This is a genomic window from Paeniglutamicibacter sp. (assembly GCF_046714615.1).
In the GTDB taxonomy this organism is placed as follows: Bacteria; Actinomycetota; Actinomycetes; order Actinomycetales; family Micrococcaceae; genus Paeniglutamicibacter.
This window is the reverse complement of sequence record NZ_JBKKAP010000082.1, coordinates 57672-115342: the sequence shown is the minus strand read 5'-3', so window position 1 is coordinate 115342 and position 57671 is coordinate 57672. Positions and strand designations below refer to the sequence as shown.

At 65.9% G+C, this 57671-nt stretch carries 48 protein-coding genes (2 of these 48 cut by a window edge); 22 read left to right on the top strand and 26 right to left on the bottom strand.

Annotated features, from left to right (window positions below; all coding sequences use genetic code 11):
- The 7 genes from ACLQ7E_RS09955 to amiA all read right to left on the bottom strand — a co-directional run.
- On the bottom strand, positions 1 to 1178 hold the 5' portion of the coding sequence (locus ACLQ7E_RS09955; RefSeq protein ID WP_411732425.1) for an ATP-binding cassette domain-containing protein. It extends 526 nt beyond the left edge of the window; 1178 of the gene's 1704 nt are visible here — the first part of the coding sequence; its start codon is at positions 1176 to 1178; its stop codon lies beyond the left edge, outside the window.
- Entirely contained in the window at positions 1175 to 2896 is a 1722-nt protein-coding gene (locus tag ACLQ7E_RS09950) for an ABC transporter ATP-binding protein/permease (RefSeq protein ID WP_411732424.1), read from the bottom strand. The genes ACLQ7E_RS09955 and ACLQ7E_RS09950 overlap by 4 nt, the downstream gene beginning before the upstream one ends.
- Positions 2883 to 4157, bottom strand: coding sequence for a hypothetical protein (locus ACLQ7E_RS09945; protein ID WP_411732423.1), 1275 nt, complete (start codon positions 4155 to 4157; stop codon positions 2883 to 2885). Before ACLQ7E_RS09945 ends, ACLQ7E_RS09950 begins: the two co-directional genes overlap by 14 nt.
- Before the next feature lie 5 nt (positions 4158 to 4162).
- A complete protein-coding gene (locus ACLQ7E_RS09940; RefSeq protein ID WP_411732422.1) occupies positions 4163 to 5551 on the bottom strand; it encodes a YcaO-like family protein in 1389 nt (462 codons plus the stop codon).
- Positions 5548 to 6579 (bottom strand): CocE/NonD family hydrolase, encoded by a 1032-nt coding sequence (locus ACLQ7E_RS09935; protein ID WP_411732421.1) that lies wholly within the window; start codon positions 6577 to 6579, stop codon positions 5548 to 5550. The genes ACLQ7E_RS09940 and ACLQ7E_RS09935 overlap by 4 nt, the downstream gene beginning before the upstream one ends.
- Positions 6576 to 7316, bottom strand: coding sequence for a hypothetical protein (locus tag ACLQ7E_RS09930; RefSeq protein ID WP_411732420.1), 741 nt, complete (start codon positions 7314 to 7316; stop codon positions 6576 to 6578). Before ACLQ7E_RS09930 ends, ACLQ7E_RS09935 begins: the two co-directional genes overlap by 4 nt.
- An 84-nt stretch (positions 7317 to 7400) precedes the next feature.
- Positions 7401 to 7502, bottom strand: coding sequence for a streptamidine family RiPP (gene amiA, locus ACLQ7E_RS09925; protein ID WP_243400284.1), 102 nt, complete (start codon positions 7500 to 7502; stop codon positions 7401 to 7403).
- A gap of 99 nt (positions 7503 to 7601) precedes the next feature.
- On the opposite strand from amiA, the gene ACLQ7E_RS09920 reads away from it, so the two are divergent.
- On the top strand, positions 7602 to 8834 hold the full coding sequence (locus tag ACLQ7E_RS09920; protein ID WP_411732419.1) for a hypothetical protein: 1233 nt from the start codon (positions 7602 to 7604) through the stop codon (positions 8832 to 8834).
- A gap of 8 nt (positions 8835 to 8842) precedes the next feature.
- Positions 8843 to 10672: a prolyl oligopeptidase family serine peptidase gene (locus tag ACLQ7E_RS09915; RefSeq protein WP_411732418.1), complete on the top strand. Its 1830-nt coding sequence runs from the start codon at positions 8843 to 8845 to the stop codon at positions 10670 to 10672.
- Here ACLQ7E_RS09915 and ACLQ7E_RS09910 read toward each other — a convergent pair.
- On the bottom strand, positions 10669 to 11235 hold the full coding sequence (locus tag ACLQ7E_RS09910) for a helix-turn-helix domain-containing protein (RefSeq protein WP_411732417.1): 567 nt from the start codon (positions 11233 to 11235) through the stop codon (positions 10669 to 10671). The genes ACLQ7E_RS09915 and ACLQ7E_RS09910 overlap by 4 nt on opposite strands.
- A gap of 65 nt (positions 11236 to 11300) precedes the next feature.
- Here ACLQ7E_RS09910 and ACLQ7E_RS09905 point away from each other — a divergent pair, with 65 nt between their 5' ends.
- Positions 11301 to 12176 carry a class I SAM-dependent methyltransferase gene (locus tag ACLQ7E_RS09905; RefSeq protein WP_411732416.1) on the top strand — a complete coding sequence of 292 codons (876 nt, stop codon included), beginning with the start codon at positions 11301 to 11303 and terminating at the stop codon, positions 12174 to 12176.
- A 13-nt stretch (positions 12177 to 12189) separates the two neighbouring features.
- On the opposite strand, the gene ACLQ7E_RS09900 is transcribed toward ACLQ7E_RS09905, so the two are convergent.
- Complete coding sequence (locus tag ACLQ7E_RS09900; protein WP_411732415.1) at positions 12190 to 12744, bottom strand: cysteine hydrolase family protein; 555 nt, start codon at positions 12742 to 12744, stop codon at positions 12190 to 12192.
- 241 nt (positions 12745 to 12985) lie between these two features.
- Positions 12986 to 14077 carry a thermonuclease family protein gene (locus tag ACLQ7E_RS09895; RefSeq protein ID WP_411732414.1) on the bottom strand — a complete coding sequence of 364 codons (1092 nt, stop codon included), beginning with the start codon at positions 14075 to 14077 and terminating at the stop codon, positions 12986 to 12988.
- A 209-nt stretch (positions 14078 to 14286) separates the two neighbouring features.
- On the opposite strand from ACLQ7E_RS09895, the gene ACLQ7E_RS09890 reads away from it, so the two are divergent.
- Both ACLQ7E_RS09890 and ACLQ7E_RS09885 read left to right on the top strand, forming a co-directional pair.
- A complete protein-coding gene (locus tag ACLQ7E_RS09890) occupies positions 14287 to 14754 on the top strand; it encodes a hypothetical protein (RefSeq protein WP_411732413.1) in 468 nt (155 codons plus the stop codon).
- A gap of 78 nt (positions 14755 to 14832) precedes the next feature.
- A complete protein-coding gene (locus ACLQ7E_RS09885; protein ID WP_411732412.1) occupies positions 14833 to 15222 on the top strand; it encodes a hypothetical protein in 390 nt (129 codons plus the stop codon).
- 18 nt (positions 15223 to 15240) lie between these two features.
- On the opposite strand, the gene ACLQ7E_RS09880 is transcribed toward ACLQ7E_RS09885, so the two are convergent.
- The 4 genes from ACLQ7E_RS09880 to ACLQ7E_RS09865 all read right to left on the bottom strand — a co-directional run bounded on the left by ACLQ7E_RS09880 (position 15241) and on the right by ACLQ7E_RS09865 (position 19371).
- Positions 15241 to 15582 (bottom strand): DUF5655 domain-containing protein, encoded by a 342-nt coding sequence (locus ACLQ7E_RS09880; RefSeq protein ID WP_411732411.1) that lies wholly within the window; start codon positions 15580 to 15582, stop codon positions 15241 to 15243.
- Between the two features lie 55 nt (positions 15583 to 15637).
- Complete coding sequence (locus ACLQ7E_RS09875) at positions 15638 to 16708, bottom strand: 2,3-butanediol dehydrogenase (protein ID WP_411732410.1); 1071 nt, start codon at positions 16706 to 16708, stop codon at positions 15638 to 15640.
- Positions 16709 to 16867: 159 nt separating this feature from the next.
- Positions 16868 to 17701 carry an SDR family NAD(P)-dependent oxidoreductase gene (locus tag ACLQ7E_RS09870; protein WP_411732409.1) on the bottom strand — a complete coding sequence of 278 codons (834 nt, stop codon included), beginning with the start codon at positions 17699 to 17701 and terminating at the stop codon, positions 16868 to 16870.
- Entirely contained in the window at positions 17698 to 19371 is a 1674-nt protein-coding gene (locus tag ACLQ7E_RS09865) for an FAD-binding oxidoreductase (RefSeq protein ID WP_411732408.1), read from the bottom strand. Before ACLQ7E_RS09865 ends, ACLQ7E_RS09870 begins: the two co-directional genes overlap by 4 nt.
- Positions 19372 to 19406: 35 nt before the next feature.
- Between ACLQ7E_RS09865 and ACLQ7E_RS09860 the strand changes: the two genes are divergently transcribed.
- The 3 genes from ACLQ7E_RS09860 to ACLQ7E_RS09850 are packed head-to-tail and all read left to right on the top strand — an operon-like array spanning position 19407 to position 22485.
- Entirely contained in the window at positions 19407 to 20015 is a 609-nt protein-coding gene (locus ACLQ7E_RS09860; RefSeq protein WP_411732407.1) for a TetR/AcrR family transcriptional regulator, read from the top strand.
- Positions 20012 to 21586, top strand: a complete 1575-nt coding sequence (locus ACLQ7E_RS09855; RefSeq protein WP_411732406.1) for an FAD-dependent oxidoreductase — start codon at positions 20012 to 20014, stop codon at positions 21584 to 21586. The genes ACLQ7E_RS09860 and ACLQ7E_RS09855 overlap by 4 nt, the downstream gene beginning before the upstream one ends.
- Positions 21583 to 22485 (top strand): diacylglycerol/lipid kinase family protein, encoded by a 903-nt coding sequence (locus ACLQ7E_RS09850; protein WP_411732405.1) that lies wholly within the window; start codon positions 21583 to 21585, stop codon positions 22483 to 22485. Before ACLQ7E_RS09855 ends, ACLQ7E_RS09850 begins: the two co-directional genes overlap by 4 nt.
- Before the next feature lie 377 nt (positions 22486 to 22862).
- Here the strand turns inward: ACLQ7E_RS09850 and ACLQ7E_RS09845 are convergent, their stop codons facing one another.
- Together ACLQ7E_RS09845 and ACLQ7E_RS09840 are read right to left on the bottom strand one after the other, a co-directional pair.
- A complete protein-coding gene (locus tag ACLQ7E_RS09845) occupies positions 22863 to 23657 on the bottom strand; it encodes a CatB-related O-acetyltransferase (RefSeq protein ID WP_411732404.1) in 795 nt (264 codons plus the stop codon).
- Positions 23658 to 23832: 175 nt separating this feature from the next.
- Entirely contained in the window at positions 23833 to 24528 is a 696-nt protein-coding gene (locus tag ACLQ7E_RS09840; RefSeq protein WP_411732403.1) for a cysteine hydrolase family protein, read from the bottom strand.
- Between ACLQ7E_RS09840 and ACLQ7E_RS09835 the strand changes: the two genes are divergently transcribed.
- Positions 24527 to 25486 carry a GlxA family transcriptional regulator gene (locus tag ACLQ7E_RS09835; RefSeq protein ID WP_411732402.1) on the top strand — a complete coding sequence of 320 codons (960 nt, stop codon included), beginning with the start codon at positions 24527 to 24529 and terminating at the stop codon, positions 25484 to 25486. The two genes, ACLQ7E_RS09840 and ACLQ7E_RS09835, sit on opposite strands and share 2 nt — an antisense overlap.
- A gap of 168 nt (positions 25487 to 25654) precedes the next feature.
- Here the strand turns inward: ACLQ7E_RS09835 and ACLQ7E_RS09830 are convergent, their stop codons facing one another.
- Both ACLQ7E_RS09830 and ACLQ7E_RS09825 read right to left on the bottom strand, forming a co-directional pair.
- Positions 25655 to 26524, bottom strand: a complete 870-nt coding sequence (locus tag ACLQ7E_RS09830) for a VOC family protein (RefSeq protein WP_411732401.1) — start codon at positions 26522 to 26524, stop codon at positions 25655 to 25657.
- A 181-nt stretch (positions 26525 to 26705) separates the two neighbouring features.
- Positions 26706 to 28211, bottom strand: coding sequence for a PucR family transcriptional regulator (locus ACLQ7E_RS09825; protein ID WP_411732400.1), 1506 nt, complete (start codon positions 28209 to 28211; stop codon positions 26706 to 26708).
- Positions 28212 to 28420: 209 nt separating this feature from the next.
- Here ACLQ7E_RS09825 and ACLQ7E_RS09820 point away from each other — a divergent pair, with 209 nt between their 5' ends.
- Both ACLQ7E_RS09820 and speB read left to right on the top strand, forming a co-directional pair.
- A complete protein-coding gene (locus tag ACLQ7E_RS09820; protein WP_411732399.1) occupies positions 28421 to 29818 on the top strand; it encodes an MFS transporter in 1398 nt (465 codons plus the stop codon).
- Positions 29815 to 30813, top strand: coding sequence for an agmatinase (gene speB / locus ACLQ7E_RS09815; protein WP_411732398.1), 999 nt, complete (start codon positions 29815 to 29817; stop codon positions 30811 to 30813). Before ACLQ7E_RS09820 ends, speB begins: the two co-directional genes overlap by 4 nt.
- Positions 30814 to 31198: 385 nt before the next feature.
- Here speB and ACLQ7E_RS09810 read toward each other — a convergent pair whose 3' ends face one another.
- Positions 31199 to 31651 carry a hypothetical protein gene (locus tag ACLQ7E_RS09810; protein WP_411732397.1) on the bottom strand — a complete coding sequence of 151 codons (453 nt, stop codon included), beginning with the start codon at positions 31649 to 31651 and terminating at the stop codon, positions 31199 to 31201.
- A gap of 896 nt (positions 31652 to 32547) precedes the next feature.
- Between ACLQ7E_RS09810 and ACLQ7E_RS09805 the strand changes: the two genes are divergently transcribed.
- Positions 32548 to 34098, top strand: a complete 1551-nt coding sequence (locus ACLQ7E_RS09805; protein WP_411732396.1) for an FAD-dependent oxidoreductase — start codon at positions 32548 to 32550, stop codon at positions 34096 to 34098.
- Between the two features lie 56 nt (positions 34099 to 34154).
- Here ACLQ7E_RS09805 and ACLQ7E_RS09800 read toward each other — a convergent pair whose 3' ends face one another.
- Both ACLQ7E_RS09800 and ffh read right to left on the bottom strand, forming a co-directional pair.
- Positions 34155 to 35372: a hypothetical protein gene (locus ACLQ7E_RS09800; protein WP_411732395.1), complete on the bottom strand. Its 1218-nt coding sequence runs from the start codon at positions 35370 to 35372 to the stop codon at positions 34155 to 34157.
- The gene (gene ffh, locus ACLQ7E_RS09795; RefSeq protein WP_411732394.1) at positions 35362 to 36915 is read right to left on the bottom strand and encodes a signal recognition particle protein; all 1554 of its coding nucleotides are present in this window, start codon (positions 36913 to 36915) and stop codon (positions 35362 to 35364) included. The genes ACLQ7E_RS09800 and ffh overlap by 11 nt, the downstream gene beginning before the upstream one ends.
- Before the next feature lie 115 nt (positions 36916 to 37030).
- On the opposite strand from ffh, the gene ACLQ7E_RS09790 reads away from it, so the two are divergent.
- The 5 genes from ACLQ7E_RS09790 to ACLQ7E_RS09770 all read left to right on the top strand — a co-directional run bounded on the left by ACLQ7E_RS09790 (position 37031) and on the right by ACLQ7E_RS09770 (position 44456).
- Positions 37031 to 38455 carry a glucose-6-phosphate dehydrogenase gene (locus tag ACLQ7E_RS09790; RefSeq protein ID WP_411732393.1) on the top strand — a complete coding sequence of 475 codons (1425 nt, stop codon included), beginning with the start codon at positions 37031 to 37033 and terminating at the stop codon, positions 38453 to 38455.
- 172 nt (positions 38456 to 38627) lie between these two features.
- On the top strand, positions 38628 to 39368 hold the full coding sequence (locus ACLQ7E_RS09785; protein ID WP_411732392.1) for a hypothetical protein: 741 nt from the start codon (positions 38628 to 38630) through the stop codon (positions 39366 to 39368).
- A 458-nt stretch (positions 39369 to 39826) separates the two neighbouring features.
- Positions 39827 to 40852, top strand: coding sequence for a 3-oxoacyl-ACP synthase III (locus tag ACLQ7E_RS09780; protein WP_411732391.1), 1026 nt, complete (start codon positions 39827 to 39829; stop codon positions 40850 to 40852).
- The gene (locus tag ACLQ7E_RS09775; RefSeq protein ID WP_411732390.1) at positions 40849 to 43437 is read left to right on the top strand and encodes an alpha/beta fold hydrolase; all 2589 of its coding nucleotides are present in this window, start codon (positions 40849 to 40851) and stop codon (positions 43435 to 43437) included. The genes ACLQ7E_RS09780 and ACLQ7E_RS09775 overlap by 4 nt, the downstream gene beginning before the upstream one ends.
- Positions 43434 to 44456 (top strand): NAD-dependent epimerase/dehydratase family protein, encoded by a 1023-nt coding sequence (locus ACLQ7E_RS09770; RefSeq protein WP_411732389.1) that lies wholly within the window; start codon positions 43434 to 43436, stop codon positions 44454 to 44456. Before ACLQ7E_RS09775 ends, ACLQ7E_RS09770 begins: the two co-directional genes overlap by 4 nt.
- Before the next feature lie 31 nt (positions 44457 to 44487).
- Here the strand turns inward: ACLQ7E_RS09770 and ACLQ7E_RS09765 are convergent, their stop codons facing one another.
- The gene (locus ACLQ7E_RS09765; RefSeq protein WP_411732388.1) at positions 44488 to 45000 is read right to left on the bottom strand and encodes a hypothetical protein; all 513 of its coding nucleotides are present in this window, start codon (positions 44998 to 45000) and stop codon (positions 44488 to 44490) included.
- Positions 45001 to 45337: 337 nt separating this feature from the next.
- Between ACLQ7E_RS09765 and ACLQ7E_RS09760 the strand changes: the two genes are divergently transcribed.
- From ACLQ7E_RS09760 to ACLQ7E_RS09740, 5 genes are all read left to right on the top strand, one after another.
- Positions 45338 to 47179: a glycosyltransferase gene (locus ACLQ7E_RS09760; protein WP_411732387.1), complete on the top strand. Its 1842-nt coding sequence runs from the start codon at positions 45338 to 45340 to the stop codon at positions 47177 to 47179.
- Positions 47180 to 47528: 349 nt separating this feature from the next.
- Positions 47529 to 48701, top strand: coding sequence for a CDP-glycerol glycerophosphotransferase family protein (locus ACLQ7E_RS09755; RefSeq protein ID WP_411732386.1), 1173 nt, complete (start codon positions 47529 to 47531; stop codon positions 48699 to 48701).
- Positions 48702 to 48787: 86 nt separating this feature from the next.
- Complete coding sequence (locus ACLQ7E_RS09750; protein WP_411732385.1) at positions 48788 to 50227, top strand: glycosyltransferase family 2 protein; 1440 nt, start codon at positions 48788 to 48790, stop codon at positions 50225 to 50227.
- A gap of 476 nt (positions 50228 to 50703) precedes the next feature.
- Positions 50704 to 51363: a hypothetical protein gene (locus ACLQ7E_RS09745; RefSeq protein WP_411732384.1), complete on the top strand. Its 660-nt coding sequence runs from the start codon at positions 50704 to 50706 to the stop codon at positions 51361 to 51363.
- A gap of 27 nt (positions 51364 to 51390) precedes the next feature.
- Positions 51391 to 53046: a cell wall-binding repeat-containing protein gene (locus tag ACLQ7E_RS09740; protein WP_411732383.1), complete on the top strand. Its 1656-nt coding sequence runs from the start codon at positions 51391 to 51393 to the stop codon at positions 53044 to 53046.
- 150 nt (positions 53047 to 53196) lie between these two features.
- On the opposite strand, the gene ACLQ7E_RS09735 is transcribed toward ACLQ7E_RS09740, so the two are convergent.
- The 4 genes from ACLQ7E_RS09735 to ftsY all read right to left on the bottom strand — a co-directional run.
- Positions 53197 to 53535, bottom strand: coding sequence for a P-II family nitrogen regulator (locus tag ACLQ7E_RS09735; RefSeq protein ID WP_411732382.1), 339 nt, complete (start codon positions 53533 to 53535; stop codon positions 53197 to 53199).
- The gene (locus ACLQ7E_RS09730; protein WP_411732381.1) at positions 53532 to 54863 is read right to left on the bottom strand and encodes an ammonium transporter; all 1332 of its coding nucleotides are present in this window, start codon (positions 54861 to 54863) and stop codon (positions 53532 to 53534) included. The genes ACLQ7E_RS09735 and ACLQ7E_RS09730 overlap by 4 nt, the downstream gene beginning before the upstream one ends.
- Before the next feature lie 230 nt (positions 54864 to 55093).
- Positions 55094 to 57247 (bottom strand): acyltransferase family protein, encoded by a 2154-nt coding sequence (locus tag ACLQ7E_RS09725; protein ID WP_411732380.1) that lies wholly within the window; start codon positions 57245 to 57247, stop codon positions 55094 to 55096.
- A gap of 6 nt (positions 57248 to 57253) precedes the next feature.
- Positions 57254 to 57671, bottom strand: the 3' portion of a protein-coding gene (gene ftsY / locus ACLQ7E_RS09720) for a signal recognition particle-docking protein FtsY (RefSeq protein WP_411732379.1). 779 nt of this gene lie beyond the right edge of the window; the window shows 418 of its 1197 coding nt (coding positions 780-1197); its start codon lies off the right edge, out of view; the stop codon is at positions 57254 to 57256.

Genomic DNA, 57671 nt, shown 5'->3' with positions numbered 1-57671 from the left:
CAGAGGCGTACCAGCAGCCTCGCCAGGGTGGTTTTGCCGGACCCCGAGCGACCCGAGATGCCCAGGTGCTCCCCCGGAGCGACCGACAGCCACGTGGGTTCGAGCGCCGGCGCGCCGTCCCCGTAGGTGAAGCTTGCGCCGCGGACCTGGAGTCCCAGCGGCCCCGCCGCGGCAAAGGGAAGCACCGGCGCGGGAGCCGGGCCCTCGGCGGGCATCGCGATCCCCTCCAGCACCCGGGCGGCGCTGGCGCGGTGGGGCTGCAATTGGGTGAGCACCGCAACCGCCTCCATCAGCGGGGCCAGCAGCGTGAGGGTTCCGGCGACCACTGCAGGGATCCACAGGCGGTCCAGCCCCGGATGGTTCCAGGCCGCCAGGAACACCGCGACGAGGATGCCCAGGGAACACAATTCGCGCACGCTTGCGGCAGCGGTTTCCCGTGCCTTGAGCCGCTGCTCCGCCCGGGCCACGGTGCGGGTTGCCCCGGCGAGCTGGAGCTGGACCTGCTCCTGCAGCCCGAAGCCGAGAATTTCCCGGGAGCCGGCGAGCAGGTCAACGGCCAGCGCCGACTGGTCTGCTTTTGCCCGCTGCACTTCCTCGCCCAGGCGCGCGTTGGCCCGCAGCCAGGGAAGGGTGAGCAGCACCAGCGCGGCAAGGCCCAGCACCAGGCCGGCGGCCAGGGGACCGCCAATCCGGTACAGCGCCACGGTGCCGCCGAGCAGCAGCACCACCGCCGAGGCCAGCTGGGTGAGCGTGTGGGCGTAGAAGAACTCGAGTTTTTCGGTGTCCCCCATGGCGGTTGCCGCCAGCCGCCCGGTGTGCTGCCCGGGCGTGCGGGAGGGCACCCCGCGGGTGAACCCGTCAAAGAGTGCCATGCGAAGCGCCGCGAGCACGCGGTAGGCAATCGAGTGCGACAGGTCCATCTCGTGCCAGGTCAGCATGGCGCGCAGCAGCACCGCCGCTCCCCCGGCGATCCACCAACCCGGGGCCGCCAGCCGCCCCTCGAGAAGGGCCAGGGTGACCACGTAGGACCCGGCAACGGCCAGGAAGACCAAGGCCAGGTTGTTCGCCAGTCCCACCAATCCGGTCCAGGCCAGGGCCAGGCGGTGGGCGGACAGGTACGGGAGCAGTCCCCACAGGGCATCGGTCCGGTGCGTCGTGGCGGTGTCTTGCGGGCTCATGGTGCCTCCGGGGAAGTGGTCGGGACGGTTTCGCGCAGGGTGCCCTCGTGCAGCTGCAGCACCGTGTCTGCAGCTTCCAGGGCCTCGGTGCGGTGGGCGATCATCACCACGATGCGGTGCCGGGCCTCGGCCCGCAGGGATTCGAAGAGTTCGCGGGCCAATTCCGGGTTCAGTGCCGAGGTGGGTTCGTCCAGCAGCAGCACCGGGCGGTCGGCCAGGATGGCGCGGGCGACAGCCAGGCGCTGGAGCTGGCCGCCGGAGAGCGAGTGCCCGGCCTCGGAGAGCACGGTATCCAAGCCCTCGGTCCACGAATCCAGCTCGGTGCCCAATCCCGCCCGGGCCAGCGCCCCGCGCATGGCGGATTCATCCGCCCCGGGTGCCACGGCCGCGAGGTTCGCCCGGATGGTGCCGGGGAACAGGTAGCTGTGCTGGGACACCACGCTCACGTCCCCGGGATGCAGCGGCCGCCCGTCCAGCAGGCGTTGGCCGCCGGCGGGCAGGAAGCCGAGCATGATGTCAAAGAGCGTGCTCTTCCCTGTGCCCGAGGGCCCGGCCAAGGCGGTGATTCCGCCGCGGCGGATGCTGGCGGTGGCGCCGTGCAGCACCCACGGGGACTCGGGCCGGTAGCGGAAGGACACGTTTTGCAGGGTCAGGGTGTGGCCGCTGCGTTGTCGATCGCTGGAGTCGGCGCCGGTTGCAGCTTCGGTGTCAGATTCGGTGTCAGCCGGCGTTTTAGATGGTGTTTCGCCCGCGGCGCCGATCGCCGCATCGATGCTGCCCAGTGCCGAGATGCCGAGGTAGCCGGAGTGCCATTGGCGGGCCAGATCGCGGATGGGCCGGAAGACCTCCGAGGCCAGGATGAGCGTGAAGAAGGTGAGTGCCGGGGAGGCGCCGAGCCCCGCGGGCAGGACCCCGAGGACATCCAGCGCGGTGAGCGCCGCGGCGGCCAGCAGCCCGGCCTGGATCCCGAGGTCCGCCAGTGCGGTGTCGGCCAGCGAGACCCGCATGGTGGCAACGGTAGAGCGGTGCAGCGCCTCGGAACGTTCGTCGAGCCGGGCCCGGAAGCGCGGGACGGCGTCGAGGATCTTCAGCGTGCGCATGCCTTGCAGCGCCTCAAGGAAGTCCGCGCTCAACGCCTCGTAGGAATCCCAGTGCGTGGCACCGCGCCGGGCCAGCAGCCTGCCCCACAATCGCGGGGCGCCCACTGCCACCACGACGGCGGCCATCAGCGCCGCGGCAAGCACAGGGTTCAACACCGCAACCCCGGCCAGCAGGATCGGACACAGGATCTGCAGCTGCAGCGCATGCGGGATGTATGCGGTGACGTATGGCTCCACTCCGTCCGCCCCCTCGCTCAGGGCCAGGCGGCGAGCGCCGCTGCGTTCGGAATTGTCGCGCAACCGCTCCGGGCGCAGCAGCGCCGTGGCCAGGGTGGCGCGCAGTTCCAGGCGCACCGCGGTGCCCAGGGCGCTGGCGAGCCGGGCCTGCAATTGCTGCAGCGCCGCCCGCAGCAGCCCGCAGCCGAGCACGGCCAGCAGGTTTCCCGCGATCTGTGCCGCGGTGTGCGGCTGGCCGGGCAGCAGCCCGGCGAGCGCGCTTGCCAGGAACCAGGCTTGTACCCAGTAGCTGGCGGAGCACAGGCACACGACGGCGGTGAGTGTATTCAGGGTCCGGCGATGTCCGTGGGTCAGGGCCATCAGCCGCTTATTGACCAGCATGGGTGTTTCCTTCCGATCTCTTCGCCCGGAATCCGAGCGCGTGCAGCGTGGTGTATCCGTCCCGCATCCCGGTCCAGCCGGCCACGGGACGGAAGGCGTGGTTCCGGCCGGCGGCCAGGGAGGAATAGAGCAGGTGGGCGGCGGCCCCGGCGGCCCACCACATGGCTTTCGGGTCGGGTATTGCGCGGGTGCGAAAGAGCAGCATCCCGTCCAGTGAATTGATCCAGTCCTGTCCCGCGCACTCGAGGTGCAGCTTTCGAGCTCGGATGCCTTCCCGGTCGAGGACCAGGATGTCACACCCGGCTGGCACGGGCAGCGGGAAGCTCTCCAGCGACTGTCCCCACACCGGATCCAGTGCGCGGCGGGCCGGGTGCTCCGTGGCGGGAACCGGCAACTGTATCGGCAGGCTGCGCCGGCGCAGCAATTGCGCCGCCCCTAGACCCGCACCCGGGGTCAGGTCCTGCGCCAGCTCGGGGTGGCGGAGCCCCGGATCGGCAGCCCAGCGATCCACGGCGGCGAGCGTGCGCGGTTGCCGCTGCGGGCATGGCTGTGCATATCCCGCAGGTCCGGCGGCCCTGTCCCACCGGGACAACTCTGGCAGTACGTCGCCGGTTCCCACGGCCAAGGCGGCCAGGGCCAGTTCCGGTCCGGTGTCCGGCCAATGCTGTTGCCACCGTGCGTAGCCGGGCAGCCGAACCGCGGCGGCCAGGGAGGCGGGATCCGCGGTGAGCCAGTTACTCCTGAGCCCATGGGATGCAGCATGGCTGGCGACGCCCAAGAGGGCGTAGGCGGTGTCCGCCAACAGCAGCGGCAACGCGCGGTGGTGGTATTTCGCGGCGGTGCGCTGGGGCAGCACGGTGAAAACAACGATGGCGCCTTCCGCATTGGGCGCGAATTCGACACGGCGGTGCGTGGTGGATTCCTCGGCGTTGTAGGCGTGGATGCCCGGCGGAACGTCGCAACCGGTGCCGCAGAGCAGGTGCACCTGCACCGGATGGCAGGCCCCGGCCGAGGGCACCGCCCGTTGCGGGATGCTGCCCGGCGCCCCGGTGGCCGGGTTCGGGTGGAAGCCGCGGGTCGCCCAGAGGGTGTCGAGCACCGCGATGATCGGCACCGAGGTGCCGGAAGTCGCGTGGCCCGGGCGCATGGGCCCGTCCCAGGTGTTCTGCCGGGGACCGGGGTGCGTCATGGCCCCGGGCAGAAGCCCGGACCAGGCTGCGGCGAAGTCCCCGCCCGGGTGCTGATGGCTATCGAGTGTCATGGTTCCTACATGTGTGGTGGCGGGGCGAGGGTGAAATCCTCCGGTGCCCCCGGCGGCACGTCCCGCCAGCCGCGGGACACGGCGACCTCGGCGACGCGCGGGCAGCCCAGGTAGGCGAAGGCCGCGGGCGCGTTGGGGACCAGCCCGCCGACAACGACCCGCACCACGCTCAGGCCGGTCAGGGCGACGTCCTTGGTGGTCAACTCGCGGGTGTAGACCTCGTGCCCGGCGCGGGCCAGGCGCCGGTGGACCTCTTCCATGGGCACCGCTGCCACCGCCTCGATGTCCACCAGCCCGCCGGCCGGCGCCCTGAAGCGCTCGGCCAGGGCGTGCATCTTCGGGTCCATCCACACCTGCACATGTGCTCCCAGGTCCCGGACTGCTTCGAAGTGCTCGCCGGCGTCCTGCAGGTATTGGCGGTCCGCCCGGTGTTCCAGGTACAGGCCCCTGGCCATGAGCCCGGCCTCGACTGCCTGGAAGACCCAGCCGTCGGCATCGGTGGCGCCCTGGGTGTAGATCCAGGTGTGGACCGCCTCAAGCACCGCCTTGCGGGCAGCCTCGGCAGGGTCGTTCTTGCAGGAGAATCCTGCGGCGTAGAGCCCGGTGTCGGGATCGTAGACCAGTGCGGCCATGGCCGGGGCGAATTCGCTGGGCATTTCGACTACCCAGTATTCAAGCCGGCAGCCTTCCATGGCCTGGGCCAGCCCGGGGATCGAGTCGGTGCGGATGCCTCGGGTGGGGCCATCGAGGTGCCACCACAATTCCAGGGCGTCGCGTTCCACGGTTTCCAGCAGGGCACGGTCCCGCGCGTCGGCGAACCCCTGCCCGGTGGCTATCCCGGCGTAGTTGAGGTGGTGGATCCGCGGCAGCCGTGCGAAGCGCCGTTGCCGCCAGTTGAGGTAGACCAGGCTGGCGGGCAGCCAAACCTGTTGCCCGTCGGCGTGCCTGCGACAGGAGGTCCAGAGCGTTTCGGTGTCCTCGTCCAGGTTCCGGTAGGGAAAATCGTCGCGCTCCAGCTGCCACGGGGCAAAGCGGGGCAGCTCGTCCAGCGGGACGACGGAGTGCCCGGCTGCCATTGCCTGCAGGGCGCTGCCGATGAAGTGCTCGGCGTCGGGGATCTCTGCCGGAATGAAGTTGCCGCAATAACGTTCCATGCCCTCGGCCACCGCCGCGATCCAGGCCTGTCGCTCGTCCCCGAAGGTGGTGCCCAGCGACACGCGGTCCGCGGGCCAGTCCCCCAGTCGGCGGGCGTCGGAGACCTCGGCGGTCATGGAGGTGTAGGCGGGCGGCGCGTGCTCGGGCGTGAGCACCGAACGGACGCGGCGGATGATCCCGGTATGTTCATCCACCAGGGTGTGCAGCGGCAACAGTCCAAGGTGTTCGGCTGTGGTCATGAGGATAATTCGCATTCTGCTGGGACGGGTGGATTGATCGCGGCACGCAGCCGCGTAAGGTCGGACGGCTCCCAGGGCTCGGCGCCTTCGCGGGATGGCGTGAACTCCCGGGTGAACGGGCGGGCGTCGGCGCCGTCCAGGAATTCCTGGATCTTCGCCATGAGTCCTCCGTGACTGCTCAGTGCGGCCGCGGCGGAGGGGTCCAGGTCGGCGGTGAGCCGGTGTCCCCATGGTCCGGTGAGGAATCCGGTGTTGCCCGCATCCCAGGCGCCTGCCAGCTCGAGGGCCTCGCGGACAAAGAAGTCCCGGTGCCCGGATACCACCAGCAGCGGCGTTTTGCAGTCTCCGTAGCGGGTGGCCAGGTCCAGCTTCGGCGCAGACCACAGCCTGTCCCATTGGCCCGGGGCGTGCGCTCCGTAGATGTTCGCGGGCATCGCGTCCGCCACGCCGCGTGCCGATGCCTCGAGGCACCGGCGTTCAAGCTCGGCAATGGTCAGCGGGTCGCGCGATTCGGCGGTGAACCCATGCATGTGCCACCAGCCGATCCGGTCGCTCAGGCGCGCGGATCCATCGGGGTTTCGGGCGGTCTCATAGAGGCCGAGGGCCGGGACCATCGCGACCACCGCTGCGGCACGCAACCGGTGCCCGTCGGTTTCGAGACGCAGGGAGGCCTCAAGTGCGCAATGCGCATCGTAGGAGGCCCCGGCCAGGATCAACCCGCCGTTCAGCAGGCCTTCGCGCTCCAGGAAACGCGCGGTTTCCGCCCCGTCCTGCCCCTCGGCCGCGTAGGGCAGCCACGTTCCGGTGGAACCGTAACGGCCGCGTACGTCCTGGACAATCACGTCATGGCCTTGCGCCTGCCAGGCTTCGGCCTGGGCCCGGTATTGCCGCCGATCGTACGGCGTGCGGATCAGTACCGTTCCCCGCCCCGTGTCTTGGCCGGAGCGATAGTGGTCGCCCGCCAGCACGGTGCCGTCATCCAGCGCGAGGTTCAGTCTCGGGGGTGGGGGGCGGAAACCGGAATTCATCGTCGGCGACCGGAACTTTTTGCCGGTTCGGCAAAACCAAGGACCGGATGTTCACTACTGCACAGCGTCCGGGTGTCGAGCCGCCAGAGATTGCGGCGCAGTGCGGCCAGCTCGTGGGTGTCGTATTGCCACGCGGCGACCATGGACCGGATCCGTGCGCCAAGGAATTGGGTGGCCAGTGCAGGCAGGCCGTCGAGGGTTCCGTCAGCGGGCCGGGCAGTATCAAGCCAGCCGTCCAGTTCGTCGGCGGCCGCAGAGGCTGCCAGGCGGCGGCGCAGCACCTGTGAACCGCCTGGGTCACTCGGGGTCAGCGCGAGTGGATCCACAAAGAGGATCTCGCCCTCGCGGTAGCAGCGCAGCACGGCGGTGCCGGCTTCCGGCAGCGCGTCCAGGATCCCTCGCTCTGTCGGGGTTGCGGCCACCTGGACAACCAGGCCGTGCGCTGCCTCCGGTGTTCCGCGGTAGTCCAAGTCTTGGATGTCAATCCCGGCCAGAGCGGTGCTGACAGGCTCCCATCCGGTCGCCGGGCCAAGCAGGGCAACACTTTCACGCCCGGGGCGCGGATGTATCCTTTGGGTTGCTCGAGCCTCCAGCTGTTCCCTGATTTGGCCATGAAAGGTCTCCAGCATGGGTACCGGCACCCCGGTGGGCGTCTGTACGCGCAGGAATGTGCCGTCGGAGGAACGCACCGTGGTGCGTCCGTTGAGTTCGAAAACGTCGAGTGCCGGGATACTCATGGGTCCTTTCAAGAATGTCGGTTCGGGGGGCGCACCACTGCGGGGTGGATGCCAGACATCCACCCCACAGTCGCGAATGGGCGATTAGTCGAACGGGTTCTCGACGAGCGCGTTGGAGTGGGTGGCCGACAGGTGGGCCAACTGCTCGGTCTCTTCAACTTCTGCAAGTACCACGGTGTTTTCCATGGGGGGTTCCTTTCGTAGGTGATGTCGTTGCCGTTCTGGCAATAAGAAGACACTATACTTAATGAGAATCATTCGCAAGCAACACGTCATGGAGGCGTCATGAATCAGGAAATACTCGTCGTGGCAGACCAACGGGCCCAAATCATTGGCTTCATCGATCCCGCGTCCCACACGGTGACCGGCTGGATCCCGGGCATGGTCCTTGCCGAACACGCCGGGATCCTGTCCCTGGGCAACGGCAGATGCGCCTGGGTTGACGATGCGGGCGGATCACTCATCGTCATGGATCCCTTCGCCGCCACGGACACGGACCCCGCAGCGGCGATTGAGCACCGGATTTCCGTAGCCATCCCGGGCGAACACCTGGCCTGCGACCCCGCCGGCCGTTTCATTGCCGTCAGCACGGGGCTTGGGCAATCGTGGGAACCATGGAGCGACGTGCTCGGCGTCGTGGACCTGCAGGCAACAGCGGGGCCATACTCCCGCCGCATCCGCACCCGCGCCGGCGAGCCCGGCGTCGTGGTCGCCACCACCCCGGGTGGCCCACGCGCGATACTGCGGCACCGCGAACCCGGAGCCATCGAATCCATTTCCATCGATGACATCCTCACCGATGGCGTACACAGCCCCCAGCTGCGCGGCGGGAGCATCGAAGCGGTCGGGGCCGAAGGCCACGGAGACGCCTACGACCCGGATACGGGCACCCTGTTCGTGGCCACCGAACGCGGACTCGAGTGCTTCGACGTGCGTGGACCGGTCCCCGCAGCCTTGCCGATGCGTCCCTGGAAGGCAGCTGGCCGCGCCTACTTCCTGCGCTTTTGCCCCCGGAGGCGCCTGCTTGTTGCCGTGCTGCGCGAAGGCGGGGAGCACCCGCGCAAGTGGGACGCCTGGGGCAATACGCTTTGGGTCCACGACATCGATGCCAACACCTCGCGCACCGCACCACTCGGCGACGGGATGATCTTCCGCTTTGCGCTGACCGGCACCGCCATTGCCGTGGCCCGGATCCACCCGGACGGCGACGACCTGCGCACCTACGACACCGAAACGCTGCGGGAGCACGGCCAATGGACGCTGCCGCCCATGGACAAGGCGCCACGCCGCGGTGCCGAACCGTGGGACGACGCCGACCGCCGGGCAATCGCTGCTTCGGGCAGCGATGAATGGGTCGCGGTGACCCGGGGCGGGCACGGCGAGGTGCATCTAATCGACACCGGGGTTCCCGGGTCGGCGCTGGTCACAGTGAAGGTTCCCACCTCGCTGAACGACGGCGGACACCTGGCATGGCTCAATCGCGCCGACGCCGGTCCCGGGGACACGGTGGGACGATGATCCGGGGCATGGCTGCGGAACAGGGCGAGGTCGGGGATGCGGCCTCGTTGGAGCTGGGGGAAAACCCCCGGCTCCACGAATACTTTCGGACCCAGATACTGCATTGGGACTCGGCGCCACGGCAGGGTATGCCGCAGGTCGCCGGGGGCAGCGCCGTCTTCACCTGGCGCAGCCCAGGGGAGGAATTCCCCGCGCTCCACCAGGTTGCCGATGACTGGCTCCGCCGGGCCCTGGCCCCGGGCAACGCGCCCGAACACCCGCCGACCGGCTCCGCGCTGCCGGTGCCCGCCAACCGGGTGGTGCGCGGATTCGCCCTCGATCCCTCCGGTACGCGGGTGGCCGCGCTGCTCGGTCCGGTGGATACAGAACTGGCCGAGATCTGGATGCTCGCGCCGGACGCCGAACCCGTGCCGCTTCCCGGCCCCCGGTCCTGGCATGCCGCCCCGGTGTGGTCGCCCGATGGCACCTCACTTTGGGTGCTCTCCGGAAAGCCGCCGGAACAAGTCATGTGGCGCTGCGTGTTTGACGCGGACGGACCGAATGCGCCTCCCGAGCCGATGCCCTATCCCGAGGAACTCGGAAGCCCGGGGGCCGGGGCGCGGATGCGCCTGGGCATCGGGGACGGCACGCTGCAGCTCACGGTGCGCATCCCCGGAAAGGGGTCGCGGCGTTGGATTCTCCGGGATGGCGACTGGATCCTGTCAACCGCACTGGACCCGGTTCACGAGGAGGTCCCGGGGCACAAGGTGCTTGCCAGGTTGGGTGGCCCGCACGGAAACGTGCTTGCCGCCGAAGGGCCCGCCGGCACAGTGGTGACTCTGAACGGGGCAACGCTGTGGGAGCTGGAGGCCGCCGAGCAACTCACCGCCCTGTCGCTCAGCACGCATCCGGACGGTGGCGCACTGTGGGTCCAGAGCGCTTCCCCGGAACAGCCCTCGGGTGTCATCTGCCTGAAGCTTCCGGCGGCGGTCGACGCCATCACGCAGCGGCCACCCCGCAGGGACTCCGCCGCGTTCGCGCACCGTCGCCTGTTGGCCACGGCCCGGGACGCAGTGGCGATCCCCGTGATTCTCTCGGCGCAAACCGGGGACTTCTCCGGGAACCGACCCGTGTCCCCACGGCCGCTGCTGCTGTCCTGCTACGGCGGCTTCGGGGTCGTGCACCGCACCGAGCCCGAACCCAGTGTGTCCGCGTGGATTGCCGCCGGCGGAATCCACGCGGCGGCCCAGGTGCGCGGAGGTGGGGAACTGGGTCCGCAATGGCACGAGGCCGGACGCGGGGCCAACAAATTGCGCGCCATCCACGACCTGATCGACGTGGCCCGTTTCCTGGTGGCGCAGGGCTGGACAAGCGTCGCGGAACTCACCGCGGTGGGCGCCTCCCACGGTGGCCTGGTGGTCAGTGCCGCCGCATTGCTGGATCCCGGCGCGTTCGGCCGCGTGATAGCGGTGGCCCCGCTGCTGGATACCGTGGACCTGCAGCGGCACGGGTTGGGATCCCAATGGCTTCACGAGTTCGGGGCCGACGGGGAGACCTCCGCGGAGCAGCGAGCCTCCCATTCCCCGCTCCATCTCCTGGCCGCCCTGGATTCGGCAGCCTCGCTTCCTCCGTTGCTGTGCTGTGTGCTCGGCAGTGACGAACGGGTCGACAATGCCGCGGCGCTTGAATTCGTGTCAGGGATCCGGCGCCGGGGCGGCCGGGCCTGGCTACGCCGGGAACACGGCGGCGGACATGCGCAGCGGTCATCCGCCAACTTGTTGGATTTCTCCGCCACCGTGCTCTCCTTCGCGGCCGGCGACGGGAACGGGCTGCCGCGCGACCAGGCCTCGAACTCTTAGCCGGCGGCCCCGGGCACGTGGAGATGGGCGCGCTCTCCCCCGCGGTCAAAGATCGTCAGGATCTCCACCGGCCCCTCGTGGGCGCCGACGCGGTGCGGGACCATGGTCGAGAATTCGGCGGCCTGGCCCTCGTGAACCAGGATCGTGCGTTCGGCCAGCACCAGGGACACGGTGCCGGACAGGACGGTGAACCACTCGCGGCCAGGATGGACGCTCATCCCCACGTCCGCCATCGAACGCTCGGGGGTGATGCGCATCTTGGCCACTGTGGTGCCGTCGTGCGAATGTCCTCGCGAGAGCAGCCAGGTGGTCAGTCCGCGTTGATGTTCGGGCTCCGGCCGGATGACGACGTCCTCGTCCGCGGTCGGCTCGACCAATTGGTCAAGCGTGGTGCCAAGGGCCTTGGCCAGGGGAACCAGTTGGTCCAGGGCAATCCTGCGGTGGCCGGTCTCGATGCGGCTGAGGGTCGAGGGGCTGAGGTAGCAGCGCGCCGCCAGGGCGTCCAGCGGCCAGCCCTTGGCCAGCCTCAGCCCCTTGATTCGCTGGCGGATCACGGTGTCCATGGAAAGATCTTGCGTCATACGCAAGAGTGTATGCCAATGGCGCACGCAGTGGTTAGGCTGGATGCATGACGACACAGCACCCACAAGCCAGCGGACACGGACACCACCACCCGGACCAGGAGCACGGCCACGCCCATGGCCACGACGACGAATCGGGCATGGCAGAGATCCTGGAACTTGACGCACTCTTGCTGCGCGACCACCTGCAGGAGATCTTCGACTGGACCGCCGGCCATTCCAGGGCTCCGCGCACCATTGTCGATCTCGGTGCGGGAACCGGAACCGGGACCCTCGGCCTGGCGCGCACCTTCCCGCAGGCCGACGTGGTTGCCGTTGACCAATCGGAATTCATGCTCGACCGGCTGCGGAACAACGTTGAGCAGCACCAGCTGGCAAACCGGGTGTCCACGGTGCAGGCGGACCTTGATGTGGCGTGGCCCGAGCTGGCCGACATCGACCTGGTGTGGGCCGCATCCTCGATGCACCATATGAAGGATCCCGCCCGCGTCTTTGGCGAGATCCGGGCAAGCCTGTCCCCTGAAGGGGTGCTGGTGGTCGTGGAAATGGATGCGCTGCCCCGCTACCTGCCGTCGGACCTTGGCATCGGTGCCCCGGGCCTGGAGGAGCGGTGCCACCAACTGGTGGCCACGGCCGGCTGGAATTCGCACCCCGACTGGCAGGTGGATCTGGAAGCCGCAGGCTTCACGGTCTCGGGCAGACAGGGATTCGACTACTCACGGGATGACGACCCACAGCTGGTTGCCCGCACCGCATACACGTTCCTCTCGCGGATGCGCACCGGCCTGGCCGAGGAACTCTCGCCCGAAGACCTGGAAACCCTCGACCAGTTGCTGGATCTTGATGGCCGGCACGGACTTAACGCACGCACTGACCTGTCCATGCGCGGCAGCCGGACGGTGTGGGCTGCGCGCCCGCGCTGATCGAGGCCCGGAGCTAGGCCACGAAGGCAACGTCCTTCGTGGTGGAGACGGAGGCGGTGCGGCCCGGTGCCCCCTGGAATTGCCAATAGAGGTTGATGTGGGCGATGGCGACTTCCGGCGGCGGGGCGCCCCACTGCGTCATGTCGCTGGTGGTGTGGGCGTCGGAAACCAGGGTCACGTCGTAACCACGCGTGAAGGCGCCGTGAACCGTCGAGCGGATGCAGGCGTCGGACTGGGCGCCCGAGACGACCAACCGGCCGACGCCGGCCGCGGCGAGCACCTCCTCCAAATTGGTGCCCTCGAAGGAATCCCCATAGATCTTGTGGATCACCGGCTCGTCCGCGGCGGGTGAAAGCTCGGGGACGATTTCCCACTCGGCGCTGCCTTTTTCCATTTCCTCGTCCGAATGTTGCACCCAGACCACGGGTGCCCCTGACTCTCGGGCCCGATCCACGAGCGCGTTGATGTTGCCGAGGGTTTTCTCGCGCAGGTAGGCATCTCCCACCACATCGTTCTGGGCGTCAATCACCATCAGGGCGGTGCGGGTTCGATCGGAAAATGTGCTCATGAGGTTATTCCTTCGCGGACGTGGCGGAGTTTTTCCACGACCCAACATACTCCGCACCGCCAACGATTGGGAATGGGCCAAACCAACCCCGGAACAATTCTTGGCCACGGCTCATGATTTGGTGCCAGCCCCCAGACCCCTCACCGGCTTCGCCCGGAAACAAGAGCGCCCCCGGTCCACTGCACGACGAGCCTTGTGGCACGAGGGCAATGGACCGCGGGCAGCCATATGGCTGGGGGGTCTAGCAGGGTTTCCAGGTCTGGCCGCCCGGCGCGTAGCAACGCGGACCGGTGTACCCGGGATACGGATTGCTGCTGACCTTGGGTCTCGGCTTTTGGACCGGAGCCTGATACGTCTGTTTCGGAATCGACTGGCGGCGGCGTTCGGCTGCCAACCTACTGGCTGCGGCTTGCCGTTCGGCTGCGGCGTTCGCCTTGCGCGTTGCCTCGGCCTTCGCTTTGGCCCTCGCCTCCGCCGCTGCCTTCGCGACAGCCTTTTCCTTGGCGTCGGCTTCCTTCTTGGCCCGGGCCAACGCCGCTTGCCTGGCGGCCAGCTTCTTCTCGATTGCCGTGGCCCTGTCCAGGGAGGCCGCCAGCCGCGGCGCATATGCAGACTTCCGCGCAGACCAAACCGCCGCGTCCACGGCATCGCCGGCGGTATCGAGCGCCTTCAGGGTTGCACTCTTTGCCTTGCCCGCCACAATCGCGGCTCCCACCACGGCGAGTGCAGAACCCACAGCCTCGGCGTTCGCCGGAACGGTACCCTCAACGGCCTCGAGACCGGCAATAGCAGCCACCGCTCGGGCTGGAATCGTGCAGTCGATCGCCGCGCTGTAGAGTCCCTCGCTGGCTTCCTGAGCCCGTTGCTCTGCCGCAAGGACCTCGGGATAGAACCGTTCATTGGGCTGGAACAGAACCGCAACACCAAGCCCGGCGGCGGCGATATCTGCGTTGACGAGACTTCCGTCCTTGTAGACGCCCGCCAGCGTTCGGCCGTGCGGGTCCAGCCGCTGCACGTCGTAGGCCAGCTCGATCCGGTCCCCCGGCGCCAAGAGGGACTTGGTGTAGTCGGTCGCCTCCGCACCCAGGCACTGGACTGGCTGATCCGGGTGTTTGGTTTCCGGCGTATCGACGTTGAGCAGACGGATCGTGGTTTCGGCGCCTGACAGGTCCGCCACAATGGTGTCGCCGTCAATCACCCTGACAACGGTGGCGCCACTGCGGTCCCTCTCTGCCTGTGGTGTCGGCACCTGCGTGCAGGCGGTCGCTACGAAACCGAGCACCACCGCTCCCGCGACGATCCTTGCCACGCGACCTGAAGCAAGCGCGGCCATATTGGCTCCCCCGAACAATGAAACTCCCCATGACTAAATTTAAGCCGCGAGTAAACAATTTTCACCATAGCCCCGGGGGCAGACGGTTGGGCAAGCAACGTCCGTTTATGCCTTCCACCGGCCCGGCTGTCCGTCCACGGGGTATTTTGGTTCGACAGGCCGGGCGAGTGCAAAGCCGTGCGTTGAATCGGTTTCGCTAGGCTGGTCAAATGGCTGACTGCACAGAAACCAAACCGTCAATACTTCGCTCCCGACTTGGCAACGTTCTGGCGACCGGCGTGGCCAGCGGCCTCCTGACACTGGTTGACCCCGCCAAGCTCGGTCCGTCGGTCAGGGGGTCCCTGTATTTGGGTACTGGTGCCGCCGCTGGACTTGTCGGATGGTTCGGCACGGCCCCCAGCGAGGATTTCAAGCCCGGAAAGACGTTCCGTGCCGCCGTTGCGGTGGCACTGGGCACCTTGAGTGCGGCCGGCACGAAGCTTGGATTTGTCATCGATGAGAGGATCCACCAAGCCCTGTTGCGCAGGGGCATGGAAAACCCACGTACTCTCATGGCCATCGGCTCGGCGGTCATCACCGCCGCAATGGTCTTGGTCGAGCCTCCGCGGGCGGCGGACGATGAGTCGCCGTCCCAAGAAGACCTCGACGTCGAAGCCACCAAACGTCCCAAGCCGTAGGCCGAGTGCTTCATCGCCGCACTTCCGCGGCCGATAGCTGGGTCCGACCCGGTCTACCATTGGCCCATGAAGCGATTCGTGATCGACCCGGCAGCGCTGTTGCATCTTGCCACTAACGGTTACCAGACGGGTCCGGACCATCACCTCGTCGCACCGAACTCGATTCGTTCCGCGACCCTGGACCTCCTGCTGCAGGGCGTGCGCAACGGTGAAATCACCGAGACAGCGGCGATGGACCTCCACGAGCGCATGACCGAACTAAAAATCCGGCTGCTCGGGGATCGTGTCTCACGGCGCACCGCGTGGAAGATCGCACGCGAGCATCATTGGGACAGCATCGGGCACGCGGAATACCTGGCCGTCACGATTCTGCAGGCCGATGCGCTCGTGGTGCTCGACCCGGTACTCGCGGCGAAGGCGGAGGGAATCGTGCCACTGGCCTCAATCTCCGAGCTCCTGGCCCAATAATGCGCCGCACCCGCTGCCTCAGGCGGTGAGGTCGTAACCCTCGCGGATCCACAGCAATAGTTCGGGGTCGACCGCCGCCGGGTCGAGCAGGATGATCTCGTTGTGCCATCGGTTCGCGGATACACACCCGGCACGGAACACCCGCGGGGATTCGAGCTGCCGGGTGAGAACGATGTTCACCAGGATCCCACCGCGGCGGGGATGGATGCCAAGAAAGGCGCGCCCGCGCGCCACATGGAACGACGAGGCGTTCTCCTGGATCTCGCACCCGGACAATGCGGAGATCCGCTCCATGAGCACTTCATAGATGGTGGATGAGGTCGGGTCACCAGTGATGCGTTCCCTTGCAGTGCGAGCCATTCAGCCATCATACGGCCGCGGCCCCGGAGACACGATCGTCTCCGGCCGACGTGGCTTAGAGCCCCTTGCCGCTGGGCGAGACGATGATCTTCACCGCCGTCTCGTTGTGGTTGATCAGCGTGTCGAATCCCTTGTCGATCAGGTCCTCCAGGGCGATGCGCCCGGTGATGAACGGCTTGAGGTCGATCTTGCCGCTGCCGACCAGCTCGATGACCTCGGCGTGGTCGCGCACGTAGGCGATGGTCCCGCGCACATCGATTTCCTTGAGCACGATCTTTTGCATGTCCACGGTGGCGGGGTGTCCCCAGATGGAGACATTGACCAGCACCCCGGTGGGCTTCAGCGCATCGAGCAAGGTGTCGAGCACTGCGTTGACTCCCGCGCATTCGAACGCAACATCCGCTCCGATGCCGTGGGTGATCTCCATGACCCTGGCCTTGACGTCTTCGAGGCTGGGATCCAGCACATGGTCTGCAACCCCGCTTTCACGCGCCTTGTCCTTGCGCGCCGCCGAGAGTTCGCTGACGATCGTGGTGACTCCCATGCCCTTGAGCACCGCGGCGGTCAGCAGGCCGATTGGTCCGGCGCCTCCGACGAGGGCGTATTGTCCCTGCAACACGCCGCTGCGCATCACCGCGTGGTGCCCCACCGACAGGGGCTCGATCAGCGCCGCTTCGTCCAGCGGAATCTCCCCGATCGGGTGCACCCACCGCGCGTCAACGACGATCTTCTCGCCCAGTCCCCCGCCTCCGCCGGCCAGCCCGATGAAGCCCATCTTGAGGCAGAGGTGGTAGTTTCCCGCCTGGCAGGAGGCACACTTCCCGCAGACGAAGTAGGGCTCGACCACGACGTTCTGCCCGGCGGACAGATCCATGACGCCCTCGCCCACGGCCGTGATGGTGCCGGAGAATTCGTGCCCCAGGGTCACCGGGGCTTCCTCGTGGGTCAAGGGGTGTGGGTGGCCCGGCGACGGAATGAAGATCGGGCCCTCGAGGTACTCGTGCAGGTCGGTGCCGCAGATGCCGCACCACGCGACATCGATGGCCACCGCACCCGGGCGCAGCGTGGGCTCGGGGACCTCCTCAATGCGGATGTCTTTTTGTGCGTAAAAACGTGCAGCCTTCACGGCATGTCCCTTCTCGAAAGACCGGACGCGGCGACTCGCGCCCGCGCGATTGCCAACAGCCATCTTGCGCACTGGCCGCCGGGTATCGCTCATTCTCGACGTTACCGCCGTGCCGCGGCCGGTGGCTAGGGCTATGCCGGCGCCATTGGGCCCGAGGTCCTATTTGCGTCCCGTGAAGTGTTCCATCGACTTGTAGACGCCGAACACGCGTCCGGCCACCACGTCCCAGGCGGCGATCGGCAGCACGCCCCGCAGCGCAGAGCTCAACTTCACCGTCCAGGGCATCATGAGCATGGGAGTTCCCTCCTTCATGGCCCGCCACACGCGCTCGGTCACCGCAGCAGGTTCCAGCAACGGGGTCAGCAGCGGCCCGCGGGCACCTTCGAACATGCCGGTCTTGATGTAGGACGGGCAGAACGTGGTCACCTTGATGTGGTGGTGCCCTGCCTGCGCCAGTTCCAGCCGCAGCGAATCGCTCCACCCGATGACCGCCCACTTCGAGGAGGAGTAGACGCTCATCCTCGGGTTGGCCAGAAGCCCTGCGGCCGAGGCCACGTTTACGATCCGCGAGGTGCGCCCGCGCTCGATCATGGTTGGAAGGAACTCGCGGGTGATGTGCATCAGCGCGAGGGTGTTGATGTTCATGGTCGCGGCAATGTCGGCCCGCTGGTCGTGTTCCCAGAAGTACTTGCCGCGCACGATGCCTGCATTGTTGATCAGGATGTCCGGCGCCCCGACGCCGCTGTGCACCTCTTCGGCGGCTTCCTCGATGGATTCGAGCCTGCCCACGTCCACCACCTGGGTGTGGATCTCGCTGCCCCGACCGCGCAGCTCCGCCGCCGCCGCCTCGAGCTGCTCGGCATTGATGTCCCAGAGAATGACGTGGCTGGCATGGTCGCTGACCGCGAGCCCGGCATACATCTTGCCCATGCCCATGGCGGCCCCGGTGATCAGGACTGTCGATCCGGCCAGTGTTCCGAAGGTTGAGTTCATGGCTTGTCCTTTGGTGGTGCGTCGTTGTCGGTTTCGGGAATGAGTTTTCCGGGATTCATGATGCCCGTCGGATCCAGGGTCTCCTTGATGCTTCGCAACACCTCCAGGCCCAGCGTGCCGATCTCCGCCTGCATGTACTGTGCGTGGTCGATGCCCACGGCGTGGTGGTGGGTGATGGTGGCACCTGCCGCGACAATCGCTTCGGAGGCGGCCTTTTTCACGCGGGTGTTTTGTGCCTGCCCGTCCTGCTCCAGCCCGCCGAGGAAGGTGAAGTAGAGCGAGGCGCCGTCAGGGTAGACATGGGAGATGTGGGTCTGCACGTATCCCATGCCGCCGTTGGCCTCCAGCGCGTCGAGGATGGCGCCGCGCACCGCGGCGTAGGTGGCCTCGAGCCGGGTCCAGGTGGCGGCGGTTTCCAGGGTCTCGACAAACACGCCGCGGGTCAGCAACTCGTCACGCAGGTAGGGTCCGGAAAAGCGCCCGCGCTCCCAGGCCCGCGCCGGCATGGGGCCGACGGGGATGCCGCCGGCGGCGCGCAGGATCCGTGCGCTGCGCCGCTTGCGGGCGGTGGTTTCCCGCTTGTCTCCCTCCCAGAGGAAAAGGGCCAGCGCGGGACTCTGCTGGCCGCGCAGCCGGAGGTACCTGGCCAGGGCAGCGGTCTTGGGGCCGCCGAGCCTGAAGGTCGCGGCGCTCTGGTCGGTGTCGCTGAGCCGGCAGACATGGGGCATGTCACCGCGGACGCCCTCGTGGCGCAGCTTTCGCAGGGCCTCGGCCCCGGCGGCAAAGGATTCGAAGGACCAGGCTCCGTGGCTCTTGTGTTCCGGCAGCGGGTGGATCTGCACCGTGGCGGAGGTGATCACCCCGAGGGTGCCCTCGGATCCCACGATCACATCGAGCAATTTTGGCCCGGCGGCGGTCCCGGGTGCCAGGGAGCCGACGTCGAGGGGTCCTGCAGGGGTTTCCAGATGGACGGCCTTGACCAGGTCGTCGGAGCGGCCGTAGCCGGTGGAGGCCTGCCCGGCGGAACGCGTTGCCACGTACCCGCCGAGGGTGGCTTCCTGGTGGCTTTGCGGGAAGTGGCCGAGCGTGAATCCCAGCGGTTCCAGCGCCGCCTCGATCGCAGGACCCCGGATGCCGGCCTCGAAGGTGGCGGTGCGCGAGAGCGCATCGAGGTGCAGCAGCTTGTCCATGCGCCGCATGTCCAGCGTGAGCACCCCGTCGAGGTGGCCGCGCAGCGGCTCGACTCCCCCGACCACGGAGGTGCCGCCGCCAAAGGCGACCACGGCCAAACGCCGCCGCACGCACAACTCCAGGACCCGGCGCACTTCCTCGGCGCTGCCGGGGAAGAGAACGGCATCGGGTGCCCGGTGGGCGTCCCCGCCGCGGATGCGCAACAGGTCGGGGGTGCTCTTGCCACCTGAGTGGAGGATGCGTTCGGTGGAGTCGGCGGAAACGTGGGCGTCCCCGCAGATGGCGCGCAGTTTATCCAGCACCTCGTCGTCAAGGCCGGAAGGCCGCAGCCCGATGTCCGCGAAGTCGACGGGCGGATGCGTGGCGTCCACGTTGTCCAGTCCGAGGGTGGCGCGCAGGTATTCGAGGCCGCCCGCGGCCAGCGGCTTCGCCCGGGCAGGGTCTCCCCAGCCGTACCAAACCGAGTGGGGAATCTTCACTGTGTCCTGGGTCACCATGCGATACAGTGTGACACATGACGTCACAACGTACCAGCATCCCTGGCGACGAGAGCCTTCTGATGGCCACGCGGGCCTCGGTGGTCCTCCATGGGGTGCGCCGCACCACCGCGAACGACATTGCCGAGCGGGCAGGGGTCTCCCGCATGACGTTCTACCGGCGGATGGGCTCGGTGGAGAACGCGGTTCTGGCCACCCTGACCCGGGAATTCCGGACCGCCGCTGCAGATGTCCGCTCCGCCTCCCCCGCCGGCACCGGCCGCGAGGAGCTGGTGCACTTCGCCATCCAGAGCGTGCGGGTCTTCGCCACCTCGGAGCTCCTGGACTCCATTGCCGAGCGCGACCCCGAGTTCCTCATCCCCTACGTCACCGACAGGTTCGGCGCGAGCCAGCGACTCATCCTTGCCCAGCTCGAATCCCTGATTGCCGTGGGACTGGCGGATGACAGCATCGAGGCAACACCCGCCACCGCCACCACGCTGTTGCTCACCTTGCAGGGCCTGGCGCTCTCGGCGCGGCTGCTGCGCAAAACCGGCGCCTTCGAGGAAACGCTCGCGGAGCTCGAGAAGATGATCACCCGCCACCTCACGCCTGCCGGTCCGAACGCGGCGGGGGCCGGGTCATGAGTACGCGGGAGCCGACCTGGATCAACGACGCCACCCGGCGGCGCTCGCTGGAGCACCTGCGCACACACACCGTGGACGTGGCGGTGATCGGCGGCGGGATCACCGGCGCCGGCGTTGCCCTGGATGCAGCAAGCCGCGGGCTCTCCGTGGCGCTGCTCGAATCCCGCGACTTCGGCTCCGGCACCAGCGGCTACAGCTCCAAGCTGATCCACGGCGGACTGCGCTATCTGGCCAAGGGCGATTTCCCGGTGGCCTGGGAATCGGCAGTGGAGCGGAGATGGCTGATGGATTCAATCGCCCCGCACCTCATCCGCCCGCTGGGATTCATCATCCCCGACACCGTTGGCGCGAAGCGCACGGAAACCGCCGCGGCCGGGGTGGGCGTGGTGCTCTATGACCTGCTGCGCCGGGCTTCGGGACTGGGCAGCAACATCCTGCCGCGGCCCCAGCTCCTTTCGAAGCAGGCGGTCGCCGCTTTTGTCCCGGCCCTTGACACTCCGGGGCTGCGCCGCGGGGTGCTCTACTGGGATGGGCAGGTCATCGACGACGCGCGGCTGGTCATGGGCGTGGTGCGCACCGCCGCCGGACTCGGCGCCCACGTGCTGCGCGAGGTGCGCGCCACCGGGATCACCGCCACCTCCGTTCAGGCGACCGACACCCGCAACGGCGAGGCCATGACGGTTCGGGCCCGCACCGTCATCAATGCAGCCGGCGTGTGGGCGGCCGATTTCGATGACAACCTGACCGTGACCCCGAGCCGCGGCACCCACCTGGTGGTGCGTGCCGAGCGCCTGGGCAACCCGCATGCGGCGCACACCGTGGCGGTCCCCGGCCACTTCGGGCGGTACGTGTTCGTGCTGCCCCAGCCCGATTCCGTGGTGTACATCGGGTTGACCGACGAGGAGGACCGCGACGCCGACGGCCACCGCCCCGCCGTTCCTGAACACGACATCGACTTCCTGCTCGATGTCGTCAACCGGGTGCTCGATATCCCGCTGAACCGCGAGGACGTGGTCGGCACCTTTGCCGGGCTGCGGCCGCTGGTGGGCAACGCGCATGCCAACGGACCGGACGGCACCGCGGACATCTCCCGCCGGCACCTGGTGAAGGACGTTCCCGGCGAACCCATCACCGTGGTGGGTGGGAAATTGACCACCTACCGCCGCATGGCGCAGGACGCGGTGGATGCAGCCACTGCGCGACTCGGCGTGGATGCGCCGTGCCGCACCAAAAAGCTTCCGCTGGTCGGTGCCGCAAAACGCACGGCCCTGGCCGAACTCGAGGCACCGGCGCGGCTGGTGGCCAAGTACGGCTCGGAGGCAACCGAAGTGCACCGGCTAGCCGGAGAGCACCCGATGCTGGCCGAACCGCTCTTCGCGGGAACCAAGATCACCGGTGCTGAACTGCTTTTTGCCATTCGCGCCGAAGGGGCAACAAGCGTGGATGATCTGCTGGAGCGCCGTACGCGGCTTTCCCTGGTGCCCGCGGATGCGGCCAAGGCCCGCGTCCGCGCCGAGGAGATCCTGGCGATGGCCACCGAAACCCAATATACGGAAGGGGCAGGCGCATGAAGGCTCCCTCGGGAGGTCCCGCCCTGCTGCTGGTCAATCCGACCTCTGGCCGCGGCCGCGGCCTGAAACTCTGGGAGGAAACCGCCGGGGCCCTGCACGCAGCGGGGTTCACCCCGGTCGTGCATATCACCGAAAGCCTTCAGGAGGCCACCGATCGGGCGCGCGCCGCTGCGGCCGGCTCACTGGTGGCAGTGCTGGGCGGGGACGGATTCCTGGGAGCTGCGGCGGCAGGGGCCAGGGATTCCGGTGCCATCCTGCTGCCCCTGGCCGGAGGCCGGGGCAACGACACGATCCGCCGCCTCGGGCTGGACCTGGACCCGGTCAAGACGGTGAACAACATGGGTCAACTGGTCGTGCGCGAGATGGACCTGGGACTGGTCAACGGGCGCGCCTACTTCGGGGTCGCCAATGTCGGCTTCGACGGCCTGGCCAATGAATACGGGAACAGTGCCCGGATCAACCTCGGACCGTTCGTGTATCTCTACGGCGGGCTGAAGGCGTTCCTTCAATGGCGCAATGTCACCTTCACGCTCGGCGTGGACGGGGTGGAAAGCACCGTTCCCGGGTGGTTCGTCGCCGTGGGCAACGTCGGGCAATATGGCGGCGGGCTCCACATCTGCCCCCAGGCCAAGGTCGATGACGGGCTGCTGGACGTGGTGTCCCTGGGCAAGGCAACAATCCTGGGCGTGGCGTTGACGTTCGTGCGCTCCTACCGGGGAACCCACCTGCGCCAGGAAAACATCGGGTTCACGCGCGGCCGCGAGATCACCATCAGCGCCAGCAAGCCGTTGAACATCTATGCGGACGGGGAAAAGGTCGGCGCGCTGCCGGCAACGATCGGGATCGCACCGGCGGCGGTCAAGGTGCTGGTGCCGGTCGGTTCGCAGGTGTTCGGCTGAACGGGCGGTGGAAGATGCGACCGACGTGAGCCTCGCACGGCCGTCGTTGTCGTGATTGGTTCGTTTCGGGCCGGGGTGGGGAAAAACGAACGTGACTTACCTGTCGTTGCGACTGGGAAAGTGCAACCGAAGAATCCTCTGTGACAAGCGATTCCGGTCCCGTTCGATGGACTCGTTCACGTCGCCCACCAGCTGTCTCAGGGCACGAATGGTCTCGGGGCTGACTTTTGGAGTCTGGTTTTCTGCCTGCTGATTATTCGTCATTTTCTTCAGCCTCCCTCGATGTTTCCACGTTGCCAGCGTGTTCCAGCCGCCCCGGGAATGGATCATGTCGGGCGATGCCGCTTATCGAAACGCATGCCCGACCGCCCTCGGGTTCAGGACACGGCGCGGCTGACCGAGAAATCGGTTTTCGCTGCCAGCTCGCGGCCCGTGAGGACATCGGGTTCGTAGGGCTCGATGGCGCCGGCGTCGATGAGGCCGTTGGCACCGCGGGCGAACTCCCCAGGATCCCTGACATCCAATTGGTTCAGGGCGGTGGGCGAGTAGTTCCACCAGGTGCTGCGAAGCAGCTCGCTGACGGTGTCCTCGTCGAAGCGCTGCCGGATCACCTTGGCGGGCACCCCGCCGACCACCGCATAAGGCGGCACGTCGCGGGTGACGACCGAGTTCGAGGCCACGACCGCCCCGTCGCCGATGGCAACGCCGTGGCCCAGGGTGACGTCCTCCCCGATCCAGACATCGTTGCCGATCGTGACGGGATCCGGCGCGTAGTCGAACTTCCGGTAGGCGGGTGCCTCTCCCCTGTCCCGCTCGAAGGTTTCCATCATGAGCCGGCGATTGTAGAAGACCGGGCTGGTTGAGGCCCATTCGTGCGGATGCCGGGCTCCCATGCCCTTCACGCCCTTGGCGATGGAGGTGTAGCGACCCACCCGGGTCGAGAGCGGCAGCCTCGAATGCGTGTAGGAAAAGGACCCCAGGCTCACCAGATGCCGGCCACTTCCCGCCCAATAGGTGGCGTATGGCTCAAGGCGCAGGTCAGGTGCGAACTTGATCTGGGTTTCCTCGCCGTAGCTGGCACCGGTCGTGTCGATCGACTTGGTCCCGAAACCCATGAAAAATATGCGGTTCGCGATCAGGTGCGGGCGTAGTTCACTCAGGCGTAAATGCATCGTTCGACCCTAGCCGCGGAACCCGGTGGTTTCGTTGGCGTTTGCTGGCAAGACCATGGCCGTGCCATTTGGCATGGTCATGCCCGTGACCCTGCAGCAAGCGCGTTGAAGGAAATCAGGCGTCGACGACGCGATGGATCGGTAGGGCGCACAAAGTGCACGTGCCCCTCAATTGTTAGGCGTTGCCTCTCCCGATGGCGGACGTCATTCCCAGCGATGCCAGCACATCGGCGGTCTCGGTGACCCGGGCAAAGCCATCGCCGTGCAAGTTCACGGCGGTTGCCTTCATCAAATCCTCGGCACTGAGCCGAAGGGGAGGGCCTCCCGCTAGCGATGGTCCTTCCAAGTCAAAGGTCGCCGTTGCATCGAGGGGAACAATCACGTCGAATCCAAGGTTCCCGCCCATGCGTGCGGTGGTTTCGACGCACAGGTTTGTCTGGATGCCGACCACCACGATCGTTGTTATGCCGCTTTCACGGAACCATTGGGCGAGGTCGGGAGTCCCTAGAAAGGAAGAGTTCACCGTCTTGGTGACCAAAAGATCCTCGCGGAGATCTTGTACTTCGGCGATGAGGTCGTTGCCACGGTACCCGCTGCGGAGCGTGGATTGCGGGTGCGTGCTGTCGTGACGGACCTTCACCACCGGCAATCGATGCCCGTTCCACGCCTCCCCCAGCTTCACGATGTTGGCAAGGCCTTCGTAAAGGTTGTGGGAACGGCCCCAGCCAGGGTCGAGGAACCCCTGTTGTACGTCGACAAGAACAAGTGCGGCATTCGAGATATCAAGTGATTCGGTCATGTATTCAGTCAATCGAAATACACGCACCCCCAACAGTGGCAGGAATGCCATGTTCACGTAGAATTCTGCCATGCGTCGGTTTCGGATAGTCATATTGGCATACGAGGGCATGCGCCTCTACGACTTTGCACTCGCCCGGGAGGTGTTCAGCCACCGCCCCGAAATGTCGTCGGCAATATTCGACCTGGAAGTCGTGGGCAGCAAGGCAAAGGTCACCGTGGACGAGGGCCTGGCCGTTTCGTGCACGAGTCTGCAGGATCACACTAGGAGGCCGGACATCATTGTTGTGCCGGGTTCCGAGCAGCGGCTGGGAGACATCGACGCTGCTGAAATCGAATGGCTTCAGGCCCGCGCAGCCGATTCCCGAACGGCGGTGGTCGGGTTGTGTACCGGCGCCTTCGTTCTCGCGAAGGCCGGACTGCTCGACGGGAGGCGCGCCACGACCCACTGGCGCCATGCCGCGCTCCTGGCCACACGTTTTCCAAAGATCATTGGAGTCACCAACGGTTTGTACGCGCAGGACGGCAATATCTGGACATCGGCCGGCGTGACGGCGGGTGCGGATGTCCTGCTGGCGGCGGTGGAGTCGATAGTTGGCGCTGCCACGGCGGACATCATCGCCAGGTCCATGGTGACGCCGCCGCGGCGGCAGGGAAGCCAGGCCCAGTTCGCGCCGGCTTCCAGCAGAACTGTCGTTCACCCCTTTGCGGGACTTGCCGGTGCAATCCAGAACGATCCGGGCAGCCGGTGGACAGTTGATGAATTGGCAAGGCATTCCAAGATGTCGACGCGAACATTTCACCGTCGATTCAAGGAAATCATGGGGGTGGCACCGGGCAAATGGGTCACCGAGGTCAGGCTCCAGGAAGCCCGGATCCTACTTGAAACCACCACCCTCACCATCGAGCGCATTTCACACCAGGTCGGCTTCGGGACTGCCGACCACCTACGCCAGCATTTCACTTCGCATTTCAATCTGACTCCCAGCGTGTACCGGGCAACAATGGGTCCTCGGATGCCGCAGTTGTAACCGTGGGGATGCACAGTCTATATTTTGCACGAAGTACACCGAAGCAGGTTTCATCCGTGCTCGGCTGCACAAGAGGCCATTGCCGTCAGGCACAGACGGCTACACATGCAAAAGGCGGGCCGAGGATGCGCGATATCCCCGGCCCGCTGTCAAGCTGGACGTTCGGTGTTAGCCAACCGCCACGCGCAGCTGGTTGCGCCACGGATCCTCGAAGCGCAGCTCGGCCCCGGTGTGGTGGCTGGAGATCCCGGCAACCGTCAGGCGCTCGGCCAGGGCGCCGACCTCATCGGCGTTCGGCACGGTGATGACGACTTCGCCCAGGCCCAGGGTGTCCTTGCGGGGACCGGCGCCGCGGGAGTTCCAGACGTTCATGGCCATGTGGTGGTGGTAGCCGCCGGCCGAGACAAAGAGCGCCTGGCCGTGGAAGCTGGTGGTCTTGGCAAAGCCCAGGGTGTCGACGTAGAACTTCTCCGCCGTGGCGACGTCGCCGACCTGCAGGTGCACATGTCCGATGCCGGCGTTCGCTGCGGTCAGTCCACTGACGGCAGCCTCGTTGAGGTACTTGTTGAGGTACTCGTTAGGATCCAGGTAGATGGTGTCCATGGCCACGGTGTCGCCGTTCCAGGTCCAGGTGTCGCGCGGGCGGTCCCAGTAAAGCTCGATGCCGTTGCCCTCGGGGTCGTTGAAGTAGAAGGCCTCGGAGACCAGGTGGTCGGAGCTGCCGGTGAACAGCGAGCCGTCGAACTGGGCGGCGGCCAGCACGGTGGCGGCCAGGTCCGATTGGGAGTCGAAGAGCAGTGCGGTGTGGAAGAGTCCGGCTTCGCCGCGGGCCGGAAGGTTCAGGCCCTTGCCGTCGGAGAGGTGGACGAGTTCGAGTCCGCGGCGCCCCAGGGCGGTTCCTGCCGCTCCCTCGGAGAGGACCTCGAGGCCCAGGGCCTTCTGGTAGTAGGCGCTCATCTTCTTCATGTCCCCGACCTTGAGCATGACGGTGCCCATGGCCAGGTCTGCGGACAGTTGATCCTGTGTGGTGACGCTCATGGTGGCTGCTCCTGTTGCGTGATCGGGGGATGACTTGTTCTTGTTTCCAAGTATGACACGCTTTACTTGAAGCTACAACCATCGTGTTCTGTCTACTGGCTCACGTCCCCGTGCGCACGCATGGGGAAACCAACCGGTCCACCTTGTGGACCCCGCTGCGCCAAGGCCGCCCGCTCCGCACCTACTCGCCCCGGGACTGCCCCATGGCCTCATGGACCTGGAAGGCCAGCCACAGCTGCGCCACCGAGGATGTTTCCGCCAAGTCCAGACCGGTGAGTTCACTGATCTTCCTGATGCGATAGATGATGGTTTGCCTGTGAACGAAGAGCAAAGCGGCGACCTTTTGGGCCGAGCGCTGGTTCTCCAGGTAGCTGCGGAGGGTGGCCAGGAACTCGGCCTGGTTCGTGCGGTCGTGCTCGATCACCGGCCCCAGCAGACGCTGGACCAGCGCCTCGCCGTCACGGTGGCCACCGAGCCCAAACCATGATTCGCTTTCCGAATAACCGATCTGCCGCACTCCCCGCGCCGCTGCCTGGCCCAGGGCCCACAGGGATTCGCGCAACCCGCGCTGGATTTCGAAGGAACCGACCGGGGTACTCAGGCCCATGTGCAGCTTCCGATCAAAGACATGCAGCAGCAACTCCTCGGGGCAGTTCTCCGAAATCAGCAGGTGCAGCTTTCCCTCTCCGACCACGCAGATGCTGTTGACCCCGTGGCGCCACAATGCGCGATGCACCTCGGGCAGCCCCGATTCGGCCTGGTCCGGCACCGAAACCATGCGCACGGCACCCGCTGGAATCCCGAAGTCGTCAAGCCTCCGATTCGCCTCGGCCGCCCCTATCCGCGCGTCGAAGGCCTGAAGCAGGAATTCCCCGCCCGAACGGTATTGGCTCTCCATGGAGAGGGCAGAACGCGAGAGCCCCAACCCGAGCACCGTGGCCGCGTGCAGCAACACCACGCCATCGGGCTTGATCTCGGCCCCGGGCAGGACGACCAGCAGTGCATGCGGGTGGGTGGGGATCTCCATGAGCAACATCGAGTCGCCGTCGTCGGCACTCCAGTGGAAGTGCCGGCTTTCCGCCGTGGATCCGGAGCCGATGCGCCGCACCCGGGCCAGCAGGTGTTCGGGCAGGGCGGCGTCACCGGGCTGCCAGGGGTGCAGGCAGCGGCCGTCCACCACGTAGAGTTGGGCGCGGATTTCTTCCCTTATCCCGCCGAGCAACTGGGCCCAGGTTTCCCCCGGCGTGGTTGCCTTTCGCAGCAGATCATAGATGCGTGCCGTCTGCTTGATGCGGCGGGATTCCTCCAAAAGGCTTGCCTCGGCTATCGAACGGGAGATTGCCATGAAGGGCAATGGATAGGGAACCGAGACCAAGGGAAGTGGCAATGAATCGCAGGCCTCAAGAAATTCCTCGGAGAAATCCGGGGCGTGCATCTTCTCCCCAACAGCCAATGCCACTGCCCCTGCGCCCACCAGCGACTTGGCCATCTGGACCTGCGAGGCGGCGTCGCCGGGGATCGACAACCCGTTGGTCATCAGCAGCACACCGGGCGACACCCATTCCCAGAGATTGGGTAGATCCGAGGTGTGCGACCAGGTGATGGCGTGCTCCAGCCCACCTTCGCCGGCCACCAGTTGCAGGCCCAGCTGCGGCTCGGCCAACAGTTCCTTGACGGTCATGGCCATCGCGGGGTTTCCTCCAGGTTTCTCCAGCGACCCGGCGGGAAGTCACCGAATTCAACCACCATCAAACCCGGGTATTCATACAAATGTCTAGTACGAGTCTGCAACGGTTGACAGATGTCGATTGTCGCCGTGACTCAGCTCACGAATGATTGAATTACACCAAAAGGCAGCCCGGACGTCCCGGGCACCATGAGAGAAAAGAGCCCGCAATGAGCACCCCCGTTCGCCTCATTGACGATGCGCCACTAACCCGGTTCCACAAGAAGCTGACCGTGTTTTCCTCCGGCGGCCCCTTCATTGACGGCTACGCGCTGTCCATCATTGGAATCGCCCTGATCACCATGACCCCGGCCCTGGACCTGGGCCCCAAGGAAATCGGCATGGTCGGCGCCGCCAGCCTGGTCGGCATCTTCTTTGGCGGCGGCGTCTTCGGTTGGGTGACCGACAAGGTCGGTCGCCACACCATGTACATCCTGGACCTGATCGCCCTGGCGGTCTTCTCCATCCTCAGCGCCTTCTCCACCGACATCTGGCAACTGGTCCTCTGGCGCTTCCTGCTCGGCGTTGCCATCGGGGCCGACTACCCGATTGCCACCTCGTTGTTGGCCGAGTTCCTCCCCCGCAAGCACCGCGGCAGGCTCCTGGGGGCCACCTTTGTGGTCTGGGCCGTGGGCGCGGCCGCGGCCTTTGCCGTCGGGTTCGCCATGCGCGGCGTGGGGCCGGACGCCTGGCGCTGGATGCTCGCCAGTCCGGCCATCTTCGCCATCATCACCCTGCTCTTCCGCCTGGGCACCCCGGAGTCCCCGCGCTGGCTGCTCTCCCGCGGCCGGGTCGACGAGGCACGCACCGTGATCAAGAAGGTCTACGGCGACGACTACGACGTTGAATCCCTCGGCGAAGACGAGGACAGCGGCAAGCGCGCAGCGGCCTTCACCGACATCTTCAACAAGAAGTTCTGGCGCCGCACGCTCTTTGTCTCCATCTTCTGGACCGCCCAGGTCATCCCGCTCTTCGCCGTCTACACCTTCGCCCCGGAGCTGCTCTCCTCGTTCGGCATGGACGGGGACGCCAACCTCTACGGCGGTTCACTGCTGATCTCCCTGCTCTTTGTCGTCGGCGGCATCCCCGGCCTGTGGCTGGTCGAACGCATCGGACGGCGCAAGCTGCTGCTGTGGTCCTTCGGAATCATTGTCCTGGCACTGGCCGCACCGGCCTTCATCCCCGGCGTTGGCCCCAAGACCCTCTTCACCGCACTGGCCGTTTTTGCCCTGGCCTCCGGTGCCTCCAGTTTCCTGGAGATCGTGTACCCCAATGAACTGTTCCCCACCGAGATCCGCGCCACCGCAGTCGGCTTCGGCACGGCAATCAGCCGCGTGGGCTCGGCGGCCAGCACCTACCTCATGCCGGTGGCCATCATCAGCTTCGGCGCTTCCGGCGCCCTGCTGATCGGCGCCGGAATCTCCCTGGTGGGCCTGGCCGCAACCTTCATCCTGGCCCCCGAAACGGCCAACCGCTCCCTGGCCGACATCTCAGGGGACGGCAACAAGAAACACACCACGACCAACGGCAAGACCGAAGAAACCACCGTCAAAGGAACACTCGTATGAGCAAGCACCAGCCCGTCGGCCCCGTTGAGGCCACCAAGGTCCCGCGGTTCGCAGGACTTGGAACCTTCGCCCGCCTCCCGCAGATCGACGCCGTCCCCGACTACGACATTGCAGTGCTCGGAGTGCCATTCGACGGAGGCACCTCTTTCCGCCCCGGTGCCCGCTTCGGGCCGGCCGCGGTTCGAGAAGCCTCCCGCCTGCTGCGCCCCGGCTACCACGTCGAACTCGACGTCACCCCGGTCGAGGCTGTCCAGGTGGTCGATGCGGGAGACGTGGCCTGCACGCCGTACGACATTGGCAAGGCCGTTGAACAGATCGAGGAGCAGGCCCTTCCCTTGCTGGCCAAGGACAAGCGCGTCATCGCGATCGGCGGGGACCACACCATTGCCTTGCCGATGCTGCGGGCGGTCAACAAGATCCACGGACCGGTCGCGCTGCTGCACTTCGATGCACACCTTGACACCTGGGACACCTACTTCGACGAGCCGATCACCCACGGCACGATGTTCCGCCGGGCCTTCGAGGAGGGCCTGTTGATCGAGGACAAGTCGATGCATGTGGGCATCCGTGGCCCGGTCTACGACCAGGACGACTTCCTGCGCGACCACGAGTTCGGCTTCCAGATCATCCGCTCCACGGACATCGACGACATCGGCGTGCAGGCGGCAATCCAGAAGGTGCGCGAACGGCTCGGCGACACCCCGGTCTACCTGTCGGTCGACATCGACGTATTGGACCCGGCCTTCGCCCCGGGCACCGGCACCCCGGAAATGGGTGGCCTGCATTCCCGCGAGCTGCTGCGCCTCCTGCGCGGGCTCAACGGCATCAACATCGTCGGCGCCGACGTGGTGGAGGTCGCTCCGGCCTACGACCACGCCGACATCACCTCGCTGGCAGCGGCCACCGTGGTCTTCGACATGATGGGCCTGATGGTCAACTCCGGCAACCTGCGCACGACCCGGGACGAGCAGGTCCTCGAGGGAGCCACAGCCTAGAATCACCAACGCTCAACCCCGAAACCCAACACTGTCCGGGCAACGTTTCGTCCGTTGCCCGGACCGCTGGATTTTCTGCGCGAATCCGGACAACCGTTCAAGCGAACAACCACCGACAAGCGTGGGCGGGAGAACCGCATCCGAGCCTTCCCGCCTCAATAGTGAACTGCCCTCGGAATCCAGGCCTCTGTGCCAGCGGCAAGGCCATCGGGGTCCTTCCCCTGGATGAGCACCGGATCAGGCAACATTCCGGGTACGCAAAATGGGTGCGGATCCCAACGTGGAATCCGCACCCATTTTCACCATTCCTCAGCCATTAGTCACCGTTCGTTCAAGCGGGACTGCACTTCAATCACCTAGCTGAAGCTACTATCTGGCTTGGACCTTAGCTGTCGTCGTTGCCGAAGTCGCCCGCGTTGGACTGCTCGACACGGCCACCGGAGTTTCCGTATTGGCCCTCTGAGGAGTCACTCGAACCCTGTTCGCTGCCGAAGCTGCCCGAGTTGGACTGCTCTTCACCGCTTCCGGAGTTTCCGTACTGACCCTCCGAAGAACCGCTCGAACCCTGGTCGCTGCCGAAGCTGCCCGAGTTGGATTGCTCTTCGCCACCGCCGGAGTTGCCGTATTGACCCTCCGAAGAACCGATCGAACCCTGCTCGCTGCCGAAGCCACCGGACTGCTCGTCACTGCCACCGGAATTGGCGTACTGACCCCCCGAAGAATCGCCGGAGCCCTGGTCGTTGCCGAAGTCGCCTGAATCGGCTTCCCCGCCCATCAGGTTTTGGTCCTCGTTGTCGCTTTGGTTTCCGAACCGTCCGGAGTAGTTTTCATCAGACATGATTTTCTCCTTGCGGTCTTCCGCCCCTGTCCTAGCGGGATGACAAGACCCAATGTTACGACTCAATAACGCGGTCGCAAGCTTTTTCCACGCAACTTCGTAAGTTCGTCAATTTACGTAAAACCGCACAACGTGTGTGATGAACGGTGGAATCCGGTGTTGCTCGGCTCGGTGAAACTAAGAACTCAAGCGTCCACAGAGGTGCTCTCCGCGCCGATTCCTGCCGATTGCCGGAGAAGACTGATTCGCGATGCAAGATCATTAGAGCTTTGCAGGAAAGCCATTATGGTCGAGTTGCAAGACCCGGCCAGGGAACCATGACAGGTTTGTCCGCGGAGGTCATGATCTGCATTCACGGGCGCTGCCAGCAGACGCCTGAGGCTCCCTGAACCCCGAACTATTTGCCAATGTTCAATATTAAATGTTCGCATTCCGTCTCGGACGCTCTTCTCGCTCTGTTCCGAAACCGATTGGCGGGCATTGAAAGGTGGTGGCGCACGACCCGCTAAAGGCCGGTGAGCCATTGAAAATTCGACCACGGCGATCTCAAGGGTTTTGTGGCTCGCCGAGTTTCCCGGCTTGATCCGTCGGGCCATGCGAGACGGCCGTCCCGCAAGGCGCCACTGGCGTGGATGCTCCGGCTCTTCTTGGGCCACCGTCCTGCACAAATCCGTCCATCGGATCGCCGGTTACGGCGGCCCACGATGGGTCGAACGATCCGCATATCGAAAGTCTGGCTGGCCCGTGGCGACATCCTCCATCGAGTGCTCGATGCACTGGTTGCCGGTGTCGCGACCGTTTCTATGCCGACCTGGGTCCCGTAGACTCGGCGGCGAACGGTGCCCCCCTGAAGCGGCCAGCCAAAGGGTCGACCGGCAAACTCCAAGGAGCAAGTCATGGACTCGATATGGCTGGACCCCCGACCCGGGATAGCAACCGACCCCTTTGTCCCCGGCGAGCAATTTGATGCGGTGGTGGCAGGCGCCGGCCTGACCGGCTTGGTCAGCGCCCTGCTGCTCAGCCACGCGGGATTGCGCGTGGCAGTCGTTGAATCGCGGTTCGTGGGCGCCGGGACCACCGGGCACACCACGGCAAAGCTCAGCCTGCTCCAAGGCACCACCATGCAGGACATCCGCAAGAACTTCTCCGCCGAGGTCGCCCACGCCTATGTGGAGGGGAACCTCGAAGGGCAGGCATGGCTCCGGAACTACCTGGACGAAAACGCCGTCGCCCACCAATCACGGGACGCCTTCACCTATGTGTTGGGCGCCGCGGGACTCGAGGCGCTCGAAGCGGAGGCCGTGGCCAGCCGCGAGGCGCACCTGGAGGTCCGCCTGCTCGAGGAACCTGACATCGGGCTCCCCTACCCGGTCGCCGGCGCACTTACCTTGTCCGACCAAACCCAGTTCGACCCCGTATCGGTATTGGCCGCACTCTGCACCGACCTGCGCAGGCGCGGAGCCAAGGTGTTCGAGGACACCCGCCTAACGGGGTCCAGCCATTCGGCGCCGCTACAGCTCACCACCACCCGGGGCGCGCTTGGCGCCGATACCCTCATTCTGGCCACCGGCACACCGGTGCTTGACCGCGGCGGATACTTTGCCAAGCTGGAACCGTCGCGTTCCTACCTCGCGGCCTACACGGGATCCCCGGACGCCCAACCATTTCCCGAAGGCATGTATTTGTCCATTGACAGCCCCGGCCGTTCGCTGCGCACCGCAACGAGCAACGGAAAGCCCGTGTTGCTGGTGGGAGGCAACGGCCACCCGGTCGGCGCCGGTGCCCCGCGCGAAGCCGCCCGGGACCTGGACCGCTGGGCCAGGGAGAACTTCGCCCTTGCCGAACGCACGCATGCCTGGTCGGCCCAGGACTACCGTTCGGTCAATGCCGTGCCGTTCGTGGGACGGATGCCGCGCGGCAGCGGAAGGATCCATGTCGCCACCGGATACAACAAGTGGGGCATGACCAACGCGGTGGCGGCCGCACTGCGCCTCTCGGCCTCGATCATTGGCGGCGAGACCCCGTGGGGCGCGGTGCTGGGCCACCGCACCTCGGGCGCCGCGGCGCTGGCGGAGACCGGAAAATTCAACGCCGGCGTGGCCAAGGGGCTCGTGAGCGGCTGGGCGCACGCCCTGACCGGCACCGAGCCCGCGCCGGAGCACTCCGCCACCGACGAAGGCCGGGACACGGGCCCGGAACCGCGCACAGGGGAACCCGAGGGCCGGGTGGTCCACGAGGGTTTGCACCCAGTGGCCGTCTCCACCGTTGAGGGGCGCACCTGTCGCGTCTCGGCGGTGTGCACACACCTGGGCGGGATCCTCACCTGGAACGACGAGGAACTTTCCTGGGACTGCCCGCTGCATGGCTCGCGCTTCACGCCCTCGGGCACCGTGATCGAGGGGCCGGCGACCAGCGACCTGAAGCCGGCGGACCACGACGGGGTCTGACGGGCGTGACCCCGGGCGGGGTCCACGTGGCGTGACCCGCCGGGAAATATTGTTTTCTAGCTGCCGGACCGTCGCGCCCGGACCAACCGCCAGACACCGACCCCGATGTTGGATAGCGCGTCAAGACCCCAGAGCCCGGCAATGAGTGCCACGGCCCAGAACGGCAGCCAGGGCTGCTGCCAGTCGGTGAGCACAGCCAGCGCCACGGCAACCAGCGCCTCGACCACTCCCCAGATCACCTGGGTGCGCGGGCGCCAGGCCAGGACGTTGAAGAACTTGCGGATGCCCGTGGCCGCGCGCGCGTCGGCGCCCATTGACTTCGCGATCGTTCCGCCCAGGCCGCGGGGCGCCACCAACGTTGCAGATTCCGGCAGGTCGCCTTCCTCGGCGTAGTCGGCCAGGGAGGCCGAGCGGCCAAAGATTTCCAGCACCGTGCGCAGCTTGTCGACCGACCCGCTGCCGGAGAGTGCCTCGTTGAGCTGGGTGATCACGTCCTGGCCGATGCCGTATTCGGACAGCTGGGCAATCGACTCCAGATCCGGCGCCAGCCATTCTTGCGTGAGGAAGTCGGCGACTTCTGCCGCCTTGGTGCCGGGAACGGCATCCAGCACCGGCCGGGCGGCCACGGACCAGCCGTGCCCGAAGCCCGGGTAGCCGTGGAGCTTGCGGTTCTGGCCCTCGAACCAGAAGACCATGGAAAAGCGCGGGCCAAGACGGGAGAGCATGATGGCGGGAAAGGTGGACTTGGACAGCATGATCTCGGGCATGTAGCCCTCGTGCACCGCCACATCCCCGTGCTCGGTGGTGAAGTGGTGCCAGGCGGTCTTGGTGGCCCCGGCAAAGAGCGCCACCTCGGATTCCTTGAACGATCCCAGCAACACCGAGCGTCCGCCGGTCGGGTGTTCGAGTCCCTCGTCCGCGACGGGCTCCCCGCTCTCGGCGTCGACCCCGTCGAAGTCGGCGTAGCGCGCGCCGGTCCCCCGCTTCAGGGCGATGGCGAATCCCTCGATCTGCTGCCCGAAGGCGATCTCCCCCGACGCGTCGGCCATGACGATGAACCCCTCGGGGTTCACCGCCACCACCATCTCGATCACCGAGAGCTTGCCCCAGGAGACAGGTTCGGCCAGCAGGGAAATGCTTTGGCGGGCGCGCAGGGTGTCCTGGATGCGCAGGTGGGCCTGCAGCCCTGAGGGCTCATCGAAGATGAGTGCCATGGAGGCGATCAGCCACTCGGGCTTCCCGCCTCCTGCTGGCTCCTGGGGGCTACTTGCCAAGGAACTTCTCAAACCCCTTCGGCAAGTTCAGTTCCGCGGGGTCGAAGTCCTTGGTGCCGGCGCCGAAGGCGGCCCCGGACGGGGTCTTGACCTTGTTGGCCTCTGCAGCCGCAAGCTGCGCAGCCTTGGCCGGGTTGCCGAACTTCTGGGTCTTCTTCTTGGCGCCCCCCTTGGCACCCTTCTTGGCGCCGCCGCGGCCGCCGGGCATGCCCGGGATGGCACCGCCGGAGGCCAGCTTCTTCATCATCTTCTGGGCCTCGACGAAGCGCTCAAGCATCGAGTTGACCTCGGAGACGTGCACGCCCGACCCCTTGGCGATGCGGGCGCGGCGCGAGCCGTTGATGATCTTCGGGGCCACGCGCTCGTGCGGGGTCATCGAGCGCACGATGGCCTCGATCCGGTCCATCTGCGACTCGTCGAACTGCTCGAGCTGCTGGCGGGAGATCTGCGATCCGGGCATCATGCCCAGGATCTTCTTCATCGACCCCATCTTGCGGATCTGGGCCATCTGGGCCAGGAAGTCATCGAGGGTGAAGTCCTCGCGGTCGGCGAACTTCTTCGCCATGCGCTCGGCTTCGCCCTTGTCCCAGTTGGCCTCGGCCTGTTCGATCAGGGTGAGGATGTCACCCATGTCCAGGATCCGGGAGGCCATGCGGTCCGGGTGGAAGATCTCGAAGTCATCGAGGTTCTCGCCGGTGGAGGCGTACATGACAGGCTTGCCGGTGACCGAGGCGACCGAGAGGGCCGCACCGCCGCGGGCGTCGCCGTCGAGCTTGGTGAGCACCACGCCGGTGACGCCGACGCCGTCGTTGAATGCCTGGGCGGTGTTGACCGCGTCCTGGCCGATCATGGCGTCGATGACGAAGAGGACCTCGTCCGGGTTGACCGCGGCGCGGATGTCCGCTGCCTGCTGCATCATCTCGGTGTCGATGCCCAGGCGTCCGGCGGTGTCAACGATGACCACGTCGTACAGCTTGGTGCGTGCCTCGGCGACGCCGTCGCGGGCGACCGCCACCGGATCGCCCGTGGAGGCCTCGAACTCGGAGGATACGCCGGGGTGCGGTGCGTACACCGGCACACCGGCACGTTCGCCGTTGACCTGGAGCTGCTTGACGGCGTTGGGGCGCTGGAGGTCACACGCCACCAGCAGCGGGGTGTGGCCCTGGGCCTTGAGGTGCTTGGCGAGCTTGCCTGCCAGGGTGGTCTTGCCCGCACCCTGCAGGCCGGCGAGCATGATGACGGTCGGGGCGACCTTGGCCAGGTTCAGCCGGCGGGTCTCCCCGCCCAGGATGCCCACGAGCTCCTCGTTGACGATCTTGACGATCTGCTGGCCCGGGTTCAGCGAGGACGAAACCTCTTCGCCCAGGGCGCGTTCCTTGACCTGGGCCACGAAGGCGCGGACCACCGTGACGGCGACGTCGGCGTCAAGCAGGGCACGGCGGATCTCACGTACGGTGCCGTCGATATCGGCCTCGGTAAGCCGTCCCTTGCCGCGGAGGTTCTTGAAGGTGGATGTCAGGCGGTCGGAGAGTGAATTGAACACGTGCCGTGCACTTCTTTCGTTGTGGGCGTTAGGCGCGGTCTAACCCGCTGGACTCAACATCCAAGATTACCAACAACACGCCCCTGATTTCTCAACACGTGGCAGTCTTGGACATGTGAACCTTGATTCAGGCGGACAGACCGGCACCCACGTAACCACATTATTGATCCTTGGCGCCTCCGGGGACCTGACCGGAAGGCTCCTGCTTCCGGGCCTGGCCAGGCTCATTGGCTCGGGCCGCGCCTCGGGGCTGGAGCTGGCGGGCGCCGGCGGCCCGGGCTACTCGCAGGAGAAATGGCAACAGCGTGTCAACGAGGTCTGCGAAAAGGCGAAGCAGCATGCCACGGGCCCGGGCAGCACCGAACTCGACAAGATTGCCGCGGACACCCGCTTCACCGAACTCGACGTCACAAAACCCGGTGAATTGGCCAAGTTGGTGAACTCCCTTCAGGGCCCGGTGGCCCTCTACTTCGCACTTCCCCCTGCCGTGAGCCAGAAGGCCTGCGAGGTCCTGGAACCCGGGGAGCTGCCCGAGACCACGCTGCTGGTCATGGAAAAGCCCTTTGGCTCCAACCAGCAATCCGCGCAGGAACTGAACCGGACGCTGATCCGCCTGGTCCCTGAGGAGAACATCCACCGGGTCGACCACTTCCTGGGCAAGGGCACGGTATTCAACATCCTGGGCCTGCGCTTCGCCAACCGGCTGCTCGAACCCCTGTTCACCTCCGAGCACGTGGAGAAGATGGAAATCTTCTACGACGAGGAACTGGCCCTAGAGGACAGGGCCGGCTACTACGACGGTGCCGGGGCGCTGCGCGACATGATCCAGTCGCACCTTTTGCAGATCCTGGGCCTGCTGACCATGAACGCGCCGGCGACACTGAAGGAACGCGACGTGCGCGACCACCTCGGCTCGGTGCTCCGCGCCACCGCCCTGGCCGGGAACCCGGCCGATTCCACGCGCCGCGCCCGGTACACCGCCGGCACCTCGAAGGGCCGTCCGGTGCCGGACTACGCCAGTGAAAAGGGCGTGGAACCGGCACTGCAGACCGAGACGCTGGCCGAGGTCACCCTGAACATCAACAACTCGCGCTGGGCCGGGGTCCCGTTCATCCTGCGCGCCGGCAAGGCGCTGGGCACCGCACGCAAGGAAGCGATCATCACCTTCCGCCCGGTCTCCCACCTGCCCACCGGCTTCAAGGGCACCGACGAACCCACGAGGCTTCGAATCGGCTTCGGCCCCGACACCCTGACGCTGGACCTTGACGTCAACGGCCCCGGCGACCTCTACACCCTGGACCGCGTCGCCATGGCAGCGGAACTGAACTCGCCTGACCTATTGCCCTACGGCGAAGTCCTCCTGGGGGTGCTTTCCGGGGACCCGACGCTGTCGGTGCGCGGGGACACCGCGGAGGAATGCTGGCGCATTGTCGACCCGATCCTCACCGCCTGGGCCGACGACGCGGTGCCGCTTGACGAGTACCCGGCCGGCGGCAACGGACCTGCGGGTTGGGACACCAACTGCACGCTGAAAGCCTGACGGACAGGAGCAAGGTCGCTCGCGCGGGTTTCGCCTTGGCTGTTCGCGCGCGGGCGCTGGAACGGCAAGTCGATGGCCGGCGCCGTGCGGCCAGGGGACCCACGGCCTGGGCCCGCCACAGGGCCGGATTCGCTTACATTGACTTGCCGCGGGACGTTGCTATGGTGAGGCCATGTCGGCCATCAACGATTCCGGTCAGCTTAAGCGGACTGTTCGCCCCCGAAGGGCGTCAATCATTTGGTTCCTCGCAGCGGCTGTCCTGTTTCTGGCCTCGGCTGCGCTTCAGCTCGCTGCCTCACTTCAGCGATGGGTCGTGTTCAGCGGCTCGCGCTCACCCGAGGACACCTCGGTCGAAGACCATCTCTATGATTACTCCTTCCCGTTTGATCCTTGGGAGAGCATCGGGACGGCGGCCCAGTTCTTCGGAGTAGGCGTTCTGATCCTGGCGCTCGGCGTCCTTGCTATGGCGTTCGGCGTCCTGGGCCTGCCGGGTGCGGCTGGCAGTCGCAGCGTCATCGAGATCGTCCTTGCCATCCTCGTCGCCGCCTCGTTCATTATGCACGGAACGCATGCCCTCGTCTCGGGGGTCACTGGTGCCCCGTCGGAGCTGCAAAACACCATGTGGCTGATCAGGACGCAGCTCTTGGTCGGGCTTGCCAGCCTGATTGCCCTTGCGTCACTGTGGGCGTCCAGGTTGCGGGCGGCCATGGCCGCATGCCTGTTCCTGCTCGGATCAACCATTGTGGGTGAAATCGTGGCCAATTTCATGATCGCACCCATGATCGCCGGCGGTACTTCGCACGACACGACCCGATGGTCGGAGACTGTAATCGCGGCCTCGACGGCCGCAGCCGCAGTATCCATGCTGTACGCCATCAAGACGGTGACACGTCGCGGAGCGAGTTCCGCCTAAATGCCCGATTCGCGGGAGGCACGCCGCCAGCGAATCGGGCATATTCCCTCGCCCAGGGAACGCACCCATTGAGGCCTTCGCGCGAAGCCCCTCCCCCTGCTATTCGGGGGAAATCCTCAATGCCTGTACTGACCGAATGGCGCGCTGCGTTCCAAGCTGCACCAGCACCGTCCCGTCTGCGCTTGGCTCTTAGGGAAACCGGTACCGGAGGTTGTCCGAGCGGTCGTCGGGCACGGAACCCGGCGATTCGCCCCCGCTGCGCATGGTTTTCCGGCGAGGGGAAGGCCTTGCGTGGCCACGCCACCGGCGCCATGTGGCGCGCCCGTGTGTGCCCCGGGCACACCAAGGGAATACGGTAGGACAAGGACATTTTTAATCGTTGGACCTTGCGATGGATCCGACGTCCGTATTCTTCGCGCCCGACACCGGCACGACGGCCCCGACACAAAGGCTAGATTTTGAACGGCAATGCAACGTTTCGGCACCACAATTCGGCACTTTTGGCCGTCACCAGTGTGCAGGCCCCGGTGGTCATGACCTCCGGGGAATTCGACGAACGTCTGGCCCCCAGCCTCAAGCGCCTGCGCCTGTCGAAAAAGCTGTTGGAGCGTGTTGCCGGCGTGATGGAACGCCGCTGGTGGTCCGAGGGGACCAGCTTCGACGATGCTGCCGTCGAGGCCGGCGGCAAGGCCATGGCCGAGGCCGGAATCGAGCCCGGCCAAATCGGCCTGCTGATCAACACCTCGGTGACCCGCCGCAACCTGGAGCCCTCGGTGGCGTCCAAGATCCACCACGACCTGGGGCTCCCCTCCTCGGCCATGAACTTCGACGTGGCAAACGCCTGCCTGGGCTTCGTCAACGGCATGACACTGGCCGCAAACATGATCGACTCCGGGCAGATTAAGTACGCACTGGTGGTCGCCGGTGAGGACGCCCAGCCCACCCAGGAAACCACGTTCCGCCGGCTCAATGCCGAGGACTCCACCCGCGAGGACTACCTGCGGGAATTCGCCACACTGACCCTGGGCTCGGGTGCCGCCGCCGCGGTGATCGGCCCGGCCGACGCCCACCCCAGTGCCCACCGCATCGTTGGCGGCGTCAGCCGCGCCGGAACCGAGCACCACAAGCTGTGCGTAGGCGGACCCTCCGGCATGTACACCGACACCAAGGGACTGTTGGACAACGGCCTGGAATTGGTCGTCGATGCCTGGGATGAGGCCCACCAGGCCGGCTGGAACTGGAAATCCATGGATCGCTACGTGACCCACCAGGTTTCCAATTCCTACACCAACGCCATCATCAAGGCCGTCGGCCTGGTCCGTGATCGGGTGCCCATCACGTTCCCCAAGTGGGGCAATGTCGGGCCGGCCTCGCTGCCGATGACGCTTTCCCAGGAAGCCAAGACCCTGAAGCCCGGTGACCGGGTGCTGTGCATGGGGGTTGGCTCCGGGCTGAACACCGCCATGATGGAGCTTGCCTGGTGACCGAGATCTTCCCCGGCGTTGATGCCCGGTACTCCCGCCGTGTCATGGTTCCCTCCACCACTGCCGTGGACGCACCTGACACCAGCCACCAATGGCACCTGCTTGACAATGAATCCGAGCTGGCGGCCAAGGGCATCACGCCGGTCGGCACGCTGCTGTGTGTGCACGGCAACCCCACCTGGTCTTACCTGTGGCGCAGCCTGCTGCAGCACGTGGCCACCCACGACCTGCCCTGGCGCGTGGTGGCAGTGGACCAGCTGGACATGGGCTTCTCCGCGCGCACCGGCGTGTTCCGCCGGCTCTCGGACCGGGTCAATGACCTCTCCGATCTCACGGCCGCCTTGGAAATCACCGGGCCGGTGACCACCGTGGGGCACGACTGGGGCGGAATCATCTCCCTGGGCTGGGCCTTGGCACACCAGGACCAGCTGGCCAACGTGGTGCTCACAAACACCGCGGTGCACCCGGCCGGATACGAATTGCCCGCCGCGCTGCGCCTGGCCTCCCACCCCGCCGTCCACGGCTGGGGCACCAAGAGAACCGACGCGTTCCTGCGCACCACCCACTCCCTGGCCCAGCCAGCCCTGGAGCCCGCCATCCGCAAGGCCTTCATGGCCCCTTACGTCAACGCGGCCAGGCGCACGGGCGTGGCAAACTTCGTTGCCGACATTCCCTTCACCGAAGACCACCCCAGCCGGGGCACGCTCAATGCAATCGCCGAGGGCATCCGCACCCTGAAGGTTCCCGCACTGCTGCTGTGGGGCCCCAAGGACCCGGTCTTCTCGGACCGCTACTTGCGGGACCTCATGGACCGGCTGCCCCAGGCGGACGTGCACCGCTTTGAGGGAGCCGGGCACCTGCTGCCCGAGGACCGCGACATTGCCACCCCCGTCTTTGACTGGCTCGGCCAGGCCAAGACCTCGGACACCGCCGACCGCGCCGAGGCACTGACCGATTACCGGCCCATGCTCGCCGAACTCGATGAACGCACCGCAGACACCGGCACCGCAGTGGTGGACATCAATCCGGCCGGCTCCCTGTCCTGGGCCGAACTCGGCACCCGGGTCAACTCCCTGGCGCACGGCCTGGCCGGGATCGGGGTCAAGCCCGGGGACCGGGTCAACCTGCTGGTGCCCCCGGGCATTGAATTGACCTCGCTGATCTACGCCTGCCTGCGCCTGGGCGCAGTGATTGTCGTGGCCGACGCGGGCCTGGGCACCAAGGGACTGGGACGCGCCATCCGCGGCGCCGGGCCCGGCTACCTCATTGGAATCGACCGCGCGCTGACCGGCGCCAAGTTCCTGGGCTGGCCCGGAACCCGGATCGCCGTCGAGGACATGCCCGCGGCCAAGCGCAAGCTGCTCGGCGTGGCACACACCGTGCCCGAACTGCTCGAGGCCGGCACCTCCGCCGCCCAGGGGCACCACGCGTTCGCCCCGGCGGACCCCGATGCCGACGCCGCGGTGCTCTTCACCTCCGGCTCCACCGGCCCGGCGAAGGGTGTCGTGTACACGCACCGGCAGCTGGCGGCAATGCGCGACACGCTGCGCGTTACCTACGACCTGAAGGCCGGTTCGGCGCTGGTGGCGGGGTTCGCCCCGTTCGCGCTGCTCGGCCCCGCGTTGGGTGCCACCTCGGTGACCCCTGACATGGATGTCACCGCCCCGCGCACGCTCACCGCCGCGGCATTGGCCGATGCCGCCGCAGCCGTGGACGCCACCACGGTGTTCGCCTCCCCCGCCGCCCTGGCCAACGTCCTGGAAACCGCCGCGGAGCTGGATGCACCGCAGCGCGAAACGCTGGGGCGCATCTCACTTCTGCTTTCGGCCGGGGCACCGATCCCCGAGCCGCTGCTGGCCAAGGTCCAGGACCTCGTGCCCGCTGCCCGCGTGCACACCCCCTACGGGATGACCGAGGCCCTTCCGGTCACCGACATCGACCTGGCAGGCATCCGTGCCGCCGGTGCCGGCAACGGCGTCTGCGTGGGCAGGCCTGTCGCCGGGGCACAGGTGGCGATCGCGCCGCTGGACGCCGACGGGACCGCGGGCAACGAGCCACAGACCACCGCAAACCTCACCGGTGAAATCCTGGTGCGCGCCCCGCACGTGAAGGATCGCTACGACAGGCTCTGGATCACCGAACGGCTCAGCACCTCGATCCCGGGCTGGCACCGTACCGGGGACGTGGGGCATCTGGATGACGGCGGACGGCTCTGGGTCGAAGGCAGGCTCGGGCACGTGCTGAACACCTCCGCCGGGCCCCGGACCCCTGTCGCCGGCGAGCAGGCGGCGGAATCCGTGCTGGGCGCCGGACGTGCGGCGCTGGTCGGCGTCGGTCCCGCGGGCACCCAGGCCTCCGTGGTGGTCATGGAGACTGTGCCACGCGCCCGCCGCGCGGCTCCGGCACCGGAGGCCCTGGCCCAGGCGGTGCGCGCCGCCGTCGCCGGCACCGGGACCGAGGTCTCCGCGGTGCTGGTGGTTCCCGAATTGCCCACCGACATCCGGCACAATTCCAAGATCGACAGGGCTGCCCTGGCCGCCTGGGCCACCACCACGCTGGCAGGCGGAAGGATCCGCAACCCATGAGCACCGAACCGACCCCGGACGCCGGCCGACGCGTGCTGGTGACAGGTGCCAGCGGGCTGCTCGGCGGGGCCGTGGCATCGCTGCTGCGCACCAAGGGGCACCGGGTACGCACCTTCCAGCGCCGGGCCTCGGCGGGCGCCACCGACGAGGTGCTGGGCTCGCTGACGGATCCTGCCGCGGTGCGCCGGGCCGTTGAGGGCATGGACGCGGTCATCCACCTGGCGGCGAAGGTCTCCTTCACCGGTTCCTGGCACGACTTTGTGGCAACCAACATCACCGGCACCAAGACCCTGCTGGAAGCAGCCCGCGAGGCGGGCGTCAGGGACTTCGTGTTCGTCTCCTCCCCCTCGGTGGCCCACTTCGGCGAACCGCTGGAGGGCGCAGGGGCAGGTGTCGCGGATCCCGACCGCGCCCGCGGGAACTATGCCCGGTCCAAGGCGGCGGCCGAGCTCAGCGCACTGGCACTGGACGCACCGGGCTTCCGGGTCGCTGCCATCAGGCCGCACGTGGTGTGGGGACCGGGCGACACCCAGCTGGTGGAACGCGTGATCGAGCGGGCCGCCGGCGGAAGGCTTCCGCTGCTCGATGGCGGGGCCGCCCTGATCGACACCACCTACATCGACAATGCAGCCGGTGCGATCGTGCGCGGGCTCGAGCGCATGGAACACGCCCACGGACGGGCACTGGTGGTCACCAACGGCGAACCGCGTCCGGTGGGCGAACTCATTGCCGGGATCTGCCGCGCCGGCGGCGTTCCGGCACCGCGGGTGAGCGTCCCGGGCTGGCTGGCCCGTGCCGCGGGCTCTGTCATCGAGCGGGCCTGGAAGGCCGCCGGGGCACGAAACCTGGTTCACGACGAGCCACCCATGACCAGGTTCCTGGCCGAGCAGCTGTCCACCGCGCACTGGTTCGACCAGCGCGAGACCCGCGAGGTGCTGGACTGGGCGCCTGAGGTCGGCATCGACGAGGGCCTGAGGCGCCTTGCCGCCCACTACGGCGGAACCGCTCCCGGGCAGTAGATTCCCCCGCCGGTCTCAGACAGGTTGGCCCTTAGTCGCTTGGCCGGGCGCCCGTCGACGCGTCCCCGCATACCGCCTTCGGGGCATCGGGCGCCGATGCCTTCAGCAGCAGTGCGCTGCCTATCCCCCAGGCCAGACCGGCAACCAGGGCGACAATCGCCGTGGGCCAGCGCATCGGCGCTCCGGCGGAGGAAGCCCTGTCGAGCTGCCCCAGGGTTCCGGCCAGCATCATGCCGGCGGCCACGACCGCGCTGCCGGTGCAAACCCCGAGGAGCAGCGGCCCCGCCTCGGTCTTGCCGCGGCTGGGCGGCAACAGCCCAAGTGTCGCAATCCCGCACAGAACCACGATCGACAGAACACCGCCCCATACGGTCTGCGGCAGGCTCCCGGTTGCATCGGCGGATCCGCCCAGACCCCAGAGGTCGCCCAGCGGATCGGGAAGCCTACCGCGCAACAGCATCAGTCCCCCGACGTGAACGGCCAGGAGGACCACGGCGGTTCCCCAGGACAATTTCAGCAGCAGTTTCCGTGAATGCAATTTCATGCGTGCCCCTCCGAATGGTTCTTCCGGTATCGACTCGGTGAGGTGTCGATTGTCTCATTGTCCCTACACAGCCGCCGTTTCATCCGCCCGCGGCGCGGAACCGGGCATCGGTAGCAAGGACCGAGCACCGTGTCCGGGGAGGCGCAAGCGCCGGGATCCGAACGGCACTCACGGCCACAACGCAAGCGGCCGCCGGCCGCCGGCCGCCCCCAGGTTCCCTGCGCAAAGGCCCAATACCGGCCAATGGTGCGCATTTGCTGGAAGCTCCAAGGCTCACGGGCTATGGTGGCCCCATCGAGACTCCGAAACCGATCCTCGCATTAAGGAGAACCTTTCGATGCAACATGTCCCCGGGACCGACTTCCCGGGCTGGCTTCCCAGCCGGCCCGCAAATCCCCGGCAATCAACCAGGCCTGTACTCATGGTCACCTGGTCAGTCAGGGAAAGCTTCGGCGGGATGACTGCAATGTGCCTCAAGCGTGCCGGAATGTTCCACGAACGCGGCGTTCCCAGCGCCGTGGTGACTTTCGATGCAAACCCCGGGCTTGAAGAACTTCGCACCACACTGGTGGAAACCGGAAGGCTCCAGCCCGAGGTCCCGTTGCTGAACCTTCACGACTTTTATGCCAAGTATTCTCCGGAATTATCCCCTAAGAAGCCCAAGACGTGGGTGCGCTCTCTCGATTGGGTGGAAAGCGGCAGGACCCACAATTCGGGAGACGACTCCCTCTTCTACGTCGATTACCTGATGCCGAACCGGGAGACAGCCGCACTGCGCGAATACCACCGGCGCGACGGCACGGTGTACCTTGTCGATTCAACTCTTCCCGCCGACGTCGATGCGCAGGAGGCCTCGCGCACCTTGAAGCTGGTGGCCCCGGATGGCAGCGTCGCCGCCACACTCGGCAGCCCCGCCAAGCTCTACCGCCGCTTCCTCAGCGATCTGGTGGACCGGTCACCCGCTGATGTCGTCATCGACAGCAAATACTCGGCAGGGTTCCTCTGGGGCTGGAAGCATCCGGCCGCCGTGAAGTTCGTGAACTTCCACAGCACCCACGTGGCTGCCGGGCAGGACCCGCTAACGGGAAAGCTTTCCACCGCCCACCAAAAGATCATCCAAAACCGCGATGCCTGGGACGGAATCACCTTCCTGACAGAATCACAGCGCACAGCTTTCGTGCAGCGCTTCGGGGATACATCCAACACCGTGGTGATCAGCAACCCGGTCGACGGCCCGGCTGCCCTGCCGGCATGTGCTGCCCGCAGACCAAACTCCGTTCTCCACATCGGGCGTTTCACCCAGGGCAAGAACATCGGCGACGTGCTGGAGATCGTCAAGAAGGTCTCTCTGGGAGGAACTCCGGTCCATCTGGATCTCGTGGGTGACGGCGAGCAGCGCCCGGTGTTGGAGGCAAGGGTGCGCGAACTCGGTGCCGAGGATCTGGTGACGTTTCACGGGCACGTCGATGACGTGGACCAACGGCTCGATCGGGCCCGCGTCCTGTTGCTGTGCAGCAAGTTCGAGGGCCAGTCGCTGGCGATCCTCGAGGCCCAGGCGCACGGTTGCGTGCCCGTGGCCTACGACGTTGATTTTGGTCCCCGCGACATGATCGAGAACCCGCGCAATGGATTCCTGGTCCCGTTCGGTGAGCAAGACGCCGCCGTCCGGGCCGTGACCCGCCTGTTGGCGGACGGCTCCCTGTGCGAGGAGATGTCCAGCCAAGCATTCCAAGACGCAAAGAAGTACCGCAGTGACTTGATTTTCGAGCAGTGGATGGAGGCCCTGGAGATGGCCCGAACGAAGAAGGCCGACCGTGACGCCTTGGCCGCAGCCGGGGTGCGGATTGCGGGGATCACGTTCCATCCGGACGGCGCCTTGGACCTGGCGGTGGATGTGGAGGCGGGCGCGGCAAACCTGACCGGACTGTGGCTGGAAAGCAGCCAACGCGGCATCCCGGACACCGGCCGGCGTGAAATCGAGCACCACCGTGAGAGCGACGGGATCTACCATTTCCGGCTGCCTGCCGACCTTCGGGCGCAACAACCTGCCGGGGATGCCTTGGACCTGAACCTTGTCCTTGGCATTGGTTCATTGACCCGCACCATCAGGCTGGGCGCAAGCCCCCGGATGCAGAGCACGCCATACTTCACTGTCTACGGCAACCTAAGCCTGAAGTAAGCGGCCAAAAATTCCTCCTGTTACCCGGATCGCCCGAGATGAGTAACCCGGTGGCAGTGAATCCTCGATGGCGGCGTTGCAGACCTGTTGTTGACCGGAGCATTGACGGATCATGGGGACCATAAAGCCCATCGCCATGGTTTGCACAGTTGGGCGTGACACCGTGTTGAGGCAAGTAACTCGACATGAAGGCCCGGGCGCCGGGCAACGTTCCGACTGCCACGAGAGCAAGGAACTACGAAAGTAGCTGATGCAAATGAAAGACTGGCTGGGCCAACAACTCAAAGCCGCAATAACCTCCAAACCCGGAGTCAAAACGCGTAGATGGCTCGGGATGGGAAGCGCGCAGGTGGCCAACCACGAAATGGATCACATTCCGGTGGCCGGCGACGTGGTGGTCTATTTCAGCGACGTCGTAAACAAGGCCTACCAGCTTGAGCAGTGGTTGCCCACCCTTGAAAAACTCGATGAAACCCGTCGCGTGGTCTTGGTATTTCGCAAGATTCCGACGATGCGCCACTTCCGCAAGTTGACCGACCTCCCCAAGATCTATGTGCGACGCCTTGACGATCTGGTGAATTTCTACGACTTCAACAATTTCAAGCTGTGCCTATACGTCAATAACGGCGTGGCGAATTTCCAGTCGCTGAGCGTGTCAACTCCCGTGCATGTCCACATCAACCACGGCGAAAGCGACAAGCTCTCCATGGTCTCGAACCAAGCCAAGGCGTACGACAGGATCTTTGTGGCGGGCCCCGCGGCAATCGAGCGGCACCGCGCAGTGCTGATGGACTTCGACCTCGACCGGCTGATCAGCATCGGGCGGCCACAGCTGGATACGCATTTTGAATCCGTGCTGCCGGCGTTCCCCGGCCGGACCATCATGTACGCGCCCACATGGGAGGGCGAAAACGACGCAAACAACTACACCTCCATGGATCTCTTCGGCGAGGGAATCATTGAGTCGCTGGTGGCCTTGCCGAATACACGGGTCATCTACAAGCCCCATCCACGGATCACCACGTCCACTACCCCGGCGATCGCCGCTGCCCATGAGCGCATTCGCGGGATCCTCGAGGAGCACAACGCCGCCGGCTCCACTCACCTGACCGCCGAGACCCAGAACATCCTCGCGCTCTTCAACGACGTGGATGCCTTGATCACTGACGTCTCGAGCGTGGGCCTTGACTACCTGTACCTGCACCCTGAGAAACCGCTGATTCTCACCGACCGGCGCGACGACCTCGAGAAACTCAACCGCGAGGTGCCCGTCAGCCGCGCCTGCCCGGTCATCTGTGAAACGACCCGGGAAGAGATTCTTCCCGGCCTGGCGGCTCTGCTCGATTCCTCCGGGACCGAGCAACGACTACACATGCGCAGCTTCTATTTCGGGGATCGCGTGCGGGGATCCTCGACTGGCTCGTTCATTGAGGCGGTGGGCAAGTTGATCGATGAGCGTGCCGTGCTCCTGCGCTACTATGAGTTCCACGGCCAGGGCGTGGATTCGGGGGAAATCGACTAAGCGAACCATGGGGCCGGACTATCCGCCGCCATCCCTTGAAGGGGCTTGGCCGGCATACCCATGACGCACCCACCGGAAGGCAGGCAATGGACTACGCCACGGCTCGGAGATCCCTGCGACGCAGGCTGGCCAAGATCGCGGCTAGGATGCGCCAGCGACGGATCCGGGAAAAGGACACCGGTCCCAGCGCCAGCGCGGACACTGCGCGGGTCGCAGTCATCATCCCGGTGTTCAATTCGATGCCGTACCTGAAGGAACTTCTGGATTCCCTGGAGGCCCAGGACCTGGATCCGAAGCTGTTTGAGGTGGTCGCCGTGGACGACGGTTCCACCGACGGCGGCGGCAAACTACTTGATGCCTACGCCGCAAGGCTGCCCAATATGCGGCTCATCCGCCAGCACAACAGCGGTTGGCCCGGAAAGCCGCGCAACGTCGGAATCGATGCAAGCCGATCCGACTATGTATTCTTCTGCGACTCCGACGACCTGTTGGGCCCGGAGGCGCTGCGCAGGATGATTGAATTCGCCGATGCGCATGAAGTTGATGTGCTGGCACCGAAGCTGGTCGGCATCGGCGGCCGACGCGTTGGTGCGGCGCTTTTTGCCTCCACGGCCATCGATGCCCCGCTCCGAACGATCCTTGCAACCCTCTCCCCGCAGAAAATGATCCGCCGCGAGCTGCTCGAGGAGCACGGACTCCGCTTCCCCGAGGGCCGGGTCAGGCTCGAGGACGGCATGCTGCTCACCCGGTGCTACCTGGTCTCTCGCCGCAATTCGATCCTCGCCGACTACGACTACTACTTCATTCGCACGCGCCAGGTGGGCACCAACATCAGCAGCGGCCGGCCCGAGCCCGAAAGTTTCACGGAGTCGGTGTCAACAATTGCCCGCATCATCAAGGAAGGGCACCCCGATCCCGCGTTTGCGGACCAATTGGTGCTTGACCTATACCGGCGCAAGGCGCTTCGCTTCTATGTCCCCAGGCGCTACCGGGCCATGTCGGCCGACCGGCAACGCCGCTGGGTGACGGCACACGCACAATTCGTGCGGGACCATATCCCCGAAGAACTCGAGGCGGACTTGGGCTTCCCCTTCCTGCAGCGATCCCGGCTGGTGCGGAACGAAAATGCGGCCGGGTTGCTGCAGCTGGCCAAGACCGAGGGACAATTGACTGCGGATTGCCGGGCCACTCCGCCCAACCCCAACGGACTGGAGCTGAGGTTCGGGCTGCAGCCGTCTGCGGAATTCGAGTCGGTACACCTGCTGGTCCAGTCCCGGGGAAGCGGAGCATCTCTGTCCCTTGACCTCCGGCCAGACGGCCAGGAGTACGTCCTGGACCTGCCGGCCCAGAAGTTCGCAGGCTTGGAAAAAGTCGTGGCTGACCTCTTCGTGCAATTGGAAATTGACGGCGTCCAGGGTCCACTGCGGCGCGTGTTGGCCCCTGAGACCGGCATGCCGCTGGAACTGGACGGCACACGTATCTACGCCACGGTCAATGGGAACCTCAGCATCGATCGGCGCCGCTGACCGCAGGCTCGGTCCGCTGTCTGCCTGCCCATTGCCAGCGCGTCGTAGCATGACATTGCCGGCCCGGCACGAACGGCCGCAGCCCAGCTGGTTGGGCTTTCCGTAACTGATCCTGCTTTCGGAGGCGTGCCAAAACAGTTCTTCATTCGGCGCGCATGACGCAAGCGGGTCCTCCCGGCGGGGTTGGCGGTTTGGCACGCAGGTTTTCAGGCCGAAGGACTCGCCGCGGCAGGTGCCAAAGTCCTGTCCACCGATGGTCTGTCGTTGGGTGTGCGCGTTCCTGGATCGGGCGTTCGACTGCCCCGTCGCACCGCAGACCAGCCGTCTCGCACCCGAACCCGGAAACGGGATCCAACCAAGGTCACAACGGCGAAAGCCGCCGGGTACGGCGCGCTCCCCGGGCCGGAAATGCCCAGTTTTGTATACTGGCCATCGCGCTGCCCGAAGAAACGCCCCCAAACCCCCAAAGGACCCCCATGCCGGATTTCCGGTCGCCACTGCCCCGTTTGTTCGCTCTTTCCCTCGCTGCAGCGATGGTCGTTCCCCTTGCGGTGGCCGGTCCGGCCGCGGCAACCCCGGCTACAGACAACGTGGCCGGCACCGCCACGTCCCGCACGCCCGACCAGAAGCCGGCACCGGGATCGGACGCCGCCACGTTGCTCGAATCGGCACTCAAACCGGCCACGAAAGACCTCGCCGTCCCGGAAATCGATCCTGGTGCAGCCACCGTGGCCGCCGAAGAGATCCGTACCGAACTCAAGTCCGGGGACAAAATCACCGGACCCGAGCGCGTCGCGCTGTCCGAGCAGGCACTCACGGCCGTGGGAATCGAGGCCCTTGATGCGCAGCTCGGCCAGGGCCAGCGACGCATCGATGAATCCGGCGACCCGAAGGCCCCGACCCTGGAGGAACTGGAGTCCCTGGCCACCGCCACCGAGGAACTGGCCGAAGCGGCGCCCCAACAGTCCGAGGCCCCAACGCCGGAGCCCGGCCAGTCCGCCCAGACGAGCCCCCCTGCAGCCGCAGGGCCACCTGAACCCGGAACTGCCTTCACGGCCGACACGGCCGCACAGACCACCACCGGGACGGCCTTCGAGGCCACCCTCGCCGGCGTCTCGGTTCCCGCCTCGCTGTAGGACCTGCGCACCTGGCGGCCGCCGGGCGTGCTCGGCATCGACGTCGCCCACCACCAGGGCGACGTGGACTGGTCCTACGCATGGGGCAAGGGTGCGCGATTCGCCTACATCAAGGCAACCCAGTCCTGGCCCACCACACTCTTCAAGGATCCCAAGTTCGCGCAGAACTACACCGGCTCCGCCAACCAGGGATTGATGCGCGGCGCCTACCACTTCGCCATGCCTGCCCACTCCTCCGGTGCCACCCAGGCCCAGCAATTCCTGGCCAACGGCGGCGGCTGGTCCGCCGACGGCAAGACTCTCCCGCCCCTGCTGGACATCGAGTGGAACCCGTATTCCGCCGACACCTACGGCGCGGGCAAGGGCGACGCTTGCTATGGCATGACGCCGACCCAGCTTGTCACCTGGATCAGCGACTTCGGCAACACCATCAAGACGGCGACCGGACGCCTGCCCATGATCTACACGGCCCGGTCCTGGTGGGACGACTGCACCGGCGACTCCACCGCCTTCAAGAGCTGGCCGCTGCACGTCTCGGCGTTTCCCACCGCCGAGGTCCCCAAGAACCCGCGCGAGCTGCCCGAGGGCTGGACGACCTTCAACATCTGGCAGTATGCCTCCAACGCCGATTTGATCGGCTCGGACAAGAACGTGGACGCGGACATCTGGAACGGCGACCTGGCCTCACTGCGCGACTTCGCGCGCAACAGGCGCTCGACCCCGTACCGGTTGATCACCGACTACCTCGGCGACAACGACGAGACGCCCACCCGACTGGCCCCGGTCCGGCTCTACGGGGCGACCCTGTACGACACCCCCGTGTCGATCTCGCGGCGGACCTTCCCGTCCACCACCTCGACCGTGGTGGTCGCCTCCGGAGAGAATTTCCCCGACGCGCTGGCGGGATCCCCGTTGGCCACCTTGAAGAACGCGCCGTTGTTGCTGATCAAGAAGGGGTCGATACCGACCTCGGTCACCGCCGAACTGCAACGTCTGAAGCCCACGAGCATCCTGGTGCTCGGCGGCCCAATCGCCGTCAGCGACGCCACGGTCTCAAAGCTGAAGGCCTTTGGTCCGGTCACCCGGGTCTGGGGCAACTCGCTATATGACACCAGCTCGAAGATCGCCACGAACTGGGCCACCGCACCCACGGTCTTCCTGGCAACCGGTGAACGGTTCGAGGATGCCATGTCGCTGGCCGCGGTGGCCGCAGGGCGCAAGGCACCGATGTTGCTGACCCGGCAGTCCTCCGTCCCGGCCACCACGCTGAACCAGCTCAAGCGGCTGAAGCCGAGCCGCGTGTACCTGGCCGGCGGCCCACTGTCCATCTCCGCCGCGGCCGAGGCGCAGGTGCGCCAGGCGGTCCCGAACGCGACGGTGGTCCGCTACGGGGGCAGGACGCTCTATGACACCAGCGCGATGATAGCCAAGGCGTTCTGGTCCCGCGGCTCGCAGCGCCAGTTCATCGCCACCGGAACCCGCTTCCCCGATGGGCTGACCGGGGCGGTCGCTGCCGGCTACAACGGGGCTCCGTTGCTGCTGGCCACGCAGAGCTGCCTGCCGGCCTCCGTGTCCAACGCCCTGGTCTCGATGAAGGGCTGGACGAACGTGCTGCTCGGCGGGCCGCTGGTGCTGGACTCCACGGTCGCCTACCGATCCGACGGCAAGCCGAACGTCTGCTGACACCGGCCTCCGCCACTGGATGCAAGGAACTGGGAGGCAGTGGGTTTTTGGTCCATGGCCAAGACTTGTTTTCCTCCCCCACCTACGGAAAAAGCCCCAACCGATGGTTGGGGCTTTTTCCGTCGACGCTCAATACTGGAGCTTCCTCTTCTAGACCGCGGCCATGCCGCGTTCTCCGGTTCGGACCCGGATCACTTCCTCGATGTTGGTGACCCAGATCTTCCCGTCCCCGGCACTGCCGGTGTTCGCGGTGGAGATCAGGACGTCAAGGATGTCGTCGCAAGTACTCTCTTCCACCAGGATTTCAAGGCGTACCTTGGGGAGCAGGTCGACCGTGTATTCGGCTCCGCGGTAGACCTGGGTGTGGCCGCGCTGACGGCCGTAGCCGCTGGCCTGGCTGATGGTCATTCCCTGGACTCCGTAGGTTTCAAGCGCTTCGCGGATCTCGTCGGTTTTTTCGGGCCGGATGATGGCTGTCACGAGTTTCATGCTTGGATTCCTTCCTTGACTCGGGCCGCATCCTTGTCGGTTGCGGTGGACTTCAGGTGTGCGGAGGTGGCCGGGTGCGGAACGAAGGTTCCGCCGGTGCCCAGGCCGCCGAACTCGTAGCCGGTTTCGGCGTGCTGCATCAGGTCGATGCCGGCGATTTCCTCTTCGGCGGTGATGCGGAAGCCCATGAACTTGTGGATCGCCAGGCCGATGATGGTGGTCATGATGGCCGTGAAGACCATGACCACGACGCAGGCAACGATTTGGGCCCAGAGTTGGGCGAGTCCGCCGCCGTAGAACAGGCCGCCGCCTTCACCGTCAACGGGAACGGCGATGAAGCCCAGGGCGAGGGTGCCGATGATGCCCGAAACCAGGTGCACGCCGACCACGTCGAGGGAGTCGTCGTAACCCCAGCGGTACTTCAGGCCCACGGCCAGGGCGGAGGCAACGCCCGCGATGAGGCCAAGGCCAATGGCAGCGACCGGGCTGATGTTGGCACAGGCTGGGGTGATGGCAACCAGGCCTGCAACGATGCCGGATGCAGCTCCAAGGGAGGTGCTGTGTCCGTCGCGGATGCGTTCAACCACGAGCCAGCCCAGTAGCGCGGCGGAGGGTGCAGCGAGGGTGTTGATCCAAATCAGGCCAGCCTCTTCGGCGGTGCTTGCCGCGCCGCCGTTGAACCCGAACCAGCCGAACCAGAGCAGTGCGGCACCAAGCATGACGAAGGGGATGTTGTGCGGGCGCTGGCTGGGATCCTTGGCAAAGCCGCGGCGCTTGCCAACGATGAGTGCGAGGATCAGGCCTGCCACACCGGCATTGATGTGGACCACGGTGCCACCGGCGAAGTCAATGGCTTCCCCGACGACCGAGCCGATGGCTCCCTCTTCTCCGAGGATTCCGCCGCCCCAGACCCAAAAGGCAATCGGAGCGTAGACGAGGGTTACCCAAACGGGGACGAAAACCATCCAGGCGCTGAACTTGGCTCGGTCGGCAATGGCGCCCGAAATCAGTGCAACGGTGATGATCGCGAAGGTCGCTCCGTAACCGGCGGCAATGAAGCCATCGGTGCCGAGCATTGATCCCATCCCGAAACCGTCAGCAGGATTTCCAAACAAGCCAGCGACGTTTGCGCCGCCACCCGATATGGAGTTGCCCCAAAGCACCCACACCACTGTCACCAATGCGATGGCCGAAAAGCTCATCATCATCATGTTCAGTACGCTTTTGGCCCGGGTCATTCCACCGTAGAAGAATGCCACTGCCGGGGTCATCAGCAGGACGAGTGCGGCACACACCATCATCCACACTTGAGTCGTTGTTAGCTCCATGTCTAACGCCTCCCTGAATCGTTTGCGAGTGTTTCTCGTCTGATTCAAGAATCCCTTGGCGGTGTTACGCCCAGCACGGCCAACCATTTCGTGGTGGTTACCGAATCGTCCCGCACGTAAAAGGCGGGTGTCACTCATATTTCGGTGTTGTTTCCTAGACCTTGGCGGCATGGCAACGGCGGCCACGAAAATACCGTGGCCGCCGTTGTCAGATCCCTTTTTCCCAAATGTTAAAGACTGGGTACCGCGTCAATGATCTTTTTTTCCAACTGATCCGCGAGCGAACGGGCAAACGTGGCGGTCAGGTGGGATGCATCGAAGTAAGGAACAACGGAACCAATGACTGCGGGACACGTATCTTCGTTACAGAAGTACTCCGTCATGTCTATCGTGCTCACAAAGGGCAAGTTGCTTTCCTGTGCCGCCGTGGCAAGAGGGTCCAAGGACTTCCATGATTTGGGAGTTCCCGAACAATCCTGCATCGGGTCACTGCTGCCTGCCAGGCAATCAGGAACGTTGTCCACCGTGTTGCCCGGGAATGGTGAGTCGCGAAGCACCACGATGGGGGCGTCGGCCGACTCCCAATCCGAAAGATAGCTGGCGTAGCCGGCTTCGGCGGGCTTTTCGGTGTTTTTCAGGTCATATCCCTGCACCGGCAAACCTTGTCGGTTTGAGGTGATGATGAGATCGAACTTCCCTCCCGCCGTTTGTTCCTTGACCCAACGCCCGTACTCGATACAACCATCGGCCTTCTTCTGGGAATCAAGGGCAATCGGGGCATCCGTTGGTGCGCAAATTGATGCAACATAGGTGGTGATGGTCCACCCGCGACGATCAGCAATTTCGGTGAGCGCCGGCAGCCACTGTCCCGCATGTGAATTGCCCGTGAGCGCAACCTGGGTCTTGCCGTCTCCATAGGTACAGACCGGCCGCTCACTAAAGTCCCCGTTGGCCCAGCAATCATCCGCATAGGCCTGGGACTTGTCGTTCTTGGCTGCTGCAGGCGAGGGAACCATCGGGGAGGCGCTCGTATTGGTGCAGGAATTCACCATTGCTGCGGCACCAAAACAGTCAACACCGACCTGTGCCTGTACGCGCTGGATCTCGGTGGCCAGCTTGTCCCCGGTTTCCTCGTTGCTGGAACCGGCGTTGATCATGACGGTTCCGAGGAGACCCAACACCACGGTCCCGACCAACAGGAACCTTCCACCGGTCAGGATCTTGCTGGTGTCCAGGCGGGCACGGAAACGATCTTCCACGTATCGCTTGGAGAGCATCGAAAGGACGATTGTTGCCGCGATGATGGCGGCCTTGTCCAGCAACCCGAGGTCACCGCTGTAGAACGGCAAAAACACGATGAGCGGCCAATGCCACAGGTAGATGGAGTACGAGTGGTCACCCAGGAATCGTGCCACCGGATGGCTCAGCAGGCCATTTGGCGACTGCACATGGGAGGCATTGGCCCAGATGACAAGGGCGGTTCCGATGACCGGCAAGGCTGCTGCATAACCGGGGAACGCGGTGGCACCGCTGAAGGTGACACCGGCATACGCTATCGCCAGCAATCCGGTCCAGGCGAGGATTGCGTTGAACCTCGACCGTTGCAGCGCCAAGGTGGCCGGCGGAATCACCGCGGCCAGTGCACCGATGGCAAGTTCCCATGCACGGGTGAAGGTGGAGAAATACGCGACGCCCGGCTCCGTGACCGTGGACACCGAGGAAAAGACCAAGGACGCGGCAACTATCAAACCAATGCCGGTCGCAACCACCAGCGTGCGGTTCTTGCGCAGCATGACTGCAAGGCCCACCAGCGCGGCGATGACCACCGGCCAGAAAAGGTAGAACTGCTCTTCAACGGACAACGACCAAAAGTGCTGCACCGCCGAGACTGCATTATCCGCCGCAAGATAATCCACGCTGGTTGACGCCAGGCGCCAGTTCTGCACGTAGAAGGTCGAGGCAACGACCTGCGTGGCCCATTCCTTCCACACCGTAACCGGTGCAAACAGTGGAATGGCAGCCAGCGTCACACCCAAGACCAGGAACGAGGCAGGCAGCAGACGCTTGACTCGCCTCATCCAAAAGGTAACCAAATCGGACCACGATTTCGGCGGGCGCTTCATCAAGTGCGAGGTGATCAGGAATCCGGAGATCACGAAGAAGACGTCGACGCCGATGAAGCCACCGGTCAGCCCGTGCGGCCACAAATGATAGACAACGACCAGCGAGACCGCGATCGCGCGGAGTCCCTGGATGTCGCCACGGAAGGCCTTGGGCTTGCCTGGCTTGTTGCTCCCGGGCGACCAGGGCTCCGCACCGTCACCGCGTGGATCGCCAAAATGCCGGCCCTTGACGAGGGCCGTTGCCTGGGTATCTTGAGTCATGTGTCCTTAGTCCAGTAGCGCGTCTACGAACGCCTCGGCATCAAACGGTGCCAGGTCGTCCGGACCCTCGCCCAGGCCAACCAGCTTGACCGGAACACCGAGCTGTCGTTGGATGGCAACAACGATGCCGCCCTTGGCGGTGCCGTCGAGCTTCGTCAAGACGATGCCGGTGACGTTGACGACCTCGGAGAAGACCTTGGCCTGGTTCAGGCCGTTCTGGCCGGTGGTTGCATCGAGGACGAGGAGTACCTCGTCAACGGTTGCCTTCTTTTCAATGACGCGCTTGATCTTGCCTAGCTCGTCCATCAGGCCCACCTTGTTCTGCAGCCGGCCGGCGGTGTCGATCATGACGATGTCGACTTCCTGCTCGATGCCTGCGGTCACCGCCTCGAAGGCAACGGAGGCTGGGTCGGCTCCGTCGATG

Bases quoted from the DNA above. Each gene is read 5' to 3' on its own strand.
- ACLQ7E_RS09860 (WP_411732407.1), top strand. From the start codon at position 19,407: ATGACGTCACAACGTACCAGCATCCCTGGCGACGAGAGCCTTCTGATG.
- ACLQ7E_RS09890 (WP_411732413.1), top strand. From the start codon at position 14,287: ATGGCTGACTGCACAGAAACCAAACCGTCAATACTTCGCTCCCGACTT.
- ACLQ7E_RS09810 (WP_411732397.1), bottom strand. From the start codon at position 31,651: ATGTCTGATGAAAACTACTCCGGACGGTTCGGAAACCAAAGCGACAAC.
- ACLQ7E_RS09895 (WP_411732414.1), bottom strand. From the start codon at position 14,077: ATGGCCGCGCTTGCTTCAGGTCGCGTGGCAAGGATCGTCGCGGGAGCG.
- ACLQ7E_RS09745 (WP_411732384.1), top strand. From the start codon at position 50,704: ATGCCGGATTTCCGGTCGCCACTGCCCCGTTTGTTCGCTCTTTCCCTC.
- ACLQ7E_RS09945 (WP_411732423.1), bottom strand. From the start codon at position 4,157: ATGACACTCGATAGCCATCAGCACCCGGGCGGGGACTTCGCCGCAGCC.
- ACLQ7E_RS09760 (WP_411732387.1), top strand. From the start codon at position 45,338: ATGCAACATGTCCCCGGGACCGACTTCCCGGGCTGGCTTCCCAGCCGG.
- ACLQ7E_RS09855 (WP_411732406.1), top strand. From the start codon at position 20,012: ATGAGTACGCGGGAGCCGACCTGGATCAACGACGCCACCCGGCGGCGC.
- ACLQ7E_RS09905 (WP_411732416.1), top strand. From the start codon at position 11,301: ATGACGACACAGCACCCACAAGCCAGCGGACACGGACACCACCACCCG.
- ACLQ7E_RS09920 (WP_411732419.1), top strand. From the start codon at position 7,602: ATGAATCAGGAAATACTCGTCGTGGCAGACCAACGGGCCCAAATCATT.
- ACLQ7E_RS09930 (WP_411732420.1), bottom strand. From the start codon at position 7,316: ATGAGTATCCCGGCACTCGACGTTTTCGAACTCAACGGACGCACCACG.
- ACLQ7E_RS09805 (WP_411732396.1), top strand. From the start codon at position 32,548: ATGGACTCGATATGGCTGGACCCCCGACCCGGGATAGCAACCGACCCC.
- ACLQ7E_RS09845 (WP_411732404.1), bottom strand. From the start codon at position 23,657: ATGCATTTACGCCTGAGTGAACTACGCCCGCACCTGATCGCGAACCGC.
- ACLQ7E_RS09910 (WP_411732417.1), bottom strand. From the start codon at position 11,235: ATGGACACCGTGATCCGCCAGCGAATCAAGGGGCTGAGGCTGGCCAAG.
- ACLQ7E_RS09880 (WP_411732411.1), bottom strand. From the start codon at position 15,582: ATGGCTCGCACTGCAAGGGAACGCATCACTGGTGACCCGACCTCATCC.
- ACLQ7E_RS09935 (WP_411732421.1), bottom strand. From the start codon at position 6,579: ATGAATTCCGGTTTCCGCCCCCCACCCCCGAGACTGAACCTCGCGCTG.
- ACLQ7E_RS09735 (WP_411732382.1), bottom strand. From the start codon at position 53,535: ATGAAACTCGTGACAGCCATCATCCGGCCCGAAAAAACCGACGAGATC.
- speB (WP_411732398.1), top strand. From the start codon at position 29,815: ATGAGCAAGCACCAGCCCGTCGGCCCCGTTGAGGCCACCAAGGTCCCG.
- amiA (WP_243400284.1), bottom strand. From the start codon at position 7,502: ATGGAAAACACCGTGGTACTTGCAGAAGTTGAAGAGACCGAGCAGTTG.
- ACLQ7E_RS09830 (WP_411732401.1), bottom strand. From the start codon at position 26,524: ATGAGCGTCACCACACAGGATCAACTGTCCGCAGACCTGGCCATGGGC.
- ACLQ7E_RS09725 (WP_411732380.1), bottom strand. From the start codon at position 57,247: ATGACTCAAGATACCCAGGCAACGGCCCTCGTCAAGGGCCGGCATTTT.
- ACLQ7E_RS09765 (WP_411732388.1), bottom strand. From the start codon at position 45,000: ATGAAATTGCATTCACGGAAACTGCTGCTGAAATTGTCCTGGGGAACC.
- ACLQ7E_RS09835 (WP_411732402.1), top strand. From the start codon at position 24,527: ATGCGTCGGTTTCGGATAGTCATATTGGCATACGAGGGCATGCGCCTC.
- ACLQ7E_RS09820 (WP_411732399.1), top strand. From the start codon at position 28,421: ATGAGCACCCCCGTTCGCCTCATTGACGATGCGCCACTAACCCGGTTC.
- ACLQ7E_RS09785 (WP_411732392.1), top strand. From the start codon at position 38,628: ATGTCGGCCATCAACGATTCCGGTCAGCTTAAGCGGACTGTTCGCCCC.
- ACLQ7E_RS09850 (WP_411732405.1), top strand. From the start codon at position 21,583: ATGAAGGCTCCCTCGGGAGGTCCCGCCCTGCTGCTGGTCAATCCGACC.
- ACLQ7E_RS09770 (WP_411732389.1), top strand. From the start codon at position 43,434: ATGAGCACCGAACCGACCCCGGACGCCGGCCGACGCGTGCTGGTGACA.
- ACLQ7E_RS09870 (WP_411732409.1), bottom strand. From the start codon at position 17,701: ATGAACTCAACCTTCGGAACACTGGCCGGATCGACAGTCCTGATCACC.
- ACLQ7E_RS09750 (WP_411732385.1), top strand. From the start codon at position 48,788: ATGGACTACGCCACGGCTCGGAGATCCCTGCGACGCAGGCTGGCCAAG.
- ACLQ7E_RS09940 (WP_411732422.1), bottom strand. From the start codon at position 5,551: ATGACCACAGCCGAACACCTTGGACTGTTGCCGCTGCACACCCTGGTG.
- ACLQ7E_RS09950 (WP_411732424.1), bottom strand. From the start codon at position 2,896: ATGCTGGTCAATAAGCGGCTGATGGCCCTGACCCACGGACATCGCCGG.
- ACLQ7E_RS09915 (WP_411732418.1), top strand. From the start codon at position 8,843: ATGGCTGCGGAACAGGGCGAGGTCGGGGATGCGGCCTCGTTGGAGCTG.
- ACLQ7E_RS09825 (WP_411732400.1), bottom strand. From the start codon at position 28,211: ATGGCCATGACCGTCAAGGAACTGTTGGCCGAGCCGCAGCTGGGCCTG.
- ACLQ7E_RS09840 (WP_411732403.1), bottom strand. From the start codon at position 24,528: ATGGCAGAATTCTACGTGAACATGGCATTCCTGCCACTGTTGGGGGTG.
- ACLQ7E_RS09730 (WP_411732381.1), bottom strand. From the start codon at position 54,863: ATGGAGCTAACAACGACTCAAGTGTGGATGATGGTGTGTGCCGCACTC.
- ACLQ7E_RS09900 (WP_411732415.1), bottom strand. From the start codon at position 12,744: ATGAGCACATTTTCCGATCGAACCCGCACCGCCCTGATGGTGATTGAC.